Here is a 57,671-nt window from a genome sequence, read left to right on the forward strand (position 1 = left end):
GCGGCGCGACAGTTGGATTGAGAAACGAAGAGAAGGCAGACTACAGGAGCAAGCTGCCACGGCTCTATTCACTGTCACCGGTCCGGGCTGCGATGGTGAAGTCTCCGCCCTGCCCGGCGACGCACCTCGGCATCTCTCGGGATGACATTTCTACTTTGCATACAACGCGACATTTCTAAATTGCTGCCACAAGGGCAGCACAAAAATCTGGAGGATCGTGCAATTCATCAGGAGTTCCGGTCTACGCGTTCCTCCGATTGCTCCCCTATTGTGTGCTGGTGAGGTCATAGGCCTCACAATCTCAGCACACAAGGAAATGCACGATGAGCAAGACATGGTTTATCACCGGTGCTGGCCGGGGTATCGGTGCGGAAGTTGCCAAGGCGGCCTTGGCCGCAGGGCACAATGTGGTTGCGACCGGTCGCAACCGTAAACAGGTTCAAAAAGCATTTGAAGGTATAAGCGGACAGCTGTTGATCATGGAACTGGATGTCACCAATCCAGATCAGGCGGACTTAGTGGTGGACGCTGCTGTCACCCATTTCGGCGGTCTTGATGTTTTGGTCAACAATGCTGGCTATGGTCAGTTGGGAAACTTTGAAGAAAACCCTGCCGCCGATATCGAACGGCAATTTGCGACTAATGTATTCGGAATGTTTCATGTGACCCGCGCTGTCCTGCCTGTTATGCGTTGGGAAAGATCAGGCCGGATTTTCAACTTCTCGTCCATGGGTGGCATGGTCGGCTTCGCTGGTGCATCGATCTATTGTTCGACAAAATTTGCGGTTGAAGGGTTCTCAGAGTCTCTTGCAATGGAACTTGCCCAGTTTGGTATCCATGTAACGATCGTGGAACCGGGTTTTTTCCATACGGATTTTCTCGACGAGAGTTCCGTCCGTTATAGCAGGCAAGCCATCAATGATTACACGGCCTCCTTACATGAGAGGCGCACGACATATGACGGATATAGCTACCAACAGGCTGGTGATCCGGTAAAGCTGGGTGCTGCTCTGGTTGAGCTGGCAGCGTCGAAAGAGCCTCCACTGCGTTACGTCGCAGGGTCTGACGCAGTCAAAGGCATCGCGACAAAGCTGGATTCGGTTCACGCGGAGATCAATAAATGGCGATCTTTGTCGATTTCTACAGATGGTAATTTTTGAGCCGTTTTTCTGCCCAGAGATCAACACGATTTTCCCGGAGAAATAGGCAATCAGCTCGTTGGATTGGTCTACCGCCTCGCCTCTCCGCCGTGCGAAATTCAAACTGGGAATAAAACCCCGCTATTCAATTCACTTTAAAGAGAAAGGGATATTTATCATGAACATCCAATTCCCCACCCTTTCACCGTATCTCAAGCCAAGTTTTTCAACGCTGAAACTTCTTTCACGCGTGTTCCATCCGATCAAGACAAAGAAAGATCGCGACATGGCGGAACTGGCAAAGCGATATTTAAACGGATAATCAGCGCCTTTTTCACGCGCTATTGAAAGTCGAGGAAACCCGCAATGTTTGGCATTGCGGGTTTTTTAGTGCCTCTCAACCGGATCAAGAGTAAAGAGTTCCTGCGCACGGCCAACACCGCGTAGGGCAAAGCGTCCGACACAAACCAGTTTGGACCGGAGTCCTTCCGGTAGGAACGCGGCAAAGCGGTCAGAGATCAGTATGTCCTGATCGACCGAACGGCACATGGAAGCGATGCGACTGACTTCGTTCACGGCAGGTCCAACGACCGTAAAATCCAGCCTCGTATCACTGCCAATATTGCCGAAGAACACCTCGCCGACGTGGACGCCAAGATAGACGTTGGTAATAGGCTGTTTTTCTGCCGTGCGGCGCTCATTGAGAGCAACAAGCCGCTTGCGCAACAGCGCTTCCGCCTGCAGGGCCGCCACACATGCGGTTTGCGAACCACCATCGGTGAAAATAGCCAATGTGCCGTCGCCGATCAGCTTCAATACGTCCCCGCCCGCTTCTTGTATGGATGAGATCACCGCATCGGCATAATCATTCAACATCGGGATGATCGCATCTGGTCCAGCAGCATCGGAGATACGGGTATAGTCCCGCAAATCCGAATACCAAAGAACGGCTTCGATCCGGTCGGCGGCACCGCGATTGATACGCCCGGCCAGAACGCGTTCACCTGCATCATGACCGAGATAGACCTCGGCAATTGTCCGCACGATCCGCGCCAGCGAGGCGCATTTGATGGCAATGGCGAGGCCACGCACGAGACGCTTCAATGTTGCGATGTCGCTGTCGTTGAACCCATCGGTGTGGGCGGTAGACCACTGCGAATAGAAGCAATCCATTTCGCCGATACTGCCTTGGGTTGAAAAGCGGTTGATCAGCGCCAGATAATCGGTAAGTCCTTCAGCCTTGAGGTTCTCAAGATGAACAAAGCCCGGCTCGTCCATTTCGCCAATACGGCGGCGGAGCGAATCTTCACCTGACTGTAACAGATGATAGAATGTGGTTCGCTGCCAGCTTTCCGCGCTCGCCCCCTGGGTGCTGGAACCGTACTCGATGACGGGCTTTTCAACTTCCTCACGCTGGCGCCAGTGAAATGCCCTGCCCTCATAAATCGGATGCAGCGTATCGACAAACGCCAAGGCGCGCTCAAGCGTAATACCGAGGCCGCAACAGCGCGCACAAAAACCGTTCAGCAGTTCGGTTTCGCTGGCTCCAGCCAATCCTTGAGCGTCAAGCCATTCTTCAATTGCAACGATATCGGCTTCAGTCATGATTCCCGCTCTCACATGAGTGCTGAACGGGTATCACGTTCACGCCGTTTGACAAAGATAGTCCCGTTCCGGTGCCGGAATTCAGTTGCTCGCTGTTACAGGTTCCAACTTCACCGGGGGTGTCGGCAGATCTGGTGCTGGCTTTTCGCTATCCGTGGCTTTTTCGATAGCGCAGACCTTCAGATTGCCGGTGAAGAGAATGCCGCTGATTGGCAATGCCGGTTCAGCCGGAAGCGTTTCATGGCGGATACTATCTTTTGGAACATGCAGCTTGTGCTCGCCTCCAGCACTGCCGCCGCCAAGTGTGAGCGCAAGAGTTGCCGGAGGATCAAGAAGCGTTGTGCCGTAGAGAAATTCGAAGCTCAGCATGGAAACCAGGAACTTGTAGGTCCCGTCACGCACGCCGCCCTTGAGCAGAGCCGCCCGATGCAAGTCGTTACCCAAACGGATATCGAGCGGCGGAATGCGCGGTTCGCACACATAGGCCATTGCCAGAAGTTGCCCCTTGTCCACCTCGAAGCGCAACCGGTCGCTGCCCAAATCCAGAGCCGAGATAGAAAATCGCCGATTGCTGTATTCGACTGGAACCCGGCCAAGCCTTTTGCTCAACTGGACGCCATCAAGGGCGCGTGCCCCGGCAAAGTGTTCCGGATCAATGGGCGGTGGCAAGGCGGCGGCCTTGACCGGACGCTGTAACGCGGGCTCCAACTCATCGGCGATGAGGTTGGCAACAATGGTTGTCGCGACAGGCCGGGCGTAATGGCCTTGATCGGAATAGAAGCTGGGGTGGCCGACGACATCACGGCCCAAGCGCTGCATAAGATTGCGTGATACGTCCACGCATATGGTCCCGTAACACTGGGAGATGTAATTGATACCCGCATCGATAGACGGAACGGCATTGAGGAAAGAACCGTTGCGTGCGCCGAACACAAGAGTTGCAATGCGCAGGTTGGGGTTTTGCTCCAGAGCGTAGCGGATAATCCCCTCATAGAATCTGGCCCAATGACGGAATGGCCGCCGCTCGTCGCCGTAAACGAAAGCATCGTTGAGCGCATATTCGATCAGCAGCAGATCGCAATCAGCCAATTGGTCGTAAATCTTGAGCTGGTAAAGTCCGAATGCGCTGGTGGTGCCGCCCACGGCGAGGTCAGCGACAACATCAAACTCGATACCGCGCCGCGCCATCGTTGATAAAAGCGACGGCAAATAGCCTGGCAACATGACGGTGTTGGAGCCGCCGATGATTACGGTTTTCAATTTCATGGTGCCACCACTGCTGCCTTGCCTGCAGGAGAAAGCCCTCCGCAACGCCAGACTCCATATCCCTTTGCGTCCCAATCAAAATAATAGGCCGCTGCCACGCGGCCCGTTCCCATGAGTTCCTCGAACCGGTTTCGCGCTGTCTCGACTAGATGTTCGCGCGAACCGTCATTGGCGGGGCACGTCGTTGACGTATTTGAGAAGCCCCATTCCGTGATCCAGCATGGTTTGCCATCTGGCTCTGATCGGCAGATCGACAGCGCCTGCTTGATATGGTTATCACGAGCTTCTGGCGTACCGTTGCTGCCCGGATAGATATGTATCCCGTAGCCATCCACCACCTTATCCAACCCATGCTTGCGCAGGAGATTGGTAAAGATCGTCAGGTCAACACTATCGATCCCGCGCCTGTCAGCGTCAGCAAACGGAATGTCCGAAAGTCCCGCCGAGACAACCTTGGCATTGGCGCTGAATTTGGTGGTTTTGAGTTCTTCGCGAACAACAGCAGCAAGCTGGACATATTTTGCAGCGCCTTGCTCGACAACGGTCAAGTTATCGAGGTCGTTCAATGTACGCGCCGTCTTCGATTTGGCCTGGGTCTTCACCTCAAGATCGCCATTATAGGCGCCCCAGTTGATTTCATTACCGGGTTCAACTGCGACAAGAGGAATTTTAAGCGCATCTATCTTGCGCAAGGCATCACCCACCACAGACCGGAACTGATCCTGCGAAATATCGGAAAGCCGGTACATATCCCATATCCGGCCAAGTCCGGAACGCGGCTTTGTACCTTGAGGGTAGAAGGCCGCATTGTTGAGGGATATTTCAAGAAGAATTGCCAGCCCCTTTTCATGGGCCACGCGGATTGCGTCGATACTTTGATCGAGCGGCTTGGTCAGTGACAACCGCACCGCAACCACACCGCTCTTGACCATGAGGTCGAGCACTTTTTCCCGTTCCGGTGCGGAAAGCCAGGCAAGGTTGACCCGGTTTACACCAAATCGGCTGTCTTCTGTTGCTTGCGATGGCGTTGCAAGCACACTGCTCGCGACAGCAATCGCCACGGCAAAGGAAACACCGGCGTAAAGCCTACGCAATTGCAATCGCCATGTCATGGTTTCATGCCTCCCATATGCTGGACGCCGGTGAAAAGCCTCATTATCGAATGCCGATATCTTTCAAAGCGCCGTTGAAATTTGCTTCGCACTCGGAGTAACGATGTATCGCCGCCGGAACGTCGATCTTCGAGAGGAAGTCCTGTAGAAACGCCTTCTTTTGTGGCTCGCGATTCCACACCGATGCCTCGATGTGTGGGAAGCCGACGAAATCGAGCATTTCGCGCATACGGTCATCGACAGCGATCATCAGTGCTGGAATGCCCGACTGCATGCCGATGATTGAACCGTGGAAGCGGCGGCCAAAACAGAAATCCTGCCCCGATACCCAGCTGCGCCATTTATGCGTATCGAAGAAAACCAGATAATCGCGCTTACGCTGCCATTTTTCCGCATGCTTGTACTCAGTTGGTGCCGTGATACGGCTTGCCGCCTGATCGTAGGCTTGCGTGGTGTCTTCACCGACCATGTTCATGTTGTAGACGATTACTTCGTCCTGAATGACGTAGCTTGCCGTACTGTCCTTGTGCAGGAGTGCGTGGGCGTCGACGATGGTATCGGGAACGCTGCCAAGATAACCACCAAAGGCGATTTTTTGGGATTCAGCCAACCCCGGATCGGCCAGACGGCTTAGCGAACGCTTCATCTGAGCCGGATCGAAATAAAGCGACGGGCATCCGGTCGGACGCACATACTTCATACCCTCGGCTTTCAGGAACTCCGCCGTAAAATGTCCACGCGTCAGGAAGAACGTTTCCTTCTTCTTCAGCACATTGAGGAAACGCTGCGTACCCTCGGGCAATTCAGCCTTGAGGTTTTCCTTCTTCTGGATGCCAATGCCCATGATGACGATTGGCATGTTGAGAAGTTCAAACACATGGGATTCCGTTGCAGCCGCATAGCCGGGCCGAAGCAGATTGGCCGATGCAAACAGGCACAGGTCAAAGCTCTCGTTCAACCTTGCATAGGTCTCCGGCGAATGAATGCTGTTGGCCAGATGCCAGAACGGAATATAGGTAACGTCATGGCCGCGGACGCTGTTGGCAGCGCCTTCGCCGATGAGATAATTGCCCGTATTGGCAATCCTCTTAACCTGATCGATGACATCCTTTTTTGTCCGGATGGTCTCGAAATAGGGTCGGTGTTTTACCGTTGCCCCGGAAACGCTGTCGACGGTCCGCATCAGATATGATGGGATGCCTGTGATCATTATTCGCATGTTCGTCCATCTTATGTTGGAGCTTCCAAGGCGCCGGATATGGGAGTTATCCGATGCCGATCTCGGTCAGGACCGAGCGGAAGCTGCGTTCACGGTCAGAGTATTTTTCAATGACCTGCGGAATATTCATCTCGGCCAAATGGTCAGAGATGAATGCCGAGCGGTCATTTGCAGAATTGAGGTCATTGGCCTCGACTTTCGGCAACCCGGAAAAGTTCAGCATTTCGCGCATCCGGTCGTCGACAGCGACAATCAGGCTTGGCACGCCAGCCTGAAGCGCAATGACATTGCCGTGGAACCGCCGGCCAAAGGAGAAGTCCATGGACGATGTCCAGGCACGCCACTGGTTCGTGTCGAAAAATGTGTGAACCTTGATCTTCTTTTTCAGCTCTTCGGAGCCCTTGAATGTCAGGTCACCGATCATCTCACCCGAGGTGGAATCGTAGACGCGGCCATCCTCGTTCGGTTCAATCTGCATATCAAAATGCAGGGGCTCGTCCTGAATGACATAGGCCGAACGTCCATCGTCGGACGAAAGCGCATTCATGTCACCAATTGTATCAAGCGCAGCGCCCATATAGCCTGTAAACACCGTCCGCCCTTCACCCACTTTCACATCAGGCAAGCGGCGAATGGCTTTGCGCACATTGGCTGGCATGAAATACATTGACGGGCAGCCAACCGGTCTCACGAATGAGAACCCCTGATCTTTCAGATACGCGGCCGTTTCATCGCCGCGTGTCAGGAAGTAATGCTCTTTTTCTTTCAGGACCTGCAGCAGACGCTGGGTGCCCTCGGGTAATGACTCTTCGAGGTCTGGCCGGTTCTGAATGCCGATGCCCAGCATGACCACAGGCATATCCAGCTTGGACAGCACTTGCGCTTCCGCGTCGGCGGACAGGCTCTTGCGCAGAAGATTGGCGCAGGTGAAGACACAGATGTCGAATTGCTTGTTGATGGCATCCAGACCCGTACCGTTGTTGACGGCGTTGTAGAGGTGCCAGAATGGAATATGGGTGGCATCAGGGGACAGCGCGCGCAATGCACCCTCCCCGATCAGGTAGTTCCCCGTATTGCTGATATTCTTGAGTTCGCGCAGGTAAGCTTCCTTGTCTTCCGGCTGCGGTTGTTTCTCCGAGTAAAAGACACGGGAATCTTCGGCTCTCTGAATGAGGCGTGTCATGTGGCCGGGGATGCCGGTAAGGAGAATTCTGGGGCTCATGGGGTTCACAAAACCTTTCTGCTGATCATCATGCGACTGCCCGGCCCGGAAGCTCGGCGGTTACATTGAATTCCTCTGTGATTTCGGGCGTGGTCGCATTCCGTTCACCTGGAATTGCGGGTTCGATTGTGTTGCACCAGGCAATGAAGCTGGCAAAAGACGAGGTCCAGGAACGTCGGGCTGCACTGGCGAGTGAACCCTCGGCGGTGCGGGCAAGGGCTCCGCGATCCTGCGCGAGAATGGTGAGCAGCCGCGCGATATCAGAGACGATCTGGGCGTCATTGGCATTCTTGATGAGAATGCCATCATGTCCGTGGACGATCAGTTCATCGACAGCGCCGACAGCCGTTGCGACAGGTACGCAACCGAGCTGTTGTGCTTCGGCAATCATCAAAGGCGCACCTTCCCATCGGGATGGCATCAACAACACATCTGCCCAAGCGAGATGGGTCGCGATGTCCTTGCCGCTGAAAACCGGCGGTGAAACCTTGACACCGGCATCTTTGAGCCTCGCCATCCAGGAGGAACTTGGATCATCGGATAGAATCTCGCCACCAATGGCCTGTGCTTCAAAGGCAATACCGCGTTCGCGCAGTTTGAAGATGGCGTCATACAGCCGGTCAATTCCCTTTTGACGGTCCAGTCGTCCCATGTAGAGAATACGAAGCGGCTCATCCGGCTGCTGCGTTTTACGCGCAGCGGTGACCTGCGTGCGCAATTTTGTATCGATTGAAAAACTGGCCGCGTTCGGTACAGCGAATATCTTCTCGAATGGCACGCCGAAGCTGTGCAGATAAGTTTTCAGCTGTTCGGAGCAGGTCAGGAATGCGTCATAGGCATGTTCAAACGCGATGGCGGCATAGGGCTGGCCGGCGCGGCGACGGAACACCGTCTCATCCACCACATGAAGATAACAGGCTGTGCGCGTGCCCTCCGACCGGAGTTTCCCCATCAGCGGATGGGCGGCCATGACGTGGTTATTGACGATCAGGTCAAACCCGGACAGCTGTCCGCGTAACCCTTCCCAATCGAGAGGATGATCCTCGGTGATGAAATCCTGTCCAAGGAAGCGGTTGGTATCACCCCAGGCCGGTATGCCGTCTTTCCAGAAATGCACATAATCGAAAGCCTGATCGAACTCATCAAGCACATCCATCCGGCTTGAACCAAGTACAAAAAGGTGGGTCTCGAAACCATCCTGTTTCAGCTCGCGTCCTGCGGCATAGGCAACTTTTTCAGCGCCACCAAAGGAGGCGTTGGGAACCAGCACCGCAGCTGTCTTTCGCTTGCCAGCATTATGGGCGAGCGGCAGGACCGGCGATCCGCCAAGTTCCTTGCGCAAGACCTGATACATTTCTGACAGGGCAGGCAAGCGGCGTGGACGCCATGTCCAGCGTGTCGAAGCCGTTTGTTTGAGCGGGCTGGTCGCAATAGCGGTAACAAGATTGAGCAGCGCCTGTTCGGGCCGCGCCAGCGAGCGGCGTTGCCGCGCCTTTGGAAACGGGAAGCGAATTTTCACCCGCGATGAGGTGGGCCATAATTGCTGGCTGCCAATGGACGAGAACCAGTCGAGCGCGTCATTATCAATGACGTTCTGGATGAGTTTCGTTGAAACGAAGATCAGATCAGCCGGACCCTGATGGGTGCCCGAGGGCATGATTTCGGAATCGATGCGCCGCTCTGAATCCACATTACCAAGTTCAACAAAGACAATGTTGGTCTTTTCCGCAAGCCGTTCGAGATGGCAAAGAATATTTGGCAGAAGCCGCGAGCGCGTGAGCAGCTTTAATGTCTCGCTGCTGCAGGCCGCAACGAAGGGCGGAAAGTGGAAATTGTCGGGCTCGCCGACGCTTCCCCAAAAAGCGCGGATCGCGTCGTCAAATGCGACCTCACCCGGCTTTTGCGTGGGATCGCTGAAGGTGCTGAGTGTCCCCTCTCCCGTACGAATGAGCGCATAACGCGGACATTCTTCATGTTCGAAACCAACCAAGGTCGGACGCCGAAACAGAACCTTGTGTCGCTTGCGCAGGAAATTGATGGATGCGGACCGGTCGCGATTTGCTTCCTTGAAGCGGCTTTCGGCTCTCAGGCGATACTCAAAACCGGTATCATGGCATGGCTGGCCAACAAAGCCTGCTTCAATAGCCGAGAGCCAGAATTCCCAGTCCTCAAAGCCATTCTGGCGGTCGTCATCAAAACGGATGCCGCTTTTGAAAACATCCAGCGAAATCATCGATCCCGTATCGCAGATATTGTCCGTGATACAATGAATGAGACGCGAATAGCTGTCGCCATAGTGGGCGCGCCAGTTGACCGAGAATGTATCGATGTTTGTATAAATCCAGCCCGCATCACTTGCAGCAAGACGGCGGTAAAGTGTATCCACAGTATATGGTTGAACTCGGTTGTCTGCGTCCAGAAAATATACTGCCTTTGCTTCTGGTAGTTCTTCAAGAATATAATCAATCGCCCGGTTGCGCGCGCCGCCAGGCCCCGCATTTTCCCCAAAGATCACGTGAATTTCGGGGTGGGCTGCTGCATAAAGTGCGAGCTGGTCAAACACTTCATGGCGGGGGTCACCATCTACCGATACGATAATGGCAATGCGGAATTTTGTTACGGATGCCAGTGCAGATTCGAGCGCCTCAGGAACGAGTGCTGCATGGCCGTAGAGTGGCATTGCAATGGCAATCAGGTCCTGAGATTTATCGGGCATTGGCCATCTCCTGGACCGGACGGGCCTCGATATGCTTGACGAGCCGGAAGTTGAATACCTTCAGCCAAGAGAAATCGACCGAACCCGCAGTCGCCTTGCTAAGAACAACGAGGTCCATGGCCCGGGTGGTTGCTGTATCCAGCATGAAATTGATATCGGCTGGCTGCATTGCGGTGATCTCGGTCCAGCCGCTGAAAAGTGCCGTGGGGCGCTTTTCGCCCGGGCGTCCGAGAGCTGCTATCTCTCCCTTGATGTCGGCCGACAAGCTTGTCAGCAGGAAGCCGACCGCGCCGGGCTGGCCTTCCGGATGATCAATGAGTGCGCGCGCCGAAATACGTACCGTGCCCGGTGATATGACCCGGCGGATCGCACCAGCCGTAATGCCCTCGGCAAGAGGATGGCACACGATCGCATCTTCGTGTTCCAGGAAACGTACTGTGGGGAAATCCGGCACAATAGTGCTCACTGAAACATTGGTAACGCCGCGAAGCAGTTCCACTGGCAGGCGATAATCTTCCACGCGCCGTCCCGCAATCAGGGAGGTAGGCACAAAGACATTCGGCAAGGATGTAGGACGCACGCCCGGCAGACCAGTAAAGACGCGGAAGGCAAGCGGCCGCATATCGAGATCCGCATGGGGTATGCGCGCTCTTGCAGCATAACGCTCATTGGTGATGACATTGCCGAGGGAAAGCTCGGGCGGTACACCGCCGGTCGCAGATACTCTCAGCCGCAAGGTGCGATGGCCACCATCGCAGGCCTTTGGCAGCGAGAAGAAATTCCAGTCAGCGGCGACGCTGCTATAGGGAACGAGCCATTCAGCAACGCCTTCGCCATTTTCCACGTAGTCGAGGGTGACGATCAATTGGCCAGACCGGCCTGATGGAAGGCCGCGGAAATGCAGGGCAAAGCCTGATACAGCGTAGCTCGACACCGGGAAAAGCTGCTCGATCTCTGATTCACGCAAAAGATTTGCGAAACCCTCATCCTTTGGATCGATGCTTGGCGTGTGGCTGAAAATTTCGGTCACGGAATCCCAGTTGCGCGCATGAAAGGCATTCTCGATAGCGCGGTAATTCTCGAACAGTGTTTCTCTTTCCCGGCGCAACATGACGAGTTCGGTGTGCACCTTTGTCACGTGATTGGTAAGACGGTCGATCCCGCTTTCAAGCACCTGGGCTATGAGTGCTGCTTCCGTGGCGATCGTTGAAGGATCAAGCCGGACAATCGGCACTTCCGGCAAAGTCTTGAACCGGTAAATTCGCTTCAAAGCGCTCTGTAACTCCGTCGCCCCGGTATCCGAAGCGGCCACGCCGATCAGCGGGAAGGCGTTGAGGAGGCGCACCTGATCCGATTCCGGCTCAACGAAAACAATGAACTCGGCCAAGGGAGAAGATTCGAGCAGCGGTTGATCATGGGTGGAAGCGATCGCGTAACGGCTTCGGCGAGGCTGTCGATCAACGGCTGTGGGCAGTGATGTGTTCAAAATAGACATCCAGTGTAGTTGGTCGATTGTGCAGCTGCGAACTGCGTCTCCCTTTATGAGAAAATATCAATAGAGTAATGTCAACAGAATATGCGTTCGATCTATAGTAAATTATAATACAGATATGGGTTTGATTTGTTTCAAAATTCGAAATAGTTTAGTTATACTTTGTGTGCAGCGCAAAAAACCCATGCCGTATCTGGGGTTGGATAAACGTTAAAAGCGAAATCCAATGAAATCAGGAGACACAAACCGCGCCTTCAAGCCGTTCGCAAAACCGTATCAATGAGGTTTTTTTGTCGAGCGAGGCAGTCGGTCAAGCGAAAGCGGGACTCGATTGTTCGGCGTGCTGCAGCGCGCAACGGCATAAAATCATTCGGCGTGGCAAGCACACGCAGGATGGTGCTGGCAAGCGCATCCGTGTCGTAGAAAGGAACGAGCAGGCCATTCTGACCTGATCGGATCACTTCCTGCACGGGTTGCGTATCGGAGCCGATGATCAGCGCACCGCATGCCATTGCTTCAATGACAGACCAGGACAGTACGAACGGGTAGGTCAGATAGATGTGGGCCGTCGAAATCTGATACAGCTGACGGAGAAGATCGTGCGAAATTGCGCCCGGAAACAAAATCCTGTCGGCCGGTAAATTATATTTGGAGAGAAGCGCATCCTTCCACGAACCACCTCCCGGAGGCGGTGTGCCGTAACTCACGCCGTCTGCGCCAACAAAGACGAACAAGGCGTCATTGTTCTTCTGGATCACCTTTGCCGCTGCTTCAAGCGCCTGCGGAAAACCACGATAGGGCTCCAGATCGCGGGCAACAAACGTGATTACCGGATCGCCTGTTTTGATGATGCGCCCATCAGGTAATTTCAGCGATGCACGCTGGTCGGGACGGAAAAGTTGGGTATCAACGCCTTCATGGCAAACTGCGATGCGTTTTTGCGCCGCGGCTGGATAAAGGCTCTTTTGCCAGAAAGTAGGACTGATGCCTCCATCAATAGCTTCCAGCGAAACTAACTGCGCAATATTGCGCAGCCTTAATCTTTTGCGCGTCTCTGCGTCCGGCTTGTCATCCGGAGCAAACCCGACATCGGCACCTTCGGCCCGATAGAAAAATTCACAATAGCCCAGTGCGGGAATGTTTGGCAGGACGTCCTTGACGAACATCATGCTGCCCCAACCAATATGGCCAATGACAATGTCAGGGCGTTCACCCTGGCGGGCCATCGAATCAAACGTTTCTGCCACGCGATGCCCGATCCGCACATGGTGGTCGGGAATGCCTAGATACCTGGCCATCTGGCTATCCGCCCGAGGGCCAGGTTCCATTCTGTGTCTGATCACGCGGACCGATGGGAGGCGACGGTCCACTGTTTCACAGATAAGACTGACATCATGCCCGCTGGTTGCAAGATGTTCGGCCAGGGCCGCGAACTGACCTAGTCCGCGCCTGTGAACGAAAGCCACATGCATGTCAGTCCTTTCCAGACGTCAGAACGCGAATCGACAGAGGGTCAGATGCCGTAACGAGCGGCATTTCCCCAAACCAGTTCGAGCCTGTGTAATGTCTGGAATGCGATTTCCAGATTGCGAAGATCGTCATCATCCCTGGCAAGTACGCGGTTGTAAGCCCCGCCAGCGTTACGCAGATTGGAACAAAGCTGTTCGCCTTTTTCCGTCAAACGAATCCTTGCGGATCGCTTGTCGCGCTGGGATGCAACCCTGTCGATGTAACCGCCATCGCCGAGCTGCTTCAGATAATAAGAGATGTTGGATCCGATATAATGTCCCCGGTCCAAAAGCTCTCCAACGGAAAGTTCGACGTCGCCAATTGCCAGGAGAACCATTGCCTGGGCTGGGCCAACGTCTTCAATTCCCAACTTCGTCAATTCGGACCTCAGCAGGCTTGCGAACCGACGATTTACTCTCTCAATCATTCTGGCCAGCTCAAAATGTGTGACCACAACGGTATGAATTGGATGTCTATGTCCCTGTTTTTCAGCAGTAATCTCAGGAAAATCGGCGGCATCGTAGCCGTCAATAGATGTTTCGACTTCCACTCCTTCGTGTAGAAGTTTTTGTATCATCTTGGTCTCCATCATCAATTTTACTTCAAAATTTGAAGTAAGTTACAAGTATATTCTCAGTCTCCTTTGCTTTTTTCCCCACCATATAAACTTTTTTCTGTCACATTCTGCACGGTATTACTTTACTAGTCTGTTTCCTTAGACCAAGGTCAAACGGGCTAACCGGCAGCTGTGGCATTTCCAAGGCAGATTATAGATGACAGATACTCGTCAAAACAATGCAAATGGCAAGAGCAATATTGGAAAAAATACGATGACGTCCGCAGTTCCGGGGCCTCAAGCTCTTATTTTGCGAGCGCGCCGGGTGTTCCTGTCAGGCCTGCTTTATGCCGTTTTATTAAGTGCTTGCATCAATCTTCTGCAACTTACTGTACCGCTTTATATGTTGCAGGTACACGATAGAGTTTTGAACAGCCGGAGCACTGATACGCTCATAATGTTGAGCATTCTGGCGGTTGGCGCGTTGATCGTTTTTGGCATTCTTGAGTTTATTCGGGCTCTGTCATTTCAGGCTATGGGCAGTGCGCTGGTGCGCCGCCTTAACTTGCCAATTCTTACGGCGGCGGTTCAGGCATCCGTCGATCAAGGGTTGCCGAGGGCGACACAGGCACTGCGCGATCTGACAGAACTGCGTACATTCCTGACGTCGACAGCTGTGAGTGCGCCGCTTGATGCGGCCTGGTCGCCGATTTATTTAACCGTGCTTTTTCTGTTGCACCCGGTTTTCGGGATCATCGGTGTGGTTTCGGTGGTCGTGCTCGTGATCTGCGGTGTTATCACGGATATTATGACGCGAAGCCTGCTGAAGGATGCGAATCAGGCAAATATTGAAGCCATCTCCAAGATCGGCAGCACCTTGCGCCATGCGGAAGTAATCGAGGCTATGGGCATGCTGCCGGCGCTGGCAAGACGCTGGCGGTCAACCCAGATGAATGCGCTGGACCTGCTTGATATTGGCGGAACCCGCAGTCGCGGCATGGCAACGATCGCCCGTACGCTGCGCTTCATGATTCAGATCGGCGGGCTGGGTGCCGGTACATTATTGGCCATGCAGCAGGAAATCACGGGTGGTGCCATGATCGCTACGACGATTATTATTGGCCGCCTTCTCATGCCTTTTGATCATGTTGTGGATACGTGGCGTCAGTGGGTAAACGCCATCGGCAACTGGCAGCGCATACAGTCGTTGCTGGCGCAGAATCTTGCGGTGCGTCAGACGATGCCAACGCCAAGACCCCAAGGTGATCTGATCATCGACAAGCTCGTTTACGCGGCTCCGGGTGTTGAAATGCCGATTATCAAGGGCATCTCATTTTCTCTTTCTCCCGGTGAAGTTCTCGGGATTGTGGGTCCGTCCGCAGCGGGTAAATCGACCTTGGCCCGGCTGATGATTGGTATCGTCAAGCCAACTTCCGGCGGCGTTTTTCTGGATGGCAACAATGTCTATCTTTGGGAGCGCGGCTCCTTTGGCGAGATAGCTGGCTATCTTCCCCAATCGGTGGCGCTGCTCGATGGCACCATCAAGGACAACATCGCGCGTATGGGCGACAGTGATCCGCATCGCGTTCTGGAAGCGGCCCGCCTCGCTGACGTGCACGAGATGATTGGCCGTCTGCCACTTGGCTATGACACGCCTGTTGGCGATGGCCGCCTGACCCTTTCCGGCGGTCAGCGGCAGCGCATCGGCCTCGCCCGCTGCCTCTATAATCGCCCTCGCCTCATCGTGCTGGATGAACCAAATTCGAACCTTGATGCCGTTGGCGAGCGAGCTTTGATGCGTGCCATCGAACAAGCGCGGGATGACGGCGCTATTGTCATCATGATCGCCCACAGGCCAACCATCATGCAGGTAGCGGACAAGCTGCTGGTGCTTGAAAACGGTCGAATCACACAGTTTGGGCCGCGTACTGATGTGGTGGCTTCCATAACACCCACTGGTCCGAAAATGGGTACGGCAGGAGCAGGCGCATGACCGGCAAATCGATAGTCCCCAAGCGTGTTAGTCAACTTCTGGCTCCCCGTGAAAAAGCTGGTGAAACGCACGCATTGACCAAATTTGGAGCTGTGCGTCCCGAATGGGTTGTTGATCTGGAAAATGAGGATGCAAAGTCGCCTTTGCGCCGACTTATCATAGCCGGGGTTATGACCATCGTAGTCGCGTTCGGTGGGTTCTTTGGCTGGGCCTATTCGGCTGAGCTTGGAAGCGCTGCGGTTGCCCTAGGAACCGTGATTGTCGATTCGAAGCGGAAGACCATCAGTCATCTGGAAGGGGGCATATTGGATCGTCTGCTCGTGCAGGAAGGCGACGAAGTAAAGGTTGGCCAACCATTGGTCCGGCTCGATGATACAAAGGCCCGTTCCGAATTGCAGTCCTTGCAGTCCCGGCGTGTCGGTCTCATAGCCAAGCTTGCGCGATTGCGGGCTGAGCAGGCGGGCGAGCCAGAGATTACCTTTCCGGAGAATTTCGGTGGTCCGGAAGACGTCGCGGCGCAGAACGCGGTGAAGGCTGAGCGCATCTTCTTCCAGAAGCGCTCAGCGCAAAAGATCAGCCGCACCGATGTTCAGAAAAAGACCATTGAACAATATACGGAACAGGCAAAATCATCGGCCTCGCAGATCGCTGCGACCGACAGGCAGATCGAACTCATCACGGAACAACGCACTGCAATCGCCAGCCTGGTTGCAAAGGGCTTTGCCCAGAAATCCAAGTTGACAGAAATCGACACAAAACTGAGCGAACTGGCCGGAAACCGTGGCGAGCATGCTGGCGACAAAGCCAAAGCCGAACAGGCAAAAGCTGGCGCAGAATTCGCACTGATTGGGATCGAAAGCGATCTGCAATCGGAGATCGCGGGTGAAATCACAACCAATCAGACCGATCTGGCGGACACGGAAGAGCGGATTGTCGCGGCGAAGGATGTGATGCGCCGTATTGAAATCAAGTCGCCGCAGGCCGGTGTCATCGCCAATATCCGCCTGAGGACGCCGGGCGGCGTTATTGCCGCCGGAGAGCCAGTGCTGGACATTGTTCCAGAAAATGAGCCTCTGGTCGTGGAGATGAAAATCAACCCGCGTGACGTTGATAGCGTTTCGATGGGATCACCTGCGCAGATTCGTCTGACAGCCTATAATCAGCGTTCATTAACACCACTGGACGGCAAGATAAGCTACATCGCGGCGGACCAGGTTATGGACGAAAAAACCGACACGGCCTACTTTGTGGCGCGTGCGGAGATCATGCCAAAGTCGTTGGCGGCCAATCCGTCAGTCAAACTTTATCCGGGAATGCCAGCCGAAGTTATCATTGTTCATAAGGCTCGCAAGGCGATCGACTACATCATCTCGCCAATATCAGACAGCCTCAATCGCGCATTTAGAGAAGATTAAATAGAATAATTCCCCCAAAATGGGACGTTTTGTATGACATTTCAAATTTTGAAATAAACTATAACTAATATAGTTTGATAGATTAATTACAGTTGAAATAAACATAAATTAGAGTCGTGATACAAAACGTGAAGTAATACGCTTCCGTAATAATTTGTTACTCGTGAATGCCGCATTTATACTCTTAGGTTATGTTGCATTTCGATTTGTTGCAGCGCACAATCGTCAAAGCATCGATGGTCGGAACATTTTCGGCAGTCGAAACTCAAAGCAGACAGAAGGAGAAGCAGATGGCCACTTTAGAAGGCGGCGCCTACGACGACGTTTTGTTTGGTTCGCGTTTTGACGATTTCATCCACGCCCACGGTGGTGATGATCTCGTCTTTGGCGGAAACGGCAACGACATCATATTTGGTGATGAAGGGAATGATCTTCTTTTCGGCGGACGGGGTGACGATACCCTTTTCGGCGGAACAGGCAGTGATATTCTCCATGGTGACCAAGGAAATGACATTCTGAATGGCGGCGACGGAAGCGACGTTCTGTTCGGTGACAACGGAGATGATACTCTTCTGGGCGGTAATGGCTCAGACATCCTCTTCGGCGGCTCCGGAAATGACGTTATTCTCGGCGGCGCAGGGAATGACTTTATCGTTGGTGGAGCTGGCGATGATACCCTAGTCGGCGGTTCCGGACATGACGTATTCCTGTTCAATGGTGGCGGCGGCAACGACGTCATTCTTGATTTTACCCCAGGTGAAGACGTTCTTCAGATATCCAAAGGCATCAATGGCCTTCACATCAATTCCCCGGATGATGTGGCAGACCATATTACGCAAGTTGGCAACAATGTTGTGGTCGATTTCGGCCATGGCGACAGCATCACACTTGTGAACACCAGCTATGACGATGTGCAGGCACATCCCGACCAGTATTTCGTCGTACATTGATTTTTTCAAAAATTGGCGTGCCCTGCTTTTTTGCCGGGCACGTTTTTCTTTCCGATGTGAATGAAAGGGCAACGTGTTGAACCTCGACCATTCGACGGATATTGCAGACGACACGGAGAGTGTATCCATCTCTCGTCTATGTGCTGATATTGCTGTCGTGATCTGGGATCTCCCCGGCGCGATGCGAGCCTCGACAAAATGTACACTGGAGGCATCGGATCAACTCGTTCCGCTTGTTAGCCTCAACATCCCTCTTGAAACGGGCGGTCAGCGTGTGCTTTGGGCCATGCGGACGAAAGATCAGCCGATCAATCTGACCCTTTCTGCTGGATCGCTCGGGCCAACAGAGCAGGCCGTTCTTTATCCCGCCGATGAACTTGCATCGTTTGATGTAAACAGTGCGGTGAATAATCTTTCGGCTGCCGGTCATATCAAGCTGCTCAACAATGTTCTGAGCACATGGCGCACCACATTCCGCCTTTCCCAAAACCAGATTTTCGCCGGCGTTGCGCGTGAAATCACTCTGGCGCTCACACCGGAGCCTCGGCCTGTGCGCTCCTGTGGCCAGCCAATCGACGGTCAGTATCTGCTGGAGACAGTGATTGATCCTGTGCTTGGCGATGTGAGCACGATTTACGCAATCAGTGCGGCTTCGGTGACAGCTCTGCCGGCAAAATTCGTCATGGGCTCGCAAATCAAACGGGGCGGACAATCGTGTCACCTTTTGGTTGAGTCAGCGCGGTCTTTACCGCAATCCTTCCATCTCGTGCTTTGCGGCAAGAACGGCGTTGCCGTTCGCAAACTCGCTGATGGTGACAGTCAGCAGGCGGATTTCGAAAAGTGGTGGGCAAAGCGCCACGGAGATATGGATCTGCGTGAGTTCCTCATTCGGGAATTGGCCCAGGTCACAGGTGCTGGCCTTGCTACTGCCATTGATATGCAGACGCGCGCGCCGCTGACGGTTCGTCAGATTGCCAAATCCGCCACGCATCCCGCCGCTGAAATCGATCTCGCTCTCGCGCTGGATGGTGGTTTGCTTGTCGGCGGTTGGACACATGATCCTGCGGCCATGTTATCGAGGATCGAATATCTTTCAGAAAACGGAAGCATCTTGCCGCTTCAACCCAATTTTTACAAATTTCCCGGCAAAACCGGTGAGCGCGAAGATGGTTTTGGTGCAGATGTAACCGGATTTGTTGCATGGCTTCCGCAAAGCAAAAATTTGGGCCCACTGCTCCAACCGCGTTTCCAGATGCGGCTGGTCTCGGGCGCGACGTCGTCGCTGATCCCGCCGTTACAGCCATTCGAAGCTTCGGCCCAGCGAAATCGCATCCTGCGTTCTGTCCCTCCTCAGCACGCGCGCGATCAGGTTTTTGAGAATATTCTCGCCCCTGCCCTGCAGGAAGTTGAGCATAAGCTCGGTAAGACCGTGAAGATCGCCGATACCAAGGATTATGGCGTTCTGCCTGATAATCCTGTGGTGTCGATCGTTATTCCGCTCTATCGGAATCTTGACTTCCTTCGTTTCCAGTTTTCTGCGATGGCCACAGATCCGTGGCTTGTCGACAACGCCGAACTCATTTTTGTGCTCGATTCCCCTGAGATTCAGGATGATACCGAACATATGCTGGGCGGCTTACACATTCTGCACGGCTTGCCATTCAGGCTTGTTACAATGAATCGCAACAGCGGCTATGCCCGTGCCTGTAATGCGGGCGCAGGCGTAGCCACAGGCACAATGATAGTCATGTTGAATTCGGACGTTGTGCCTTGCGCCAATGGCTGGCTTCAAGCGCTTATTCAACCACTGCTTGATCAGAAGAAGCTCGGTGCAATCGGTCCACGATTGTTGTTCGAGGACGGGTCTCTCCAGCACGCCGGGCTGTATTTTGCGCGCGACCAGAAGGGCGTCTGGCTGAATCACCATTTCTACAAGGGAATGCCCGGTGCATATGCTCCCGCACGTGTGGGCCGCACTGTTCCGGGGGTGACCGGCGCCTGTCTGGTCACTCGAAAAGACATTTACGATCTCGTGGGTGGCTTTACCGAAGATTACATTATCGGTGACTATGAGGACAGTGATCTGTGCCTGAAAATTCGCCAGATCGGCTTTCATATTGCCTATGAGCCAGATGTTTCCCTGTACCATTTCGAGCGGCGGTCCATCCGCCGCAGCGCCGACTACATGCGCGGTCTGGCAAGCCAGTATAATTCATGGCTGCACACCAAGCGCTGGAACGATGACATAACCGAATTGATGTCGACCTACCTCGATGAAGCGACAGAGGACACTGTCGCCCCCTATATCGTTGGAAAGTCTGAAAGGAGCGCCGCTTGACTGAGGTTGTAGCACTCAAGAAAGCCCTACCCGAGCATACGAATGCTGTGAATGATGAATATATCGACTGGCTGATGGAAGCTGTCGTACGAAACCGGTTTCTGCCCAGCCCTGACCCGGACAGTGTTTTTGTCGGTGATGGTGATTTTCGGACCGTCGGCTCCGAGTTTCTGGGTCATTTTATCCGCAAGGGCGGATTGCGCCCGGAAAGCCATGTGCTTGATATCGGCAGTGGTATTGGCCGTATGGCTGTACCGCTCACACAATATCTTGATCCAGCTAAAGGAAGCTATCGCGGCATTGACCCGGTATCCGGTGGCATCAATTGGTGCCAGCAGAAGATCACGCCAGTCTATCCGAATTTCGAATTTCGCTACATGGATATCGCCCATTCCCTTTATAATCCGAAGGGAGCGATTGATGGTCTTCAGCTCAAATTACCCTTCGAAGACAAAAAGTTCGATTTTGTCATCATGACATCGGTTGTTACTCATCTTCCCGATGAGGAAGTCAGCGTCTATCTGCGTGAAGTTGCGCGCGTTCTTGCGCCCGGCGGACGCCTTTTCATAACGGCGTTTGTGGTGGACAAGACGGCGGCCGAAAATCCGCTGAAGAAGCGCGATACCCGATTGGGTTTCCAGCGCTATGATCAAGGGCCCTGCTGGTTCGTGCCGGAATTGCCTCCCCTCGCCGCTGTCGGTTTCGATGATGGATTTCTCGATCAGGCTTTGACGCGTGCTAGCCTATCGGTTTTCAATAAATCACTTGGTCACTGGCGCGGCGTACCCGCTGACCATTATCAGGATATTTTCATTGCGGGACCCGGAGGGGAGAGATAATGGCCCGTGTCCTTATCGCGGCCCATAATCATCCGTCACTGCATCCCGGTGGCACTGAAATCTTTGCGCATGATCTGTTTCGCGCCTATCAGCGTGCGGGATGCGAAGCGCTGTTTCTAGGTGCGACCAATCATATTCATCGCGAAGCACGGCCCGGCACAAGCTTTCAGAGCATTGGTAACGGCGGCGATGAAATTTTGCTCTGGTCTGGCCACTTTGACCGCTTTTTCATGAGCCAGGTCGATCTCTATGGGATCGTGCCCGACATTGTTGAACTGCTGCGGGATTTCAAGCCTGATGTCGTTCATCTGCATCATTTGCTGCTGTTGGGTGCGGAGTTTCCGCATATCGTCCGGCGAACATTGCCCGAATGCCGGATTGTTCTGACGCTGCACGATTACTATCCGATCTGCCATCATGATGGCCTGATGGTTCGCACGAGAGACAAGGAACTTTGTTACGGAGCAAGCCCCGACCGGTGCCATAGTTGTTTCAAGGACATAGCGCTGGACAAATTCGTGCTGCGCGAGCGCCATCTGAAATCGCTGCTGAGCGTAGTGGATGCATTTGTTTCACCGAGTGAGTTTCTCAAGCAACGCTATGTGGAGTGGGGAATTGACGAAGAGCTGATCAGTGTGATCCCGAATGGGCAGCCGAAGCGCGAACTGGCAGTGAAAACTGATCCGGCAACCCGCACCAAGCCCATCTTTGGATATTTCGGCAACCTCAATCCCTGGAAGGGGACCACCGTCCTTCTGGAAGCGGCGAAGCAACTGATTGCTGAGGGCTATGATTTTGAACTGCGTGTCCACGGCGCTGCGCCATTTCAGAGCGAAGCGTTTGTTGCTGATATAGACAGGTTGTTTGCCGAGACGTCGCCTTTCGTACAAAGGCGCGGCGCCTATCGGCGTGAAGACATAGGAAATCTCATCGCGACAGTTGATTGTGCGATTATGCCGTCAATCTGGTGGGAGAACGCACCGCTGGTGATTCAGGAGGCTCAGGGGCATGATTGCCCGGTGATCACCAGCAATATTGGCGGTATGGCCGAAATGATCGAAAACGGCGTCAATGGCCTGACTGTTCCCCCCAACGATCCGCTCGCATTGGCAGCTGCCATGCGGCGTATTGCTGAAGATACTGACCTGCGTCAGCTTCTTTCCCTGGGGGCGCGCCACCCTGATACCATCGACACGACAGCTGGACGGTATCTCGACCTGATCGAGACTCTGCGTTCTGAACGTGTCGAGGCAGCCTGAGAGGTATATCATGTCTATAGTGACAAAAGTGTCGGCGCAGCCTTCTGCAAAGCCGACAACCGCCCCGGAACAGGATAACACCAAACAAGTGCAGCCTGAGCCAGCCAAAACAGAACCGATCAAAGGGCGTGTTGACGCTGTCGATGACGGTCGACTCTACGGATGGGCCTTTGATCCGGCGGCACCGGACGTGAGACTGACCATTCGCGTGATGCTTGATGGTAAGCCCATTGCCGAAGCAACGGCTGACAAGGACCGGCCCGATCTGAAACGCAATGGGATTGGTGATGGTATCCATGCCTTTGATGTGATGCTGCCGCAATTTGCCTCGATGCGGGCAGGTGAACTGGTAGTTATAGCAATCAGTGGCGCAGGCGTAGAGCAGTCGCTACGCGTTCCAAAGCCCGACGAACAGGCTGCGGAAGCGCTCATTGCGGCACCAATGACGCGTATCCTCGACAAGCTCGATATGCTGATGGCAGCGCAGCGCCAATTACAGGTGAACCAACGCTCCCTGCAACGGCCGTCACAAACCATTGACGGGGGAGGCACGCCCTCCGACCTTGGCGATGTCAGCAATTCGCTTGAGGGTCTGCGCAGCGATGTCAATCAACGCATGACAGAGCTCGACGTGCATCTCATGCGCATGGATGGTGTTGTGGCGGGATTGGAAACGCGCATAGAGCTTCTGCACAAGCGCGCCGGTGGTGACACCAAACCATTATTTCTGTTGTTGTTCGTCCTGGTGGGATTTGTTACGGGCGCTCTCCTGACGCTTGGGGCTCTCCGTTGAGGGTGTTGAGATGACACGCGACGAAAAAACCCTGCTGCCTGTACCCAAAACCGGTAAAGCGCCGGAGCGCAATTCCATTGTCATGGAAGGCGAAATGGTTGTGGGTTGCCCGGTAGAGGATACGCTGGTGCTGGTCCTCGGTATCGGCAGCAACACCTCCGATCAGGTGACGGTTTTCCTTAATGGTGACCCTGCCATGAGCATCAAGGCAACGCTCATCACTTGGCCACTGAAGGCACCCTCGCCAGCGGGTACACATGGTTTTGTTGCCATTGTTCCAACCACTGTTTTACGCCGCGGTCAGCTGAAAACGATCATGTTTCAGCACAAGGCAAAGGTGGCGCGATATTCGTTTGCTGCACGAGCCGCCACTGTTGGCGATCTGGCAGCCATGATGGCTGATCTCGCAGGGTCCAATTTGCCCGGCGCCATTGACGGGCTTGTTGAAGGATTGATTTCCGGCCCGATCGGCCGCAAAAAGCTTGCCGCTATCACCGTCCTGTTACAGGCTGGCGCGCGATCCGATGGCATCATCGAATTGATCGGCGGTAGTGATGAAGGTGAGATTTTCGTACAGGGTTGGGCGCAGGATCTGACGCCTTCCGTTACGCGGCTTCTGATTAGTGGCCGTTCGCCTTCCCTTGCGGAATGTTCAATCGGCGTCTTTGCGCGGCCCGACGTGAGTGAACAGGCATCTGGCTTCGCTGGGCTGCTGCTTGCCAATGAACCTGTTGCGCCAAATGACATCGAGCGTCTGTTGTTTCGCGGACGCCGGGGCTGGCGCTTTATTGAGGTCTATGACCGGCGTCTGCTGGTTGGCTCGCGTGAAACACCCAGCCATGTCAGGGCTATTTTGCCGAACATGCGCAGTTCGACGGAGATACTTCTCCGCCTGCGTTCGGCGGCTAACCGTTTTGATGGCACGGAGACAATATCCAGCCTGCCCTTCCCGGTTCGGATGGGCATCGATAACGTGTTTCGTGTCGAAGGCAGCGGTCTTCTGGTTTCCGGCTGGCTTCTTGATCCGGATAATCATGTGCAGTCGGTCAAGCTGCGTCGCCACCGCGGCGAAACCCAGCTTGATAGCAACTGGACGCGAGTAGACCGGCCCGATGTGACTAGGGAATTCGACAACCAGCCACCATTCAATGCCGGACTCGACCCCAATCGTCATGCGCATGGGTTCGTGGCTTTCGCTCCGGAACTTGCAGGTGACAGCACGGCTCCCTTCTATATTGAACTTGAGTTGAGCGATGCGCGCCGGGCCTTCATGCCCCTCACGCCGACACGGATTACGTCACGTGATGCGGTTGTCAGGCAAATTCGCGCTATTGACCCCAATGCATGGGCGCTGCGCCATATCGTTGATCAGCAACTCGTGCCATTGCTTCGCGGTGTCAGCCGTCCGCCTCCGGAGATTTTCGGCGTCGTTGATCTTGGTGCCTTTGAAGACGCTGAAGGACCGGCGCTTATTATTGGTGTGGATGAACGCGTGGAAGAGATTGGTCCTCTTCTTGCCCTGCTCGCACTTGATCCCGGTACACGCAAGGCGCCGATTGTTGTGGCTGCTGCAACGGAAATCGTTGACCGTATCGGCGTTCAGATTCGCAGATTAGCTGATTTCTATGGCCTGCGCGTCCGGCTGGTATCCGCAAGCGGCTCGGAAGATCTCTACGATGCACTGGAGGTGGGCGCGCGGGCGGTTTCGACCGAGAGCGTTGTCTTTCTCGCCGCATCGCTTTTACCCCGCAGTTCCGGCTGGTTCCAGAAATTGCTGGCCGCCTACGATGCACGCAAGGAATGCGTGCTATCTCCAACTCTCGCCTATGAAGATGATTCCATCCGCTGGGCCGGAACATGGGTGGCCGGAGCCCAGTCTGATCGCGCCTTGATCAGCCGTTATGCCGGATACCCCATTGATGCTGTGGCTGGAATGGGAATAACAGAGGTAGCAACGGCAACCTTCGAGTGCTGTATCCTGCCACGCAATGCGCTGTTCTCAGTCAACGGGTTCACGCGTGGCTATCTTGGAACGCATGAGAAGGGCCTCGATCTTGGCCTCAAACTCAAACAGTCGGGGTTACGTTCCTATTGGCTGCCATCGGCCCAAATGTTGGGTTCTGACGATATATCCGTATCTGACAAGGCCTCAACCATTGCTCTGATCGAGCGGATTGATCGGCAGGTCTTTGACGCCCGATGGGCCAACAATGTCTCCAGTAAACGCGGTGCTTCCACAGAGGAAACGGCATGAGCGAACAGCTTCGGGTTCTGGTGATTTCCCATGCTCATCCGAGTATCTCACTCGGGGGCGGGGAAATCGCATCCTACAATCTGCACAAGGGGCTTAACAGTCTGGCTGGTGTCCAGTCTGTCTATCTTGCACGAGCCGGTCATCCGATTCCGCGCCATGGTACGACTGCGTTGATGAGCATGCGCCGCAGCAGCGACGAAATCCTGTTTCATGCGGATGAATATGATCACTTCTATCTGTCAAACAACAACACCGATGAAATCCGGCGCGATCTCCTGCGCTTTGTCCGGGACCTCAATCCGCATGTGGTGCACTTTCACCATGTGCTCGGTCTTGGGTTGGAGACGCTCTATGCCATTCGCGAAGCGATGCCGGATACGGTCATTCTGGTGACGTTCCACGAATATTTGTCGATCTGCAACAATGACGGGCAGATGGTGAAGGCAGGCTCGGCAAAGCTTTGCAACGAGGCTTCACCCATCGATTGTCATGCCTGTTTCCCCGATATTCCTCCGGCGCGTTTCCTCAAGCGGGAACGTTTCATCCGCGGTATGCTTGAACTTGCCGATGCCTTCGTTGCGCCGAGTGATTTTCTGGCGGAGAGATATAAGGAATGGGGCCTCGATCCTGCAAAGCTGACCGTCATTGAGAATGGCATTGCCATCGACAACATAACGCCGCCGCGGGAGCTGTCAGGGCCAAGACCACGGCGCAACCGCTTTGCCTATTTTGGACAGGTCACGCCTTTCAAGGGTATCGACGTGCTTATTGATGCTGTATCGCGCGTGCCCGAGGAAAGCTGGGGCGAAGATTCACGCCTGATGATCTTTGGCGGCAATCTTGAGAAACAACCGCGTGAATTCCAGGATCGCATGCAGAAGCTGATTGAGGAAGCCGGACCGCGCGTGCGCTTCTATGGCGCCTATCAGAATGCGGAGATGCCGCGCCTTATGCAATCAGTCGACTGGGTGGTTATGCCCTCCATCTGGTGGGAGAATTCGCCTATTGTCATTCAGGAGGCCCTGCACCATCGCCGGCCGGTCATCTGCTCCAATATTGGTGGTATGGCGGAGAAAATTCGTGATGGACTCGATGGCTTGCATTTCCGCGTTCGCAGCGCTGAAGATCTGGCCGATCGTTTCACAGAAGTGCTAAGCGACTCCTCGATTTGGGATCGCCTGCATCAGACCATCCGAAATCCCCTGAACTATATTGACTGTGCTCAAGAACATCTTGCTCTCTACGGTGAATTGCTTAAACCTACCCGGCAGCAGTCGCTTAACGTAGCTGCAAGAACTGACGTTGTTCTTTCCCAAGCAAGCTGAAGTTACCCAGCTTTCATCGCCAAAAGAAGGAATACCTCATGGCACGCGTCCTCGTACTGATCCCCGCCGGTGAAGTATACGATCATGATAATGTGCGCTGGTACAAGCACAGTGACATTCAGCGCAGTATTGATCACTACCACAACATTGGCGACGCTTTCGTTTTCGAATCGTCACTGAAACTGTTGAACTACGATAAGGTCGGCGAGCTTCCTATCGTCAATCCGCCGATGGAGAAGATTGACCAGCTGCGCGAGGAATATGACTATGTCATCCTGCGTGGGTCCAACTACATCAACAAGGAAATGAACTGGCGCGACACCATTCCGGTTCTCAAGCGATTGGGATTGCCAGTGATTGCGTTTGGTGTGGGTGCTCAGGCGCCGGTCAAAGGTCAGCTGGAGCTTTCGGAGGAATCCAAGGCGGTTTGGCGTCTCATTGCCGATTCCACCACGTCCATCGGCGTGCGAGGTGCCTATTCGGCGCAGGTTCTCAATGATATCGGCATCAAGAATGTGCGGATCATTGGTTGTCCCACGGCTTTCCGCCGGAACAACCAGCATCTGCGCATTAAATTGCCTGATCTGGATACGGTAAAAAAGGTTGGTGTGACTGTCCGCCGCGAAGTGTCGCCAACCTATGCGCAGGATATCCAGCGCTATCTGACCCTGCACCGTGAACTCATCAAGCAAATGGCCAAACGCTTTGACATTACCCTGATGGCGCAGGGTGAAGTGGAAGAGAAGAAGATGGTTTTCGGCACTGATGAGCAGAAGGAACAGGCCATCGCCGCGTTAAAGGGAAATCGCTGGGTCTCCGACTGGTATTTCGATGAAGCAATCGAAAAGCTCTATCGCGAGCGCATGTACTATTCCGATGTAGTTGCTGATTACGAAAAGCTGGTGCGGTCGCATCAACTGGTGCTTGGCTACCGATTGCACGGCAATCTCATGGCTTTGGCCAATGGTATTCCGTCGATTTATTTCACCTATGACAGCCGCACCGTCGAATTTGCCGAGACCTACAAGATTCCGAGTTATGACGTGTTCAGTGACAAGCCATTCAGGCTGGAGGATTACTGGGATCAGTCGCTGTTTGATAAATACAACCGCGCCTGGTTCGAGACCTATGGCGAGATGAATGTCTTCCTGACTGAAAACAATGTCGATCATAAAATGACTGAAACGGGCAGACGTGCAACGGACGCCGCTCGCTGGGTCGCATAACGAATAGCCGCGAAATTTCCTTGGGAGGAAAACTGGCCGCAGGAAAGGAGGCACCACAACTATTGTCGAATTGGCATAAGCCGCTCCATCACATAGATATCTCCAACAAAATTGCAGGAGTTCTTCCCATGACTGTTCTCGTTTCTGGTGGCGCCGGCTATATCGGCAGTCACATGGTGCTTGCCCTCAAGGATGCTGGCCGATCGGTGCTGGTGCTTGATGATTTGAGTTGTGGTTTCGCTTGGCTGGTGCCGGATGATGTACCGTTCGTGCAGGGCGATATCGGCGATCAGGCACTGGTGCGCGATCTGATCCGTCGACACAATGTTACTGCGATCCTGCATTTTGCCGGATCAATCGTCGTGCCGGATTCGGTGAAGGACCCGCTTTATTACTATCGCAACAATACGGTGCAATCGCGGGCTCTGATCGAGGCAGCCATTGCCGAAGGCATCAAGCATTTTATTTTCTCGTCGACGGCTGCCGTCTACGGTGAACCGGAGCGCACGCCAATCACCGAGGACATGCCGCATCAGCCAATCTCGCCCTACGGCACATCCAAGTTGATGACCGAATGGATGCTTCGTGATGCGGCAGTTGCCCATCCGGAATTCAACTATGTGGCGCTGCGTTATTTCAACGTGGCGGGTGCCGATCCGCAATTGCGTTCGGGTCAGTCCTTCCCGCGCGCCACACATCTTATCAAGATTGCCAGTCAGGCCGCGACCGGTGAACGCTCGCATATTGAGGTTTACGGTACGGATTATCCGACCGTCGATGGCACCTGCATCCGTGATTACATTCACGTCAGCGATCTGGCACAGGCCCATCTCTGCGCGCTGAATTATCTGGAGGCAGGTGGAACCAGTACGTCAGCCAATTGCGGTTATGGCTATGGTTATTCAGTGCTTGAAATCATCGATGCGGTCAAGCGCGTGTCGGGTGTTGATTTCGAGGTTCGGACGGCACCGCGCCGTGCCGGCGATCCCGCTGTTCTTGTTGCGGGTAACGAGCGTGTGCGGACACTGTTCGGCTTTGAGCCCAAGCGTGCTGACCTCGACCTTATCGTTGGCGATGCTTTGGCCTGGGAACGGCAGCTTGCCATTCTAAAAACTCTGGAACAGTCGGAATCCCGGATCGCCGTCTGATCAAAATCTGCTAAGCGGTGATTATGCCGGGCTAAGTGCCCGGCATAATGCTTTATCAGGCACGTTCAAGCGCGACAGCGATACCCTGACCGACACCGATGCACATGGTGGCAAGGGCGCGTTTTGCGCCTCTGATACCAAGCTCCAATGCTGCCGTCCCGGCGATGCGCGCGCCGGACATGCCAAGGGGATGACCAAGTGCAATCGCACCGCCATTCGGATTGATATAATCGGCATCGTCGGCAAGCCCGAGTTCGCGCAGAGTGGCAAGGCCCTGCGAGGCGAAGGCTTCGTTGAGTTCGATCACATCGAAATCCTGTGGTGTTAGGCCAAGCCGCGCGCAGAGTTTGCGCGTTGCTGCAACCGGGCCAATACCCATGATGCGTGGAGGAACACCTGCGGTTGCGCCGCCGACGATCCGGGCGATGGGAGTGAGGCCGTATTTCTTTATGGCAGCTTCGGAAGCAATGATCAGAGCGGCTGCGCCGTCATTAACGCCTGATGCATTCCCCGCGGTTACCGATCCGCCCTTGCGGAATGGGGTCGGCAATTTAGTCAGTTGTTCAAGTGTCGTCTGCGGGCGGGGATGTTCGTCGCGATCCACGGTTATCGCATCGCCTTTGCGCTGGGGAATAATCACAGGAATTATCTCGCGACCGAGCCGACCGCTGTCCATGGCAACTCCTGCCCTTTGCTGCGACCGTACCGCAAAAGCGTCCTGATCGGCCCGCGAGACGTTGTAATCCTCGGCAACGTTCTCGCCAGTCTCCGGCATGGAGTCGATGCCATATTGCTGCTGCATCAGCGGGTTGATGAAGCGCCAACCAATGGTTGTGTCGTGAATTTCCGCATGGCGCGAAAAAGCCCCTTCAGCCTTCGGTAAAACGAATGGCGCACGCGACATGGATTCAACACCGCCCGCAATGGCTATTTCCATTTCTCCGGCCTTGATCGCCCGCGCCGCTGCGATAACCGCATCCATACCCGAGCCGCACAGGCGGTTCATCGTCGTACCCGGTACGCCTACCGGTAGTCCGGCAAGAAGCAGGGACATGCGCGCGACGTTGCGGTTATCCTCGCCTGCCTGATTGGCGCAGCCATAAAAGACTTCGCCGATGGCTTCCCAGTCAACGGAACCGTTCCGCTGCATCAATGCTTTCAGCGGGATGGCACCGAGATCATCCGGTCGAACCGAGGACAGCGCCCCGCCAAAGCGGCCAATGGGCGTGCGGATATAATCACAGATAAAGGCTTCGGACATCAGGCTGCCTCATGGGCTCGTTTCGTGCGTGCGTTGATATCGCGCAGCACTGAGAGTTCGGTTTCAGTGGGAACGGGTGTTTCCACGGTTTCTTTAGCAAACCGGACAGGCCAGCCGCAATTCTCTTCAATCTGCCCGCGCGTCACACCTCGATGGATGGATACAACAGTTAACTCCTTCGTCGCCGGGTCAGGCTCAAAAATGCAGAGATCCGTGATGACACGGGTTGGCCCCTTGGTTTTCATTCCAAGTCGCGCGCGATGATTGCCGCCTTCGCCATGGCCCATGGATGTTATGAAATCCAGATGGTCGACAAAACCACGATTGGTCAGCGCCATGGTGATATAAATCTGGCCGCAATTGCTGGCAATTTCCGGGGCACCGCCACCACCGGGCAGCCGTACCTTTGGCGTATCATAGGGACCGACGACAGTGGTGTTGAGATTGGCAAAGCGATCTATCTGCGCTCCGCCGAGAAACCCTGTGGTAATACGCCCGCCCTGCAGCCAGTAACGAAACATTTCCGGCACCGAAACGGTAAACAGCGCGGTATCGCAAAGCTCGCCATCGCCAATGGAGAGCGGCAATACATCCGGTTTGGTGCCGATCGTGCCGCTTTCATAGATCAGGGTGATATCTGGCGCATGGGTGAGCCGTGCCACATTGCAGGCAGCCGAAGGTGCGCCAATCCCGACAAAGCAGACATCATCATTGGTGAGCGCGCGGGCGGCGGCAATGGTCATCATTTCAGTGGGTGTGAAATCCTGCGTCATGATCCGGTTCCTTACGCCGCATTTGCCGCATGCCTGACGGCATGGCGGGCAAAATCTTCGGGCTTGCCGGCAAGGACATTCTCCTTGATCCAAGCCGTGAAACTCTCGCGATCACGCGCGATCTTGTCCCACGCAATGTAAAAAGCATTGGAGCGTGGGTAGTAGCCATGGGCATAGGATGGAAAAGCGCCGCCCGGTACATGTACGACTGCACTGATAGCCCAATGGGGCAAGACGACTGCATTGGGTGATGGCGGGTTCAGCTCGTTGACGATTTCCTCGACTGTCACGATGGAGCGGCGGGCGGCAAGCACTGCTTCCTTCTGCACTCCGGTAATGCCCTCGATCAGCACATTGCCTTGCCGGTCGGCACGCTGCGCATGGATAATCGATACGTCAGGACGAATGGACGGAACAGCGGCGAGCACCTCGCCTGTAAAGGGACATGTGATGGACTTGATGTTGGGATTGACCTTGGCAAGGTCGGCGCCGATATAACCGCGCAAAACGGCAAAAGGCAGATTGGCAGCGCCTGCTTCATAGGCGTTGGCCATGGCTGCATGGGAATGTTCCTCGATGGCAAGCGGCCGCGGCCATTGGTTTTCGACCGCATCACGGAAGCGGTGCAATGAACCCACACCGGGATTGCCACCCCAGGAAAACTTCATACCGCGTGCCGCACCAACACCGATCAACTGATCATAGATAAGGTCCGGCGTCATGCGAACAAGAAAGAGGTCCTTGCGGCCCTGCCGGATGATCTCGTGGCCAGCCGCATAGGGAATGAGGTGGGTAAACCCCTCCATGGCAAGTGTGTCGCCATCCCTGACATTGTCCTCAATCGCTTCGGAAAGCGTACAGATTTTCGCCACGTCTCTCTCCCTGCTTGGTCACCGACCGACGATCATACGCCGATGTCTGATGCAAACCTCCATCTGCACCAATGGCGTAGTCCCGTCAGGTTCGACACGTCAATGTGTTTTGTGCGTTATTTGACATTTGTTCGTATATCGCACAAACTGTCCGGAAATCCCCATAAATTAGGTTGAAATGAATGCGCGAAACCGATTTCATCAGTGGCTTTGCCAAAGGACTTTCTGTCATTGAAGCTTTTGATGCGGTCAATTCTCGCCTGTCGATCACGGATATTGCGCGGATGACCGGGTTGGAACGGGCCACGGCACGCCGCTGCCTTCTGACCCTCACCCAGCTTGGCTATGCGGATTATGATGGCAAGTTTTTCACTCTGACGCCGCGTATCCTGCGCCTCGGCCATTCCTACCTCTCATCCACGCCTCTACCCCGGTTGATGCAACCATTTCTGGACCAGCTTTCCGAAAAAACCGGCGAAAGCGCGTCTGCCTCGGTGCTCGACGGCGACGAGATTGTCTATATCGCCCGCGCTTCGCATAAGCGCGTCATGTCGATTAATCTCAATCCGGGTAGCCGCCTTCCGGCTTACTGCTCTTCAATGGGCCGGGTTCTTCTGGCCGCCATGAGTGATGACGAGGCGCGGCGTATTCTTGAGGATAGCAACCGCACGGCAAACACACCGCGTACGAAAACGTCAGTTCCGGAATTGATGGACGAAGTGCGCAAAGTCCGCTTGCAGGGTTATGCGGTGATCGATCAGGAGTTGGAGATTGGCCTTTGTTCCATCGCTGTTCCGGTGCGCAACACACGCGGCATCACCATCGCCGCCATCAATATCGGCGCTCAGGCACCGCGCGTTACGGTCGAAGAAATGGTCGAGCGATACCTGCCTGTGATGCAATCAACACGAGATACGATAGCTGGAGTTTTGGTATAGGTGCAGTTGAACTAAACAACCATTCTGGCGCTTTGTTCGGTGCGGTATTGTCGCGGTGTCCTGCCCGTCTCCTTAGTGAAAAATCGTGTGAAATAGGCAGGGTCGGCAAAGCCCAGATCATAAGCAATCTGTTTGATGCTGGCCGAAGTGAACACCAGATCGCGTTTCGCCTGATCGACAAGACGGCCCGCAAGTAAGCCATTGGTGCTTTGTCCCGTCGCAGCCTTGACGATACGGTTGAGATGCGTTGCCGATAAGCCAAGATGCGCAGCGTAGAATTCCGCAGGATGATGATTGCGGAAATGCTGATTGACCAATGTTTGCAATAGTTTCAGACGGTCTCCTGTTCCGTCACTGGTGTTGGGGTGTTGAGGGGGTGTCATCCGCACCGCCAAAAGCACAATTGTCTTGAGATAGGACTCCACGAGATCATCGTGAAAAGCGCTGCCTGATATCAGTTCCGCGCTCAGACGCTCGATACTTTGCGTAAGAAAGATTGTGTCCGCGTGACCAGATGTCAGTGAGATCAATCTTGGCTGTGTCCCGGCATCGCAAACGGGGCGCCCGGAAGAGCCAAAACGCGAGGCGAACATCGTCATCACAATGCCGTCCATATCCCGCGAAAATCGAAAGCCATGCTCGCATTTCGGTGGCACGGTGATCATAACAGGCGGGCATATGGGATGGCTTTGCGAACCAAAAACGGCGTCACCGGTCCCGCCACGAAAGTACAAAATCTGAAAGAATGCATCGTGACGGTGGGTCTTGATCTCCCAGTTATGTAATTGGCTTCTTGAGGCAATTGTCTCCCAATGCAGCCAGAAGTCGGGCCGTTTCGGATGATTCTCCCCGTAAAGATCATAGGTTGGTACTGCTCCCCGCATCGGTTCCTCCCGCCACCAATGTTCAGATTGTCCTGTTTTTTGCCGGATAAGTCCATTGTTCATATGCGTACCGACGCTAGCCTTACGCGCATATTTCATGTTGGGAGGCATCATGCGTACGCAAGTGGCTATCATTGGGTCCGGGCCCGCCGGGCTTTTGCTCGGTCAACTCCTGACCCGGGCGGGCATCGACAACATCATCCTCGACCGGGCGAGCAAGGACTATATTCTTGGCCGTGTTCGCGCCGGAGTGTTGGAGGAAGGCACGGTTCGACTGCTGGATGACGCAGGAGCCAGCACGCGCTTGCATGCAGAAGGTCTGCCGCATGATGGGTTTTCACTGGCCTTCGATGGGCGCAACCATCGTATTGATCTTTTCGACCTGACCGGCGGCAAGCGGGTGACTGTCTATGGCCAGACCGAAATGACCCGCGACCTCATGCAACAACGTGCAGAGAGTGGGGCGCTGGCGATCCACGAGGCAGACAATGTTGCCATCCATGATTTTGATACGGATAAGCCATTCGTCACCTTCGAGAAAGATGGAAAGGCTGATCGCATCGATTGCGATTTTATTGCCGGTTGTGACGGCTTTCATGGTGTCAGCCGCCGTTCGGTGCCCGAGAAAGCTATCCGCACATTTGAACGCAACTATCCTTTCGGCTGGCTGGGTGTTCTCGCCGATGTGCCGCCCGTCGCACACGAACTGATCTATGCCAATCACTCGCGCGGGTTTGCACTTTGCTCGATGCGTTCCATGAGCCGCAGCCGTTACTACGTCCAGTGTCCACTTGATGACAAAGTGGAGAACTGGTCGGACGACCGGTTCTGGGATGAGTTACGGCGCAGGCTTCCCGAGGAAGATGCGGCGGCTGTAATAACAGGACCTTCGTTCGAAAAGTCCATTGCTCCGCTTCGCTCATTTGTTGCTGAACCCATGCGCTTCGGGCGCCTGTTTCTGGCTGGCGATGCTGCTCATATTGTGCCGCCGACGGGGGCAAAGGGGCTCAATCTTGCAGCAAGTGATGTACACTATCTGTTTGAGGGTTTGCGTGAATATTACGCGGATCAGAGTATGGCCGGTCTTGATGACTATTCACGCCGTGCGCTTTTACGCGTGTGGAAAGCCGTGCGCTTCTCCTGGTCGATGACGATGCTGATGCACCGCTTTCCCGATAGCGACGCGTTCGTACAGAAAATTCAGGAGGCCGAACTCGATTATCTTACCCATTCCCGCGCAGCTTCGACAGCACTCGCCGAAAACTATGTGGGACTGCCGTTTTAGGCTAGCCTTTGAGCGCGTCTGCTGCTTCGCGGATCGTCTGCATCAGGATCATCAGCGGTAGTGAGGCAGTTACATCGGCCCGAGTGGTTAGGCCAACGGGACCTTTTGTTTCGGTGGTATCGATCGGCAGAAGTGCAAGCATACCGTCTGCAACGTCGCTGGCGACCACCCCGGCTGAGATGATCCACACGGCATGATGGGAGCGCACAAAGGCTCTGCCGAAAGCGTCGGAAACCGTCTCGATCTGGTGCGGAAGCTTGGCGACACCGTTGGCAATAAGAAACCGGTCGACGAAAGGCCTGATGATGGATGCGCGTGTCGGCATAAGCACCGGGAACTCGGCCAGTCGGTTGAAAATGTCCTCGCTGGCATCAAGCAAAGGATGGTGTGCACTTACGGCAAAAACCACCTGCTCAGAATAAAGATGTTCGAAGGAAAAGCCGGTCATCTTCTCCGGCGCAGCCAATCGGCCAACCACAAGGTCGAGATCGCCCAGCCGCAATTGTTCGAGCAGAACGGCGTTTTCTCCGGTGACGATTTTCAATCTGCTCTGGGTCTTTTCCTGCAGGAACAGGCTGATGGCCTGCGGCATGATGCGGGTTGAAACCGTTGGCAAGGCACCCACCCGAATGGGGATACCCTCCCCTGATTGCTCGTTGGTGACGGAATCGATGCCTTGCCGCAGCGCGGTAATCGCCGCTCCCGCATAGCGCAAAAATACTTCACCGAACCGTGTGATACGGATGCCACGACCATCACGCTCAAACATGGCAACACCGAGTACCTCTTCCATTTCACGAATGGTTTTGGTTACAGCGGGCTGGCTGATATGTAGAATCGCTGCTGCCTTCATCACGCTTTTCTGGCGGGCGACTTCGAGAAAGGTTTGCAGGTGGCGGAACTTGATGCGGCCATCAATCATGTGTTTTCATAACCCCAGGGTTAAGCGAATGCGGCAAGATATCATTTTACTGAACCAAATACATAATCCATTGTCCACATCAGTCATCCGGGAGGGTTTCGGTGCAATTTGCTTATATCAATGGCGTCACGCTGCATTATCAGTTGATCAGTGCGCCCGCAGGTAAACCCGTGCTGGTTTTCGCCAATTCACTTGGAACGGATTTTCGCATCTGGCGGGATGTGATTATCCGGCTCGTCGGTGAGTTCGCCATTTTCACTTATGATATGCGCGGCCATGGTCTGTCGGATACTGGCAGCACGCCTTACACCATTGACGATCATGTCGGGGATTTGGCTGGTTTGCTGGATTATCTTTCCGTCAAGGATGCGGTCATCTGCGGCCTGTCGGTCGGCGGGCTTGTGGCGCAAGGCCTTTATGCGACGCGGCCGGAATTGGTGCAGGCACTGATCCTGTGCGATACGGCGCATAAGATAGGCACGCCGGAATTCTGGAATACGCGCATTGATGCGGTGAATGGAAGCGGTATCGCTTCGATTGCCGATAGTATTTTGCAACGCTGGTTCACACCGGCTTTTCATAACGAGCGCGCCAGTGATCTCGCAGGCTATCGCAACATGGTCGTTCGCCAGCCAGTGAGTGGCTATAGCGGCACCTGTGCTGCTCTGCGTGATGCGGATTTCACCGAAGCGGCAAAACGCATCGCTGTGCCTGCAATCTGCATTGTCGGCGATCAGGACGGTTCGACCCCACCCGATCTGGTGCTTGAGCTTGCAAAACTTATTCCACGGGCACGTTACGAAGTCATCAAGGATGCAGGTCATATTCCCTGCGTCGAACAACCGGAAATGCTGGTTGCGGTGATGCGAGCCTTTATTGACGAATTCAAGCTTGGAGGAAAATCATGACGGACGCGGCTACCCCTTCACGTCGGTATCTGCAGGGCATGGCGACACGCCGGATTGTTCTGGGCGAAGAACATGTCAACCGGGTGGAAACCACCAAGACCGAATTTGATCAGCCTTTTCAGGAGTTGATTACGGAAGCAGCCTGGGGGCATGTCTGGTCCCGCCCCGGCTGGACAAAGCGCGAGCGGTCGATTGTTACGATCGCGCTGCTGGCAGCCCTTGGCCAGGACGACGAATTGACCATGCATATCCGCGCCACTGCCAATACAGGCGCGACGCAGGATGATATTTGTGAGGCACTGCTGCACGTTGCAATTTATGCGGGTGTTCCAGCGGCAAATCATGCGATCAAGCTGGCAAAGCAGGTCTATAAGGAACTGGAAGCCGAGCAGGCAGCGTGACGGGAGGCAGCAATGTCCAACAGAAAACCGGAAACCGGTGCATTCTTCCAGCGCGACAGGCAATGGCATCCGCCTGCCTATACGCCTGATTATAAGACAAGCGTTGTCCGTTCGCCGCAGCGTGCGCTGTTGTCGCTCGACAGTACACTGTCAGAAATTACCGGCCCCGTGTTCGGCCATTCGCTGCTCGGCGAGCTTGATGATGATTTGATCCATAATTTTGCCAAACCGGGTGAAAGCGCCATCGGCCAGCGTATCATCGTGCATGGCCGTGTGGTGGATGAGCGCGGCGTCGGCGTGGCCAGTGCTTTACTCGAATTCTGGCAAGCCAATGCCGGTGGACGTTACCGTCATAAACGCGAAGGCTACCTTGCGCCGCTTGATCCGAACTTTGGCGGCTGTGGGCGGACGATTACGGATGAAGATGGCTATTATCGTTTTCGCACCGTCAAGCCCGGTGCCTATCCTTGGCCCAATGGTGTGAATGACTGGCGCCCCGCCCATATCCATTTCTCGGTTTTCGGTCATGGATTTGCACAGCGGCTGATCACACAGATGTATTTCGAAGGCGATCCGATGATCTGGCAGTGTCCAATCGTCAAATCGATCCCTGATAAAGCAGCCATCGAACAACTGATTGCCGCGCTTGACCGGCAGAACACCATCCCCATGGATGCACGGGCCTACAAGTTTGATATCGTGTTGCGTGGCCGCCGCTCCACGCTGTTCGAAAACCGTCTGGAGGGCAATTGATGGTGCAGTCTCTTGGCTTTCTCAAGGAAACACCGTCGCAGACGGCCGGTCCCTACGTGCATATTGGCTGCACGCCAAATTTCTCCGGGATCACTGGCGTTTATGAGGCTGACCTTGGTATCTCCATGGTCAATGACCAGACGTTTGGTGAGCGCGTTACCCTGCGTGGTCGCATTTTTGACGGTACGGGTACGCCTCTGCGCGATGCGCTTGTTGAGATCTGGCAGGCAGATGCGAAGGGGCTTTACAATAGCCCGTCGGAAATGCGTGGCACTGCCGATGCTAATTTTAGCGGATGGGGCCGTTGCCCGACGGATATGGAAACCGGCGAGTATATTTTTGAGACAATCAAGCCCGGACGTGTGCCCTACAAGGACGGGCGGTTGATGGCGCCGCATGTGACGCTGTGGATCGTGGCGCGAGGCATCAATATTGGCTTGCAGACCCGTCTTTATTTTGCCGATGAGGAAGCCGCAAATGCCGAAGATCCGGTGCTTCAGCGGATCGAGCATCGCAATCGTGTGCCAACGCTTCTCGCCCGCAAGGATGGTTCGACCTATCACTTCGATATCCATCTGCAGGGGGAGAAAGAAACTGTCTTCTTCGATATCTGAGATATCCGGGATATCTGACCGATGAGTATTTCGCCCTTCGATCATCCATTCCTGTCTGACCTTCTCGGCAACGAGGCGGCAACGGACTGGTTTTCGGCGCGTGTCGATATCGCCGCCATGCTTGATTTCGAGACGGCATTGGCTCAGGCACAAGCGGGCGAAGGCGTAATTGCCGGTGAAGCCGCACATGTCATTGCAAGTGCCTGTCAGTCTTTCGCACCTGACATGGCGGCCTTGAAAGCAGCCACTGCACGCGATGGCGTTGCTGTGCCGGAACTCATACGCCAGTTGCGTGCGACAATTCCAGAAGAACATCGGAACGCGCTGCATTTCGGCACAACCAGTCAGGATGTCATTGATACGAGCCTGATGATCCGTTTGAAGCCGGTGCTCTCTCATCTGGATAGTGGGCTCGATGACATACTCACCCGGCTCAATCGCATTGATACTGCGTTCGGAGGCAATAGTCTGATGGGATATACGCGTATGCAAGCGGCAATTCCCATCACTGCACATGATCGTATCGAAGCGTGGCGCGCACCGCTCCTGCGCGATAAACAGCGGCTGGCGTTTCTGAAGCAGTCCTTTCCTGTCGTTCAATTTGGCGGCGCTGCTGGCACGCTGGAAAAGCTTGGCGGTAAGGCGGATGCGGTTCGCAAACGGCTTGCGGCAGCGCTCGGCCTGCATAATGCGCCGCAATGGCACAGCCAACGGGATCGTATCGCCGATTTTGCCGGTCTGCTCTCGCTTGTCACGGGAAGTCTGGGGAAAATCGGGCAGGATATCGCGTTGCTCGCACAATCAGGTAGCGAGATCAGCCTCAGTGGCGGCGGTGGTTCATCGGCGATGCCGCACAAGCAAAATCCGGTTCAGGCGGAACTGCTTGTCACGCTTGCGCGCTATAACGCCGTTCAGCTTTCCGGCATGCATCAGGCGCTTGTACATGAACAGGAACGATCAGGGTCCGCATGGACGCTTGAATGGTTGATCCTGCCATCCATGGTCACCGCGGCCGCCAATTCTTTGCGGACAACGATCAGCTTGTTGTCTTCCATAGAGAGACTGGGGAACAGCGCCGTTTCCGGAGAATCATAACTTGGCGATTATGCAAAGGCGCATAGTTTTCATTTTACATTACCAACTGGTGTGAGACATTGAACGAAACATTCCAAACGGACCAGATGGGAGAAATAATCTGGCCGGCAGGGGATCAAAGGGAGGAATGATGAAAAAGCTTATTCTGGCTGCAGCGGCAGCCATTCTGCTCAGCGGTGCTGCCTATGCGGATGTGATCAAGATTGGTGTGGTCGGCCCATTCTCGGGCCCGTTCGCCATTCAGGGCAAGAACTTCAAGGCTGGTATTGATGCCTACATTGCCACGCATGGCAACAAGGTCGGCAATGACACAATCGAAGTGCTTTATCGCGATGTGCCACAAGCTGATCCAGCCCAATCCAAAGCGTTGGCGCAGGAACTGGTGGTCAAGGAAGGCGTGCAATATCTTGCGGGCTTCTATTTCACCCCCGATGCCATGGCTGTCACGCCATTGTTGCAGCAGGCGAATGTGCCACTCGTGGTGATGAACGCCGCCACATCAGCCATTGTCACCAAGAGCCCCTATGTGGTGCGCACGTCGTTCACCACATGGCAGACCTCAGCCCCTATGGCCAAGATCGCGCGTGAGCGCGGTGTCGAGAAAGCCATCACCGTGGTCAGTGATTACGGTCCGGGTGTTGATGCGGAAAACGCCTTCAAAACCACCTTCGAAAAGGAAGGTGGCAAGGTTGTCGAATCCATCCGCATGCCGCTATCGACCAATGATTTCAGCCCGATCATGCAGCGCGTGCGCAATTCCGGTGCGCAGGCTGTCTTTGCCTTTCTGCCATCGGGCCCAACGACGCTCGGTTTCGTCAAAGCCTATAATGAGAATGGCCTGAAGGAAGCCGGCGTTCAGTTTCTCGCACCTGGCGATCTGACGCAGGAATCCGATTTGCCCGCGCTTGGCGATGCGGCGCTCGGTATTCTCACGACATTCCATTATGCTATTGCACATGACTCGCCCGAAAACCGGGCTTTTGTCGAGGCAGCGCGCAAAGCCATCGGCAATCCGGCAGAGCTGTCTTTCCCTTCGGTGGGTGCCTATGACGGTATGCATGTCATTTACAAGATGATCGAAGCCACAGGCGGCAAGCAGGATGCCAAAAAAGCTGTTGATGCGGTGAAGGGTCTCGCTTGGGAAAGCCCACGCGGTCCCGTCTCCATTGACCCTGAAACCCGCCATATCACGCAGAATATCTATCTGCGCGAAGTCGCCAAGGGCAGCGATGGTGCCTATTACAACAAGGAGATCAAGACCTTTGAAAAGCAGCCGGACCCCGGTCTGGCGGCGGCAAAATAGGTTTTGATTGATGAATGGCCCGGAGCGGTAACAGCTCCGGTTTCAACCGGGATGATTTGATGCAGGTTTTCTTCAGCATTGGCGTTGACGCGCTTGCCTATGGGATGGTGCTTTTCATCATCTCCATCGGCCTGTCCGTAACCATGGGGTTGATGCGGGTCGTCAATCTTGCCCATGGCGCTTTTGCCATGATCGGCGGCTATATTGCCTCCTATGCGGCTCGCGATCTGGGTCTGCCCTATGGTTTTGCCATTATTCTGGCTGTCATTGGTACAATCATTATCGCCATCCCGCTGGAGCGCTTCCTTTATCGCCGCATCTATGGCGCGCCGGAACTGACACAGGTGCTGATGACAATCGGCATTACGTTCTGTGTCATCGGCCTTGCCAATTATGTCTTCGGTCCGACATTGAAAACCATCCCACTGCCCGCTGAGTTGCAAGGGCCTGTTAATCTCGGTTTCCGTACCATCGCGGCACACAAACTTTTTGCCATTGGCTGCGGTGTTGTCGTCGCGCTCGGCCTGTGGTTTCTCATCGAGCGCACGTCATTCGGTGTCAAATTGCGCGCTTCGGTTGATAACACCGCCATGGCCGCCTCGCTTGGAGTCCGCACGCGTATTGTCTATGCGGCAAGCTTTGCTCTTGCCGTTGGTCTTGCCGCTTTTGGTGGTGTCATTGGCGCAGAACTTCTGCCGGTCGAGCCTTATTATGCCTTGCGCTATATGGTGACCTTCCTTGTTGTTGTCTCGGTTGGCGGTGCAGGTTCCATTCCGGGCGCGCTCATTGCCTGCCTGCTGCTCGGTGCCATCGACACAACGGGACGTTACCTCGTTCCTGAATATGGCGAGTTTTTCTTCTATCTTGCGGTGATCGCCATTGTCTGGGTCTTCCCGCGTGGACTTCTCGGGAGGGCCAAGTGATATGAGCGCTACCGAAATCTCTGCTCCTTTTGAACAGGCAAAACCAATGCGCCGCCCTTGGCAGCGTGATCTGGCAGGCGTTCTTATTATTGGCGTCGCTGCCGTTGCTGGCTATTTCCTGTTCCCTGACAATCTGGCGCTGCTCACGCGCATCATCGCGATTATGCTGCTGGTCCTGTCGCTTGATCTCGTCACGGGCTATTGCGGTGTTGCCACGCTTGGCCATGCAGCACTTTTCGGTGCCGGAGCCTATGCGGCTGGTATTGCTGCTGTTACTTTCGGCATCACAGAACCACTCAGCATGGTTGCCATCGGGGCGATAGCGGGCGCTGTTGCGGGCCTCGTCTCAGGTGTCGTTATCCTGCGCGGTCACGGACTGGCTCAACTGGTCCTGTCCATCGCGGTTATTCATCTTTTCCACGAAGCAGCCAACAAAGCCTCTACCTATACGGGTGGCAGCGATGGTCTTTCCGGCATTGCTCCCGATCCGGTCTTCGGTCTCTTTGCCTTCGACCTCTGGGGACGGACGGCCTATGTGTTCGGTATTGGTCTGCTGATCCTTGTTTTTGTCCTGCTGCGTATCCTTGTCCGCTCACCCTTTGGCACGCTGTGCCGCGGCATCCGCCAAGATCCAATCCGGGTGAGCGCCATGGGGGCATCGGTCAAGGCAAGCTTGATCAAGATGTATGTGATTTCGGGTGCCGTTGCTGGCGTAGGCGGAGCGCTCAATGCGGTCTCGACCCAGGTCGTTGGGCTGGACAGCCTGAGTTTCACCAATTCAGCCGAAGCGCTGGTTATGCTGGTGCTGGGCGGTGCGGGTTCGCTCTATGGTGCCTTGGTCGGGACCATTGTCTTTATGTGGTTCGAGCATGTGGTGTCCGCCGCCAACCCATTCCATTGGTTGACCATTGTTGGTGCATTGCTGATTGCCGTCGTGCTTTTCGCGCCAAAGGGTCTCTATGGCACGGCAGTAACCCTCATGAAACGTTTCATCGGGAGCCGTCAATGAGTGCGATCTTTGAAGTCGAGCGGCTGAAAAAATCCTTTGGCGGGTTGGATGTTACGAAGGATGTTTCGCTGTCCATGGCAAAAGGTGACCGGATTGCGCTGATCGGTCCCAACGGTGCGGGGAAAACCACTTTCGTCAATCTGGTAACCGGGCATTTGCAGCCAAATTCCGGCCGGGTGTTGATGGATGGTGAGGACATATCCAAGTTCAACCCGATGCGGCGTGTGAAGGCGGGTCTTGTGCGTTCGTTTCAGGTTACGCGGCTGTTTTCGGAAATGACGCCGGAAGAGCATGTGGCACTAGCCATCTTGCAGCGCGAAGGCAAGTCCGGGCGTTTGGCGGGGAATTTCCATGCCATGCCGCAGGTGATGCGCGAAATGGGTTCTATCCTTGAAACACTCAATCTCGGTACACTCGCAACTGTGCCGGTGGGTGAGATCGCCTATGGCCAGCAACGTCTCTTGGAAATCGCCCTCGCGATGGCATTGCGGCCAAAAGTATTGCTGTTGGACGAGCCAGCGGCAGGTGTGCCGCATAGTGATACATTTCTGATTGAAAACGCTCTTGCGCAGTTGCCAGATGATCTTGCTGTGTTGATGATCGAGCACGACATGGACCTTGTGTTCCGTTTTGCCAAACGGGTTGTGGTGCTGGCTGCCGGAGAAATCATCTTCGATGGTTCGCCGCGCGCGGTAACCGATGATGCGCGGGTGCGCGAAGCCTATCTGGGGAGCTATGCCCATGCCAGCAGCGCAGCTTGAAGTCAAAAATCTCAGCGCGGGTTATGGCCCGACGCGCGTCATTGAAAACATCACCTTCGCCGCCGAGGCCGGATCCCGCGTTGCCGTGCTCGGTCGTAATGGCGTTGGCAAGACAACATTATTTGCCACGCTTGCCGGGCAGACAAAGCGCTACGAAGGAACCATCAAACTCGGCGATAGCGATCTGACTGCTCTGGAAAGCGCCGCCCGCGCCCGGAACGGCCTCGGCTTCGTTCCGCAGTCACGCGCCATTTTCCCCTCGCTGACGGTGGAGGAAAACCTGTTTGTCGGATTGAAAGGTAGGCCGCGCAGTGCATTGCAGGAAGCCTATGACATGTTCCCACGGCTTTATGAACGACGGGCAAACTCCGGTTCGAAGCTTTCGGGCGGTGAGCAGCAGATGTTGTCAACAGCGCGGACCATTCTTGGCCGCCCTTCCCTGCTTTTGCTGGACGAGCCACTGGAAGGACTTGCCCCTGTCATCTGCGAGGAACTCATGGCGGCATTTTCGCGTCTTGCCTCAAGCGGCGAGATGACGATTCTGCTGGTCGAACAGCGTATTCAGAGTGCGCTGGAATTTGCCGAACGTGTCATTATTCTCGAGCGCGGTCGCATTGTCTGGGACGGTTCATCCGATCAACTATCGAAGGACAGGGATACGGTTGATCAATTGCTCGGTGTCGCAAGTCTCGCCCACTGAAATATTTCCCTCCTTGCAAGGGTCGTCAGACGCTGTTTGAATCTTGTTCCTCAGCAAGGACCAATCAGAATGGAAACACACGACGACGATCTGAAGAACTTTGAGGCTCATGGCGCGGCGCCTTTGCAAGTGACATCAGATCAAGGCTATGTCGAACACGATGGTGCCAGGATTTGGTATGCTTCCTATGGGGCAGGTGCTCCGGTAATCCTGCTGCATGGTGGCCTCGGCCATGGTGGCAACTGGGGCTACCAGATTCCTGCACTCATCAGTTCCGGCTATCGTGCCGTCGTTATTGACAGTCGGGGACACGGCCGCAGCACACGCGATTCACGGCCTTACACCTATGAATTGATGGCATCTGATATTGTGGCTGTTATGGATGTGCTGCATTTGCAGAAAGCGGCTTTCGTGGGTTGGAGCGACGGCGCGTGCATCGCTCTTGTCCTTGCGTCAAAGACACCTGATCGTGTGGATGGCGTTTTCTTCTTCGGCTGCAACATGGACCCGAGCGGCACCAAAGAATTTGTGTTTACTCCGGTTGTTGAAAGGTGTTTTTCTCGCCACTCCAAAGACTATGCCGAGCTCTCCGCGACGCCTGACGCGTTTCAGGCATTTGTTGATGCTGTCAGCCTGATGATGGGGACGGAACCAAATTACACGGCTGAGGATTTGGCGGCTATTCGCGTGCCTGTCACGATTGTGCAGAGCGAGCATGATGAATTCATCAAGCCGGAACATGCAGAATACCTTGCCCGCAGCATTCCGGGGGCAGCGCTAATCACCCTCCCCGGCGTGAGCCATTTCGCGCCGCTGCAAAGGCCGAAATTGTTCAATAATGCTGTGCTCGCCTTCCTCAAGGGGATCAATCAGCGCTGAACATTAAGCCAGTGCTTCGATCATCTGAAACGCGTCGTAAGCCGCGAGAACTGTCTCCATCTGTGCTGTATGTCCAGCAATAAAAGCCTCGTCATAGATGGTCTCATCGGGGTATTCAGTGATCAATGTAAGGGGCACGTCGTGTCTGCTATCGACCGAGATCATGCAGGGAAAGCTATTGATAATGCGAAAGCCGGTTTCGCCCGCGTGGATTTCATAAAGCCTGATCTGCTCATTATTAAAAGCGACAAGTCCCGGTACTGCTGCCAGCCGTTTTGTCACAGTGTCCATGAAACGCTCGGCCCGTTCTTCCCATCCCTCCTGATACCGCATAATCAGGAAAAAGCCTTTTGGCAGGGTCCACATGGCAAAGCCACGCGGGACATAACCGGAGAGTGGCCGCGTCCATTCATGAGCAGGATAGCCGTGCAGATTGATATGCAATTGTGCGCCGCTCAGGCGCTGCGCTTCAACGCGGATTGCCTTCTCGCGCAGCTCCGTTCCGGTGCGGTATTCCAGATCATCACCAAGCGCCGTATAGCGAGCCGCATGGTGCATGTGCCGGGGATTGTCAGCGCGAAGGCGTTGATGCAACGCATAACCATCCGGATTTTCCAGTGGTGAAACAGTGAAGTGTGTACCGGGGCGCTCCGCAAGGGCCAGTGCCCCGCGCAGCGCACCGACAATGCCTGTTGATTCATTCGGATGCTGGCCGCCGCTGATCATGACCGCAGCATCGCTTCCCTTGTGATAACGGGCTTGAACCGCCCTCCCGGCACGGGACTGCGCCTCAAAGTTTTTGCCGTCGATCTTGGCAAGTTCCGCGCGAACCTGCGCAACGAAGATGGGGGCGTGGGCTGTGGCCAACCGTTGAAGTCTACCTGTCGCTTCCGCTGTATCGAGTTGACGCGTCTCGATCCGCAGTGTCGGCGTTCCCGGACCTTCAATGATTTCTGGAACGATATGCCCTGGCTGCAAGCCGCGATCACCGAGCGGGCGGCCTGATTTTTTCTGAAAGACTTCGAGGAGTGAAAAATAGAAGTCCTCGTGCAGCGCTTCACGCAGGCTGATGACCTCGTCACCGAAGGACAATGGCTGGTCGGCAATGGCAAGCGTCGCACGGATATTGAGTTCGTCGAAATAGGGTTCTCTATTCCCCCAATCGTGATCGATCACAGTGCGCATAGCGGTGGCAAACAACGCCTCGTAGTCCGTTTCAAGCCTTGTGCCTTCAAATGCGCCGTTCAGTTTGATCCAGCCTGTGGGCGAGACAAGAGTTTCACCAATGAAATCCGTATGAATGCGGTTTGGCGCGAAAACCTTGTGTTCTGCCTTGCTGCCATCCTTGTAAATCAATGCCACGTCATAGGTGAATGGAGCACTGCTCCCGATTTCGAAACGCAATTCCGCCGTTCCGGTCAGGGCAGCCAGGGGATAGGTTTCCAGCAGAAACCGGTTCTGCGGACAGTTCTCATGCACGGGATAGGCGATGGAGATGCTCTTCAGTGCATCCAAATCCACCTCTTCAAGGAAGAAATGCAGCAATGGCTTGTAACCACTACGCAAGCGGGCCTCAACTCCAAACGCGGCTAGCTTTTCCTCTGCGGCCCGGCGACTCGGAGCATCCTCGAATAACCATGCTTCAAAACGCGTGCCGCGTGCGGCGGTCTTGCCGTAAGTGCCAAGAAGCTGGTCGAGGGTGCGGTCAAAACCGCCTTCATAAATGACTGTCATTTCAATTCACTGTTAATTAGCGTGATGTTCTGCCGGTGGGATCGAGGCTGTCGCGCAGCCAGTCACCCAGAAGATTAAGACCAAGTACGGTCAGGAGGATTGCGAGGCCGGGAAAGACACTGACCCACCAGGCATTCTGCAAATAGGTGCGTCCGTCAGCCAGCATGCCACCCCAACTCGGGATGAGTGGATCAACGCCGAGGCCAAGGAAAGTCAGGCTGCTTTCGAGCAGGATGTTGGTGGCAACGTTAAGCGTCATCAGCACGATGACCGGGCCGATGAGATTGGGTAGCAAATGCTGGAACAGAATGCGATGATCCCTTACACCGATGGCCCGGGCGGAGAGGATGAATTCGCGATCACGCAACGCCAGTACCGAGCCGCGTACCAGCCGGGCATATTGCACCCATTGCGACACAATCAGCAGGATGATCATGTTGGTTAGCCCGCCACCTGCAATGGCAATGAAGGTGATGGCAAGAAGGATAAACGGCATGGCGAGCTGCACATCGGCAAAGCGCATGACGACCATATCCCAGAAACCCCTGTAGTAACCGGAGATAAGACCCATCACAACGCCGATGACAACGGCACCGGCCACGGAGATAAAACCTACCTGCAGGGAAATCTTACCGCCGGTGATGACACGCGCGAGCACGTCCCGGCCGAGTGGATCGGTGCCAAACGGATGTGTCCATTTGACGAAGGGCGGGAGTAGCCGTGCCATCAGGTCGATCTTTTCGGCGCCGCCCGGAAAGATGATGCTGGAGAAGATGACCGCAAGGCACATGCCACCTGCGAGCAAAGCGCCGAGGATGAATTCCAGATTGCGGAACCGCGCAAATCGAGGAGTTATCGTTGTAACAGACATGGGGTTACTCCGTCCGGATACGCGGATCGACAAGGCCGTAGGCAATGTCGACGAGAAGGTTGACGCCAATGATCATCAGGGAAAGGACTGTGATGACCGCCTGCAGCACGGGATAGTCACGCGCGCCGACTGCATCGAATGCCAGCGTGCCAAGACCCGGCCAGTTGAACACCCGCTCGACCACGACGATACCACCGAGAAGGCCGCCGAACTGCAAGCCGAAATAGGTGATCAGCGGAATGGCGCAATTGCGTAGCGCATGCTTGTAAAGCACGACATTCTCACTGAGACCTTTGGCGCGGGCAACCATGATATATTGTGCGCTGAGCGTTTCCAGCATGGCGGTGCGCACCAGCCGCACATTGGTGGCGGTCAGGATGATGCCCATGGTGACGGCGGGCATGATGAAGCTTTCAAAGCCGCTCATGCCGCTGGGTGGTAGCCATTTCAATGTGATCGCGAACAGCAGCACCAGCATCAGCGCCAGCCAGAAATTTGGAAAGGATAGACCGACGAGCGAGAGAATGCGGATAAGCTGATCCGCCCATTTGCCACGCGACGTTGCCGCCTTGATGCCAAGTGGAATGGAAATGGCGATGGAAACGATGAGAGAGGAGAATGCGAGGAGTAACGTGGCTGGTAAAGCTGCTGCCAGCAAAGTAGAAACTTTCGTGCCACCAAGGAAACTGCGGCCGAAATCGAGGGTGAACAATCCTTTCAGGAATCCGAAATATTGCGCCAGAAATGGCTGGTTAAGGCCAAGAGCTTCACGGATGCGTACAAGATCGTCCTCGGTGACACTGCCCGCCCCCTGTGTGAGCATCAATGCCGGATCGCCGGTAAGGCGGATGGCGAATGCCACGATGAGTGTCACAACAATGACGACGAATATTGCCTGCAAAAAACGTTTGATCAGAAAACCAGCCACGTCTCTATCCTTCAATCAATGGCCTGCCGCCCGGTGGCGACAGGCCTTTGCCATTATTCGACCGTGACATCCGTCAGCCGCAGGCGGCTATCGGGAACGGGTGTGAAATTCTTCACGCGCTTGTTGACGCCGAAAATCGCGTTGTAGTTGAAGAGTGGCATTTCCAATACGCGATCTGCCGTGTAGTGGGCGATGGATTTGAGGATTTCCTCGCGCTTGGCCCGATCGGTGATGGAACGCTGGGATTCCAGCAACGCATCCAGTTTGGCGTCACTGTCATAGGGGTTCCACTTCTCACCCGAGTGATACATTGAATAGGCGGTATTATCGTAGTCGAGCGTCCAGCCACCCCATGCCTGCTCGAACATCGCGCCTGTCTTGCCAGCTGGGATAATGTCGTTGAGTAAGACGTTGGTCTCGTAGGGTTTGATTGTCACTGTGATGCCGATGACCTGAAGATAGCTGGCAATGGCCTGTGACACTTCGTTAAATGTGGTGTCATTGCCGCGCACATCAATCTGCAATGTGGTGCCCGCTGCAATGCCCGCTTCCTTCAGCAAGGCTTTCGCCTTTTCCGGATCATAGGGCAATGGCTTCATCGTGGGGTCGTTGCCAAAGGACAGCGCGCCCTGGAAGCTGGCAATTGGCGATGCCTGTCCCGCGAGGATCGACTGGATAATGGCATCGCGGTCGACGCCGAGGATCAATGCTTTACGCACCCGTTCATCGGCAGTCGGGCCGCTCTTTGTATTGAAGCGCAGGGCGTAGACGGTTGGACCGGCAGTGCTGACGACTTCAAGTTTCGGGTCGGCCTGAATGGTCGGTATCATGCCAACTGGAATGGTTGGCGGAATGACGAGATCAACACGTCCCGCCTGCAATTCGGCAACGGCGGTCGCTGGTTCCGCAATGAAGCGATATTCAAGATTGGAGAGTTTCGGTGCGCCGCCCCAATGATCGGCAAAGGCTTCCAGCTTGATGCCGATCTTCGGCTCGTAGGAGACAACCTTGAACGGACCCGTGCCGACAGGATGGGCGTTGAAATAGTCATCACCCTTTTCCTGAATGTATTTCGGCGGCACGATCATTGCGCCATATCCGGCAAGCTTGGTCAAAAGGACCGGGTCCGGTGCCTTCAGGTGAAAATCGACGGTCTTGGCGTCGATGATTTCAACGCTCTCGATAGCGGCATAGTTGGAACGCTGTGGCCCCTTCTTGCCTTCTTCACCAAGCAGACGGTCAAAGGTGAATTTGACGGCCTCCGCATTGAAGGGCTCACCGTCATGGAATTTTACGCCCTCGCGCAGGGTAAAGCGGATGCGCTTGCCTTCGTCGAGTTCTTCCCATGCGGTGGCAAGACCGGGAACCAGCTTCAAATCAGGGCCGCGATAGGTCAGGCCATCATAGATATTGGTGGCGACCGAAGCCCAGTTGACGAGAAATGTATCGATCGGGTCCCAGCTGCCAGGGTCCTGCGGTGATGAAATGGTCAGCGTACCCGCTGCCGATGCGGGTCCAGCGAGCAAAGCTGTTCCTGCCAGACCCAGCGCCAGAAACGCCGCGTGTATTCCCCATTTTTTTATTGTCATTGTTTTCTCCTCTTTTTAATCAGTCTTGTTGGAAACGGTTCAGGCTGCACTTGCCACAAAATGACCGGGCGCAATTTCCTTTCGTTCGAAAATCTTGGGTTCATCACCGACCCGGCGAATAGGGCTTGGTATTTCGCCCTCCAGCATGGTGCGATTACGCGCGCGGCCCGGATCGGCCACCGGTACCGCTGATAAAAGGCGTTGGGTGTAGGGATGTGTAGGTGTTTCGAAGATTTGTTGGCGCGTGCCGATTTCGACGACCTGCCCCAGATAAAGCACTGCCACCCGGTGGCTCATTTTTTCGACCACAGCCATATCGTGACTGATGAAAAGATAGGAAAGCCCCTGCTGTTCCTGCAATTCCATGAACAGGTTGAGGATTTGCGCCTGAATGGACACGTCGAGCGCCGACAGGGCCTCATCGGCGATGATTAGTTTCGGATTGGAGGCAAGCGCGCGGGCAATGCAGACGCGTTGACGCTGACCGCCGGAGAATTCATGTGGATAGCGTGTTGCATGAGCGCTGGTTAGCCCGACGCGTTCCAGCAATTCATCGACGCGCTTCTGGATCGGTTTGCTACCGTCGATCAACCCGTGGGTGCGGATCGGTTCGGCAATGGAAAAGCCGACAGTTTTACGCGGATCAAGCGAAGCGAATGGGTCCTGGAAAATATACTGAATTTCCTGCCGCAGTTTTTGCTGCTCATTGCGGTTCATCGCGGAAACGGGACGGCCATCAAAGAGGATCGTGCCTGAGGTTTCCTTTTGCAATTGCTGGATCGTCCGCCCGATGGTTGATTTTCCGGAACCGGATTCGCCGACAAGCGCCAATGTCTCGCCGGGATGGATATCGAAAGATACTTTTTCGACCGCATGCACCCGATGGGTGACGCCGCCAAAAATGCCCTTCTTGATATTAAACCGGGTGACGAGATCGCGCACCGAAAGGATTGGCGGAAGGCCATAGCGAGCCGTATTCTGGATATGCTCAGCACCAACAAGACGTGGTGTGTCGCCATCCATGATTGTAAGCGGGAGGCGTTTCGGAAATTCCTCGCCGGTCATACTGCCGAGCTTTGGCACCGCCGCAAGCAATGTCTGCGTATAGGGATGTTGCGGCCTGGCGAAAATGTCGGCAACCGGGCCTTCCTCCACCTTCTTGCCCTTCCACATAACCACCACATCATCGGCCATTTCTGCGACAACACCCATGTCATGGGTGATGAAGATCACGGCCATGCCAAGTTCTGCCTGCAGTTCGCGGATAATGTTTAGAATCTGCGCCTGTATCGTCACGTCAAGCGCGGTCGTCGGCTCGTCGGCGATCAGCAGTTTCGGACGGCACGCAAGGGCCATGGCAATCATGACGCGCTGACGCATGCCGCCGGACAGCTGGTGCGGATAGCGCCCGAGCAAGTCGGTAGCATCCGGCAGACGCACCATGTCCAACAGCCTTTTGGCATCCGCGAGGGCTGCTGGCTTGGACATGCCCTCATGCAGAACGAGAACTTCGGCGATCTGATCGCCGATGGTGAATACCGGATTGAGCGACGTCATCGGCTCCTGGAAGATCATGGCGATCTCCTTGCCGCGAATACCGCGCATGGTTTTTTGCGTTGCGGTGGTTAGGTCAATCCTCCCCTTGCGGCTCTCGAACAGCACATGACCCGTCGGAAATTGCCCGCCCATCATGTCAGCCAGCCGCATAACGGAAAGCGAGGTGACGGATTTACCCGACCCGGATTCTCCGACAATGGCAAGGGTGCGCCCTGCCCGCACGGAAAAGCTCAGGTTCTCCACAACCCTTGACGGACCAAACTCAACGGAAAGATTGTCCACGGCCAATAGTGGAGGAGAGAGATCACCGGTCACGCAACAATCCTTGTATTAAAGAGTAGTGGCGGCACGAGCCGCCTGATCATAGGCGCCCGAAAGGAAGCGCAGCACCGCAGCTATTTCCGAAAGTGTGTCTTCGGCGGGCCGTGCATTGGTTGTTGATGCGACGAACAGGCGCTCGCGAATCTGGGCGTAACGCGTGCAGGCGTCCGCGCCCTTATTGGTGATCTTGATGGTCTTTTCCTTGGCCGCCTTGCCCGTGGTGACAAGTCCGGCGGCTTCCAGCTTGCGGATAGCGTAAGTCGCTACGTGCGTGTCTTCGATATCAAGAACAAGGCAGATATCGGCAAGCTTCTTTTCCCGTCCGCGATGCCGGACTGAGTGAAGGATGAGAATTTCCGTGGCCGAAAGGCCCGGCAATCCGGCGGCGGCCATGCAACGCACCATCCAGCGGGAAAAGGCATGGGAAGCGAGAATCATGCCGTATTCGACTTCGGAAAGGCCGGGTGAACCGCCTTCGGCAAGATGTGCTGACGATACGATGGGACCAATCGAAGAAACAGGTTTCAGATGCTTCGGCAGTGCCGTTGCAAACTGCTCAATATCTGCCGCCGTGTGGTCTTTAGGACCAGTCGTCATTCTACTTGCCTCCGCCTTGACGAATTTATATCATCATTTTATCGACATATTGTCAACGACGCTATAGTCTATTAATTGGGCATGCTTACAAATGTGGCAGTCGAGCAAGAGGAGTGCAGGATGAGCATGGGAAGCTGGGATTTCTGGGTCGACCGTGGCGGCACGTTTACCGATGTCATCGGCCGCGATCCGCAAGGCACACTCCATGCCCGCAAGGTGCTGTCCGAGAACCCTGATGCTTACAAGGATGCTGCTGTACAAGGTATTCGCCTGCATCTGGGATTAAAGCCCGGCGAAGCGATCCCCTCCGGACTTATCGGCGAAGTGCGGATGGGCACAACCGTTGCGACGAATGCCTTGCTCGAACGCAAGGGCGAGCGTCTCGCGTTGATCACGACCAAAGGTTTTCGCGATGCTTTGCGTATTGGTTATCAGGAGCGCAAGAACATCTTTGCCACCGAGATCATCAAGGCGGAGGCACTGTACGATAAGGTTGTCGAAATCAACGAGCGCGTACTTGCCGATGGTACGGTTGAAATTCCCTTTGATGAACAGCAGGCACGCGCTGCCCTGCAGGCGTTGAAGGATGAGGGCTATGAAGCGCTCGCCATTGTTTTCATGCATGCCTATAAGTTCCCTTCCCATGAAGCCGCCATTGCAACGATTGCGCGCGATCTGGGTTTCACGCAGGTGTCCGTCAGCCATGAAGTGTCACCACTGATCAAGTTGGTCGGGCGCGGCGACACCACCGTTATCGATGCTTATCTCTCGCCAGTACTCCGCCGTTATGTGGCACAGGTTTCCAAGGAGTTGGACATTGCCCGCACGGGCGCCCGCGTCATGTTCATGATGTCATCGGGTGGTCTGACCGCCGCTGATATGTTTCAGGGTAAGGATGCAATCCTGTCCGGTCCGGCAGGCGGCGTCGTTGGTCTGGCCAGAACCGGCGAAGAGGCGGGTTTCCCAAATGTCATAGGCTTCGACATGGGTGGAACATCCACCGATGTGGCGCATTTCGATGGCGAATATGAGCGTGCATTTGAGACCGAAGTTGCAGGTGTTCGTGTTCGTGCGCCGATGATGCTGATCCATACGGTGGCTGCCGGTGGCGGCTCGATCCTGCATTTCGATGCGGGCCGATTCCGCGTTGGACCGGATTCGGCTGGCGCCAATCCGGGGCCTGCCTGTTATCGCAATGGCGGGCCGCTGGCTGTGACTGATGCCAATGTCATGGTCGGCAAGCTCTTGCCCGAATTCTTCCCGCCGATCTTCGGTCCGGAGCAAAACGAACCGCTGGATGTGAATGTGGTCAAAGCCCGCTTCACCGAGCTGGCAAACCGGATCGGTGATGGCCGCAGCCCCGAAGACGTGGCCGATGGTTTCATCCGGATCGCTGTTGCCAATATGGTTGAGGCCATTAAGAAGATTTCCGTACAGCGTGGCTATGATGTCACGCGCTATGCATTGAGTTGCTTTGGCGGCGCGGGTGGACAACACGCCTGTCTGGTTGCCGATGCACTTGGTATGAAAAGCATTCTTGTCCATCCCATGTCCGGCTTGCTTTCCGCCTATGGGATGGGTCTCGCAGACATCCGCGCCACGCGGCAAAAGGCATTGGGCGTGGCCCTTGATCCCGCCGCCCCTGCCCCGCTTGCGGTGCTGGCGGCAGAACTTCAGCAGGAATGTCTTGCCGAATTGCATGTGCAGAGTATCGCCGTGAGCGAAATCACCACCATCGTGCGCGCGCATATCCGTTATGCCGGTACTGATACGGTGCTGGCCGTTGAGGCAACGTTCCCTGATCATGACGATATCAGCCGCTTGCGCCGCGAATTCGAGATCTTGCACAAGCGCCGCTTTGGCTTTGTCGCCGAAAACAAGGCGCTGGTCATCGATGCGGTCGAGGTGGAGACCGTTGGCGGCGGCGCTGGTCAAGCCGAAACATCAGTTGACGCAACCGCAACGGGCGAACCGGATGCTGTACGGCGTAACCGCTTCTATTCACAAGGCAGCGCCCATGACGCAGCAGTGGTGCTGCGCGATGCAATGAAACCCGGACAGCGCCTTGCCGGTCCGGCGATCATCATTGAGCCGAACCAGACCATTGTTATTGAAGACGGCTGGCAGGCGGAATTGACGGCCAAGGATCATATCGTCCTCAAACGTATCAAGGCTTTGCCGGACCGTTCAGCTATCGGCACCAAAGCTGATCCGGTGATGCTCGAGATTTTCAACAATCTCTTTATGTCCATCGCCGAGCAGATGGGTGTGACGCTGCAAAACACCGCCTATTCTGTCAATATCAAGGAGCGGCTGGATTTCTCCTGCGCCGTTTTTGATGCGGAAGGAAATCTTGTTGCCAATGCGCCGCACATGCCGGTGCATCTCGGCTCAATGGATGCGTCCGTTGCTGCGGCCATTCGCGAAAATCCGGTCATTCATCCCGGTGACGTCTTTTTGATCAATGCGCCCTATAACGGTGGTACGCACCTGCCGGATCTGACTGTCTGTACGCCGGTTTTCGATGATGCCGGCACGACAATCCGTTTCTGGGTCGCCAGTCGCGGCCATCATGCGGATATTGGCGGCATTGCACCCGGCTCGATGTCGCCGCTGGCGACCACGATTGAGGAAGAAGGTGTCTATATCGACAACTTCAAGCTGATCGATGGAGGCCGCTTCTGCGAGGAAGAGTTGGCTGCGCTTCTGACCGGCGCCCGCTATCCGGTGCGCACGCTCTTGCAGAACGTCAATGATCTGAAAGCGCAGGTTGCCGCCAATGAAAAGGGCGTCGCAGAATTGCGCAAGATGATCAAGCATTTCGGCGAGGACGTGGTTGAGGCCTATATGGGGCATGTACAGGACAATGCGGCGGAAAGCGTGCGCCGTGTTTTGGACCAACTACAGGATGGCCGTTTCACCTATGAGATGGACCAGGGTTGCAGCATTGCCGTCAACATATCAGTCGACAAAGCAGCCCGCGAAGTGACCGTTGATTTCACCGGCACGTCAGAGCAGCGCGCTGACAATTTCAACGCGCCGCGCCCGGTGACGCGCGCGGCTGTGCTCTATGTCTTCAGGACATTGGTACAGAGCGATATTCCGATGAATGCCGGATGCCTGCGCCCGATCCATATTATTGTTCCCGATGGTACCATGCTCTCCCCGGAATATCCTGCCGCCGTTGTGGCTGGTAATGTCGAGGTCAGCCAAGCGGTGACAAACTGTCTGTTTGGGGCCGTGGGTGCTCAGGCGGCAGCTCAGGGGACGATGAACAATCTTACCTTCGGCAATGATCAATATCAGTACTATGAAACCATCTGTTCCGGTGCGCCTGCGGGACCCGGATATAACGGTGCCGATGCGATCCATACGCACATGACCAATTCGCGCCTGACCGATCCGGAAATTCTTGAGACGCGTTTTCCTGTGGTGCTGGAAGATTTCCATATCCGCGCGAATTCCGGCGGCAAGGGCAAATGGTCCGCTGGCAATGGCACCAAACGAACGATCCGCGCGCAGGAGAAGCTCGACTTTGCTATTCTCTCCGGCCATCGCCGGGTTGCGCCCTTTGGTCTGAAGGGCGGCGAACCCGGACAGACCGGAACGAACGCTGTGCGTCGCAAGGACGGTACAATGGAAGAGCTTCAGGGTTGCGCCCACACGATTCTCGAAGCTGGCGAGGCGTTTGTCATTGTTACCCCTACCGGTGGTGGATATGGCAAACAGGAGAATTGATGGTTCTGATCAGCGCCTTTCTTCCCGAGTGAAGAGAGGCGCGATTGCCGCAAATATTTGGATTAGTGCTGCCACGTGCTGGTAAAACCTGTGTGAACAGCTCATGTTCTGTGATCTTGGTCATCTGCCTACACCCAAAGTCGATCAGTTTAATGTCGCAAAATAGTGGACTAAATAACTCAACATACGGAAAAGATTACAGAATTTTACGTCATCGCCTTCTTAGAATTCTTCTAATATATTGTTATTGCTTCGTTTTTCGTCCCGGTTTATGACTTGCCCTGCGCTGTGCAACATCGGGCTGTCAGCGCCGAGGATTGGTTTTAATGCTTGTTCCATTTTTGATTATGCTGCGCGAGGGCATTGAGGCCGCGCTGATTGTTGGCATTGTTGCAAGTTATTTGAAGCAGACGGGTCGTGGCTCGTGGATGCCCGCAGTGTGGGTTGGCATTTTGTTGGCCGTTGCGCTTTCGCTGTTCGTAGGTGCCGGGCTGCAGATGGTTAGCGCCCAATTCCCGCAGAAGGCGCAAGAGTTTTTTGAGGCAATCGTCGGTTTTATTGCCGTGATCGTTTTGTCATCGATGGTTTTCTGGATGCGCAAGGCTGCGCGCTCAATCAAATCCGAATTGCATACGTCTATAGACGAGGCACTCGCTCATTCGTCAGGGCAAGGTGCGGC

General features: G+C 54.9%; 48 protein-coding genes (1 of these 48 running past the window's edge). 28 read left to right on the top strand and 20 right to left on the bottom strand.

Annotated elements, in window-relative coordinates; all coding sequences use genetic code 11:
- The first annotated feature begins 323 nt into the window (after window positions 1–323).
- Both BLU05_RS24335 and BLU05_RS26345 read left to right on the top strand, forming a co-directional pair.
- On the top strand, window positions 324–1,160 hold the full coding sequence (locus BLU05_RS24335; protein WP_091886161.1) for an oxidoreductase: 837 nt from the start codon (window positions 324–326) through the stop codon (window positions 1,158–1,160).
- Between the two features lie 157 nt (window positions 1,161–1,317).
- A complete protein-coding gene (locus BLU05_RS26345) occupies window positions 1,318–1,461 on the top strand; it encodes a hypothetical protein (protein ID WP_175540743.1) in 144 nt (47 codons plus the stop codon).
- A gap of 65 nt (window positions 1,462–1,526) precedes the next feature.
- On the opposite strand, the gene BLU05_RS24340 is transcribed toward BLU05_RS26345, so the two are convergent.
- The 9 genes from BLU05_RS24340 to BLU05_RS24380 form a co-directional block, all read right to left on the bottom strand.
- On the bottom strand, window positions 1,527–2,744 hold the full coding sequence (locus BLU05_RS24340) for an adenylate/guanylate cyclase domain-containing protein (protein WP_091886164.1): 1,218 nt from the start codon (window positions 2,742–2,744) through the stop codon (window positions 1,527–1,529).
- A gap of 81 nt (window positions 2,745–2,825) precedes the next feature.
- Window positions 2,826–4,010 carry an SGNH/GDSL hydrolase family protein gene (locus BLU05_RS24345; RefSeq protein ID WP_244518531.1) on the bottom strand — a complete coding sequence of 395 codons (1,185 nt, stop codon included), beginning with the start codon at window positions 4,008–4,010 and terminating at the stop codon, window positions 2,826–2,828.
- A complete protein-coding gene (locus BLU05_RS24350; RefSeq protein WP_244518532.1) occupies window positions 4,007–5,122 on the bottom strand; it encodes a glycoside hydrolase in 1,116 nt (371 codons plus the stop codon). The genes BLU05_RS24345 and BLU05_RS24350 overlap by 4 nt, the downstream gene beginning before the upstream one ends.
- Before the next feature lie 43 nt (window positions 5,123–5,165).
- A complete protein-coding gene (locus tag BLU05_RS24355; protein WP_091886166.1) occupies window positions 5,166–6,341 on the bottom strand; it encodes a polysaccharide pyruvyl transferase family protein in 1,176 nt (391 codons plus the stop codon).
- A 46-nt stretch (window positions 6,342–6,387) separates the two neighbouring features.
- Window positions 6,388–7,563 carry a polysaccharide pyruvyl transferase family protein gene (locus tag BLU05_RS24360; protein WP_091886169.1) on the bottom strand — a complete coding sequence of 392 codons (1,176 nt, stop codon included), beginning with the start codon at window positions 7,561–7,563 and terminating at the stop codon, window positions 6,388–6,390.
- A 28-nt stretch (window positions 7,564–7,591) separates the two neighbouring features.
- On the bottom strand, window positions 7,592–10,279 hold the full coding sequence (locus BLU05_RS24365; RefSeq protein WP_091886172.1) for a glycosyltransferase: 2,688 nt from the start codon (window positions 10,277–10,279) through the stop codon (window positions 7,592–7,594).
- Window positions 10,269–11,774: a DUF6212 domain-containing protein gene (locus BLU05_RS24370; protein ID WP_244518534.1), complete on the bottom strand. Its 1,506-nt coding sequence runs from the start codon at window positions 11,772–11,774 to the stop codon at window positions 10,269–10,271. Before BLU05_RS24370 ends, BLU05_RS24365 begins: the two co-directional genes overlap by 11 nt.
- A gap of 251 nt (window positions 11,775–12,025) precedes the next feature.
- Complete coding sequence (locus tag BLU05_RS24375; protein WP_091886175.1) at window positions 12,026–13,243, bottom strand: glycosyltransferase family 4 protein; 1,218 nt, start codon at window positions 13,241–13,243, stop codon at window positions 12,026–12,028.
- A 41-nt stretch (window positions 13,244–13,284) separates the two neighbouring features.
- A complete protein-coding gene (locus BLU05_RS24380; protein ID WP_091886304.1) occupies window positions 13,285–13,854 on the bottom strand; it encodes a MarR family transcriptional regulator in 570 nt (189 codons plus the stop codon).
- Between the two features lie 256 nt (window positions 13,855–14,110).
- On the opposite strand from BLU05_RS24380, the gene BLU05_RS24385 reads away from it, so the two are divergent.
- The 11 genes from BLU05_RS24385 (at window position 14,111) to galE (ending at window position 29,376) form a co-directional block, all read left to right on the top strand.
- A complete protein-coding gene (locus BLU05_RS24385) occupies window positions 14,111–15,829 on the top strand; it encodes a type I secretion system permease/ATPase (RefSeq protein ID WP_244518535.1) in 1,719 nt (572 codons plus the stop codon).
- Window positions 15,826–17,244, top strand: a complete 1,419-nt coding sequence (locus BLU05_RS24390; RefSeq protein ID WP_091886180.1) for an HlyD family type I secretion periplasmic adaptor subunit — start codon at window positions 15,826–15,828, stop codon at window positions 17,242–17,244. Before BLU05_RS24385 ends, BLU05_RS24390 begins: the two co-directional genes overlap by 4 nt.
- Before the next feature lie 290 nt (window positions 17,245–17,534).
- Complete coding sequence (locus tag BLU05_RS24395) at window positions 17,535–18,194, top strand: calcium-binding protein (RefSeq protein WP_091886306.1); 660 nt, start codon at window positions 17,535–17,537, stop codon at window positions 18,192–18,194.
- 73 nt (window positions 18,195–18,267) lie between these two features.
- Window positions 18,268–20,532 carry a glycosyltransferase family 2 protein gene (locus tag BLU05_RS24400; RefSeq protein WP_244518536.1) on the top strand — a complete coding sequence of 755 codons (2,265 nt, stop codon included), beginning with the start codon at window positions 18,268–18,270 and terminating at the stop codon, window positions 20,530–20,532.
- Window positions 20,529–21,371 (top strand): class I SAM-dependent methyltransferase, encoded by an 843-nt coding sequence (locus tag BLU05_RS24405; RefSeq protein ID WP_244518537.1) that lies wholly within the window; start codon window positions 20,529–20,531, stop codon window positions 21,369–21,371. Before BLU05_RS24400 ends, BLU05_RS24405 begins: the two co-directional genes overlap by 4 nt.
- On the top strand, window positions 21,368–22,630 hold the full coding sequence (locus BLU05_RS24410) for a glycosyltransferase family 4 protein (RefSeq protein WP_091886186.1): 1,263 nt from the start codon (window positions 21,368–21,370) through the stop codon (window positions 22,628–22,630). Before BLU05_RS24405 ends, BLU05_RS24410 begins: the two co-directional genes overlap by 4 nt.
- Window positions 22,631–22,640: 10 nt before the next feature.
- Complete coding sequence (locus BLU05_RS24415) at window positions 22,641–23,423, top strand: hypothetical protein (RefSeq protein ID WP_091886189.1); 783 nt, start codon at window positions 22,641–22,643, stop codon at window positions 23,421–23,423.
- A gap of 10 nt (window positions 23,424–23,433) precedes the next feature.
- Entirely contained in the window at window positions 23,434–25,677 is a 2,244-nt protein-coding gene (locus BLU05_RS24420; RefSeq protein ID WP_091886191.1) for a hypothetical protein, read from the top strand.
- The gene (locus BLU05_RS24425; RefSeq protein WP_091886194.1) at window positions 25,674–27,002 is read left to right on the top strand and encodes a glycosyltransferase family 4 protein; all 1,329 of its coding nucleotides are present in this window, start codon (window positions 25,674–25,676) and stop codon (window positions 27,000–27,002) included. Before BLU05_RS24420 ends, BLU05_RS24425 begins: the two co-directional genes overlap by 4 nt.
- Window positions 27,003–27,040: 38 nt before the next feature.
- On the top strand, window positions 27,041–28,228 hold the full coding sequence (locus BLU05_RS24430; protein WP_091886196.1) for a polysaccharide pyruvyl transferase family protein: 1,188 nt from the start codon (window positions 27,041–27,043) through the stop codon (window positions 28,226–28,228).
- 128 nt (window positions 28,229–28,356) lie between these two features.
- On the top strand, window positions 28,357–29,376 hold the full coding sequence (gene galE / locus BLU05_RS24435) for a UDP-glucose 4-epimerase GalE (RefSeq protein ID WP_091886198.1): 1,020 nt from the start codon (window positions 28,357–28,359) through the stop codon (window positions 29,374–29,376).
- Between the two features lie 55 nt (window positions 29,377–29,431).
- Here the strand turns inward: galE and pcaF are convergent, their stop codons facing one another.
- The 3 genes from pcaF to BLU05_RS24450 are packed head-to-tail and all read right to left on the bottom strand — an operon-like array spanning window position 29,432 to window position 32,282.
- Entirely contained in the window at window positions 29,432–30,637 is a 1,206-nt protein-coding gene (pcaF, locus tag BLU05_RS24440) for a 3-oxoadipyl-CoA thiolase (protein WP_091886200.1), read from the bottom strand.
- Entirely contained in the window at window positions 30,637–31,410 is a 774-nt protein-coding gene (locus tag BLU05_RS24445) for a CoA-transferase subunit beta (RefSeq protein ID WP_091886203.1), read from the bottom strand. The genes pcaF and BLU05_RS24445 overlap by 1 nt, the downstream gene beginning before the upstream one ends.
- Before the next feature lie 11 nt (window positions 31,411–31,421).
- Window positions 31,422–32,282: a CoA transferase subunit A gene (locus BLU05_RS24450; RefSeq protein ID WP_091886206.1), complete on the bottom strand. Its 861-nt coding sequence runs from the start codon at window positions 32,280–32,282 to the stop codon at window positions 31,422–31,424.
- Window positions 32,283–32,464: 182 nt separating this feature from the next.
- Here BLU05_RS24450 and BLU05_RS24455 point away from each other — a divergent pair, with 182 nt between their 5' ends.
- Window positions 32,465–33,220, top strand: a complete 756-nt coding sequence (locus tag BLU05_RS24455; RefSeq protein WP_091886209.1) for an IclR family transcriptional regulator — start codon at window positions 32,465–32,467, stop codon at window positions 33,218–33,220.
- Between the two features lie 11 nt (window positions 33,221–33,231).
- Here the strand turns inward: BLU05_RS24455 and BLU05_RS24460 are convergent, their stop codons facing one another.
- Window positions 33,232–34,104, bottom strand: a complete 873-nt coding sequence (locus BLU05_RS24460; RefSeq protein ID WP_091886211.1) for a helix-turn-helix domain-containing protein — start codon at window positions 34,102–34,104, stop codon at window positions 33,232–33,234.
- Window positions 34,105–34,216: 112 nt separating this feature from the next.
- Between BLU05_RS24460 and pobA the strand changes: the two genes are divergently transcribed.
- Window positions 34,217–35,389 carry a 4-hydroxybenzoate 3-monooxygenase gene (pobA, locus tag BLU05_RS24465; protein ID WP_091886214.1) on the top strand — a complete coding sequence of 391 codons (1,173 nt, stop codon included), beginning with the start codon at window positions 34,217–34,219 and terminating at the stop codon, window positions 35,387–35,389.
- Between the two features lies 1 nt (window position 35,390).
- On the opposite strand, the gene pcaQ is transcribed toward pobA, so the two are convergent.
- Window positions 35,391–36,311 carry a pca operon transcription factor PcaQ gene (gene pcaQ, locus BLU05_RS24470; protein WP_091886217.1) on the bottom strand — a complete coding sequence of 307 codons (921 nt, stop codon included), beginning with the start codon at window positions 36,309–36,311 and terminating at the stop codon, window positions 35,391–35,393.
- A gap of 101 nt (window positions 36,312–36,412) precedes the next feature.
- Here pcaQ and pcaD point away from each other — a divergent pair, with 101 nt between their 5' ends.
- The 11 genes from pcaD to BLU05_RS24525 all read left to right on the top strand — a co-directional run bounded on the left by pcaD (window position 36,413) and on the right by BLU05_RS24525 (window position 45,657).
- The gene (gene pcaD / locus BLU05_RS24475) at window positions 36,413–37,219 is read left to right on the top strand and encodes a 3-oxoadipate enol-lactonase (RefSeq protein ID WP_091886220.1); all 807 of its coding nucleotides are present in this window, start codon (window positions 36,413–36,415) and stop codon (window positions 37,217–37,219) included.
- Window positions 37,216–37,620, top strand: a complete 405-nt coding sequence (pcaC, locus tag BLU05_RS24480; RefSeq protein WP_091886223.1) for a 4-carboxymuconolactone decarboxylase — start codon at window positions 37,216–37,218, stop codon at window positions 37,618–37,620. The genes pcaD and pcaC overlap by 4 nt, the downstream gene beginning before the upstream one ends.
- Before the next feature lie 12 nt (window positions 37,621–37,632).
- Entirely contained in the window at window positions 37,633–38,373 is a 741-nt protein-coding gene (pcaH, locus tag BLU05_RS24485; RefSeq protein ID WP_091886225.1) for a protocatechuate 3,4-dioxygenase subunit beta, read from the top strand.
- Entirely contained in the window at window positions 38,373–38,987 is a 615-nt protein-coding gene (gene pcaG / locus BLU05_RS24490; RefSeq protein ID WP_091886228.1) for a protocatechuate 3,4-dioxygenase subunit alpha, read from the top strand. Before pcaH ends, pcaG begins: the two co-directional genes overlap by 1 nt.
- Window positions 38,988–39,008: 21 nt before the next feature.
- Window positions 39,009–40,082 carry a 3-carboxy-cis,cis-muconate cycloisomerase gene (locus BLU05_RS24495; RefSeq protein ID WP_091886231.1) on the top strand — a complete coding sequence of 358 codons (1,074 nt, stop codon included), beginning with the start codon at window positions 39,009–39,011 and terminating at the stop codon, window positions 40,080–40,082.
- A 130-nt stretch (window positions 40,083–40,212) separates the two neighbouring features.
- On the top strand, window positions 40,213–41,385 hold the full coding sequence (locus BLU05_RS24500; RefSeq protein ID WP_091886311.1) for an ABC transporter substrate-binding protein: 1,173 nt from the start codon (window positions 40,213–40,215) through the stop codon (window positions 41,383–41,385).
- A 59-nt stretch (window positions 41,386–41,444) separates the two neighbouring features.
- Entirely contained in the window at window positions 41,445–42,308 is an 864-nt protein-coding gene (locus BLU05_RS24505) for a branched-chain amino acid ABC transporter permease (protein ID WP_091886314.1), read from the top strand.
- Between the two features lie 46 nt (window positions 42,309–42,354).
- Entirely contained in the window at window positions 42,355–43,317 is a 963-nt protein-coding gene (locus BLU05_RS24510; RefSeq protein WP_244518538.1) for a branched-chain amino acid ABC transporter permease, read from the top strand.
- Complete coding sequence (locus tag BLU05_RS24515) at window positions 43,314–44,078, top strand: ABC transporter ATP-binding protein (protein WP_091886236.1); 765 nt, start codon at window positions 43,314–43,316, stop codon at window positions 44,076–44,078. The genes BLU05_RS24510 and BLU05_RS24515 overlap by 4 nt, the downstream gene beginning before the upstream one ends.
- Window positions 44,059–44,778: an ABC transporter ATP-binding protein gene (locus tag BLU05_RS24520; RefSeq protein WP_091886239.1), complete on the top strand. Its 720-nt coding sequence runs from the start codon at window positions 44,059–44,061 to the stop codon at window positions 44,776–44,778. The genes BLU05_RS24515 and BLU05_RS24520 overlap by 20 nt, the downstream gene beginning before the upstream one ends.
- 69 nt (window positions 44,779–44,847) lie before the next feature.
- On the top strand, window positions 44,848–45,657 hold the full coding sequence (locus tag BLU05_RS24525; RefSeq protein ID WP_091886241.1) for an alpha/beta fold hydrolase: 810 nt from the start codon (window positions 44,848–44,850) through the stop codon (window positions 45,655–45,657).
- Between the two features lie 3 nt (window positions 45,658–45,660).
- On the opposite strand, the gene BLU05_RS24530 is transcribed toward BLU05_RS24525, so the two are convergent.
- Genes BLU05_RS24530 through BLU05_RS24555 form a run of 6 tightly spaced genes read right to left on the bottom strand, consistent with a single transcriptional unit; the run spans window position 45,661 to window position 53,254 of the window.
- The gene (locus BLU05_RS24530) at window positions 45,661–47,391 is read right to left on the bottom strand and encodes a M14 family metallopeptidase (RefSeq protein WP_091886244.1); all 1,731 of its coding nucleotides are present in this window, start codon (window positions 47,389–47,391) and stop codon (window positions 45,661–45,663) included.
- 16 nt (window positions 47,392–47,407) lie between these two features.
- Complete coding sequence (locus BLU05_RS24535; RefSeq protein WP_091886247.1) at window positions 47,408–48,262, bottom strand: ABC transporter permease; 855 nt, start codon at window positions 48,260–48,262, stop codon at window positions 47,408–47,410.
- Between the two features lie 4 nt (window positions 48,263–48,266).
- The gene (locus BLU05_RS24540) at window positions 48,267–49,190 is read right to left on the bottom strand and encodes an ABC transporter permease (protein WP_091886249.1); all 924 of its coding nucleotides are present in this window, start codon (window positions 49,188–49,190) and stop codon (window positions 48,267–48,269) included.
- A 53-nt stretch (window positions 49,191–49,243) separates the two neighbouring features.
- Window positions 49,244–50,779 carry an ABC transporter substrate-binding protein gene (locus tag BLU05_RS24545; protein ID WP_091886252.1) on the bottom strand — a complete coding sequence of 512 codons (1,536 nt, stop codon included), beginning with the start codon at window positions 50,777–50,779 and terminating at the stop codon, window positions 49,244–49,246.
- Between the two features lie 39 nt (window positions 50,780–50,818).
- Window positions 50,819–52,651, bottom strand: coding sequence for an ABC transporter ATP-binding protein (locus BLU05_RS24550; protein WP_091886255.1), 1,833 nt, complete (start codon window positions 52,649–52,651; stop codon window positions 50,819–50,821).
- Window positions 52,652–52,666: 15 nt separating this feature from the next.
- Entirely contained in the window at window positions 52,667–53,254 is a 588-nt protein-coding gene (locus tag BLU05_RS24555; protein WP_091886258.1) for a winged helix DNA-binding protein, read from the bottom strand.
- A gap of 120 nt (window positions 53,255–53,374) precedes the next feature.
- Between BLU05_RS24555 and BLU05_RS24560 the strand changes: the two genes are divergently transcribed.
- Together BLU05_RS24560 and efeU are read left to right on the top strand one after the other, a co-directional pair.
- Window positions 53,375–56,992, top strand: a complete 3,618-nt coding sequence (locus tag BLU05_RS24560) for a hydantoinase B/oxoprolinase family protein (protein ID WP_091886261.1) — start codon at window positions 53,375–53,377, stop codon at window positions 56,990–56,992.
- 326 nt (window positions 56,993–57,318) lie between these two features.
- Window positions 57,319–57,671, top strand: partial view of an iron uptake transporter permease EfeU gene (gene efeU, locus BLU05_RS24565; RefSeq protein ID WP_091886264.1) — the 5' end (the start) only. 490 nt of this gene lie beyond the right edge of the window; 353 of the gene's 843 nt are visible here — the first part of the coding sequence; its start codon is at window positions 57,319–57,321; its stop codon lies off the right edge, out of view.

This window comes from Phyllobacterium sp. OV277 (assembly GCF_900104355.1).
Lineage (GTDB): Bacteria > Pseudomonadota > Alphaproteobacteria > Rhizobiales > Rhizobiaceae > Phyllobacterium.

Excerpts from the sequence above, each read along its gene's own strand:
- BLU05_RS24560 (WP_091886261.1), top strand. The coding sequence starts at position 53,375 with ATGAGCATGGGAAGCTGGGATTTCTGGGTCGACCGTGGCGGCACGTTT.
- pcaH (WP_091886225.1), top strand. The coding sequence starts at position 37,633 with ATGTCCAACAGAAAACCGGAAACCGGTGCATTCTTCCAGCGCGACAGG.
- pcaF (WP_091886200.1), bottom strand. The coding sequence starts at position 30,637 with ATGTCCGAAGCCTTTATCTGTGATTATATCCGCACGCCCATTGGCCGC.
- BLU05_RS24455 (WP_091886209.1), top strand. The coding sequence starts at position 32,465 with ATGCGCGAAACCGATTTCATCAGTGGCTTTGCCAAAGGACTTTCTGTC.
- BLU05_RS24390 (WP_091886180.1), top strand. The coding sequence starts at position 15,826 with ATGACCGGCAAATCGATAGTCCCCAAGCGTGTTAGTCAACTTCTGGCT.
- BLU05_RS24510 (WP_244518538.1), top strand. The coding sequence starts at position 42,355 with ATGCGCCGCCCTTGGCAGCGTGATCTGGCAGGCGTTCTTATTATTGGC.
- BLU05_RS24545 (WP_091886252.1), bottom strand. The coding sequence starts at position 50,779 with ATGACAATAAAAAAATGGGGAATACACGCGGCGTTTCTGGCGCTGGGT.
- BLU05_RS24370 (WP_244518534.1), bottom strand. The coding sequence starts at position 11,774 with ATGTCTATTTTGAACACATCACTGCCCACAGCCGTTGATCGACAGCCT.
- BLU05_RS24375 (WP_091886175.1), bottom strand. The coding sequence starts at position 13,243 with ATGCATGTGGCTTTCGTTCACAGGCGCGGACTAGGTCAGTTCGCGGCC.
- galE (WP_091886198.1), top strand. The coding sequence starts at position 28,357 with ATGACTGTTCTCGTTTCTGGTGGCGCCGGCTATATCGGCAGTCACATG.
- BLU05_RS24345 (WP_244518531.1), bottom strand. The coding sequence starts at position 4,010 with ATGAAATTGAAAACCGTAATCATCGGCGGCTCCAACACCGTCATGTTG.
- pcaQ (WP_091886217.1), bottom strand. The coding sequence starts at position 36,311 with ATGATTGATGGCCGCATCAAGTTCCGCCACCTGCAAACCTTTCTCGAA.
- BLU05_RS24415 (WP_091886189.1), top strand. The coding sequence starts at position 22,641 with ATGTCTATAGTGACAAAAGTGTCGGCGCAGCCTTCTGCAAAGCCGACA.
- pcaG (WP_091886228.1), top strand. The coding sequence starts at position 38,373 with ATGGTGCAGTCTCTTGGCTTTCTCAAGGAAACACCGTCGCAGACGGCC.
- BLU05_RS24420 (WP_091886191.1), top strand. The coding sequence starts at position 23,434 with ATGACACGCGACGAAAAAACCCTGCTGCCTGTACCCAAAACCGGTAAA.
- BLU05_RS24525 (WP_091886241.1), top strand. The coding sequence starts at position 44,848 with ATGGAAACACACGACGACGATCTGAAGAACTTTGAGGCTCATGGCGCG.
- BLU05_RS24530 (WP_091886244.1), bottom strand. The coding sequence starts at position 47,391 with ATGACAGTCATTTATGAAGGCGGTTTTGACCGCACCCTCGACCAGCTT.
- BLU05_RS24535 (WP_091886247.1), bottom strand. The coding sequence starts at position 48,262 with ATGTCTGTTACAACGATAACTCCTCGATTTGCGCGGTTCCGCAATCTG.
- BLU05_RS24500 (WP_091886311.1), top strand. The coding sequence starts at position 40,213 with ATGAAAAAGCTTATTCTGGCTGCAGCGGCAGCCATTCTGCTCAGCGGT.
- BLU05_RS24520 (WP_091886239.1), top strand. The coding sequence starts at position 44,059 with ATGCCAGCAGCGCAGCTTGAAGTCAAAAATCTCAGCGCGGGTTATGGC.
- BLU05_RS24335 (WP_091886161.1), top strand. The coding sequence starts at position 324 with ATGAGCAAGACATGGTTTATCACCGGTGCTGGCCGGGGTATCGGTGCG.
- pcaC (WP_091886223.1), top strand. The coding sequence starts at position 37,216 with ATGACGGACGCGGCTACCCCTTCACGTCGGTATCTGCAGGGCATGGCG.
- BLU05_RS24495 (WP_091886231.1), top strand. The coding sequence starts at position 39,009 with ATGAGTATTTCGCCCTTCGATCATCCATTCCTGTCTGACCTTCTCGGC.
- pobA (WP_091886214.1), top strand. The coding sequence starts at position 34,217 with ATGCGTACGCAAGTGGCTATCATTGGGTCCGGGCCCGCCGGGCTTTTG.
- BLU05_RS24505 (WP_091886314.1), top strand. The coding sequence starts at position 41,445 with ATGCAGGTTTTCTTCAGCATTGGCGTTGACGCGCTTGCCTATGGGATG.
- BLU05_RS24350 (WP_244518532.1), bottom strand. The coding sequence starts at position 5,122 with ATGACATGGCGATTGCAATTGCGTAGGCTTTACGCCGGTGTTTCCTTT.
- BLU05_RS24445 (WP_091886203.1), bottom strand. The coding sequence starts at position 31,410 with ATGACGCAGGATTTCACACCCACTGAAATGATGACCATTGCCGCCGCC.
- BLU05_RS24355 (WP_091886166.1), bottom strand. The coding sequence starts at position 6,341 with ATGCGAATAATGATCACAGGCATCCCATCATATCTGATGCGGACCGTC.
- BLU05_RS24360 (WP_091886169.1), bottom strand. The coding sequence starts at position 7,563 with ATGAGCCCCAGAATTCTCCTTACCGGCATCCCCGGCCACATGACACGC.
- BLU05_RS24425 (WP_091886194.1), top strand. The coding sequence starts at position 25,674 with ATGAGCGAACAGCTTCGGGTTCTGGTGATTTCCCATGCTCATCCGAGT.
- BLU05_RS24430 (WP_091886196.1), top strand. The coding sequence starts at position 27,041 with ATGGCACGCGTCCTCGTACTGATCCCCGCCGGTGAAGTATACGATCAT.
- BLU05_RS24365 (WP_091886172.1), bottom strand. The coding sequence starts at position 10,279 with ATGCCCGATAAATCTCAGGACCTGATTGCCATTGCAATGCCACTCTAC.
- BLU05_RS24385 (WP_244518535.1), top strand. The coding sequence starts at position 14,111 with ATGACGTCCGCAGTTCCGGGGCCTCAAGCTCTTATTTTGCGAGCGCGC.
- BLU05_RS24340 (WP_091886164.1), bottom strand. The coding sequence starts at position 2,744 with ATGACTGAAGCCGATATCGTTGCAATTGAAGAATGGCTTGACGCTCAA.
- BLU05_RS24395 (WP_091886306.1), top strand. The coding sequence starts at position 17,535 with ATGGCCACTTTAGAAGGCGGCGCCTACGACGACGTTTTGTTTGGTTCG.
- BLU05_RS26345 (WP_175540743.1), top strand. The coding sequence starts at position 1,318 with ATGAACATCCAATTCCCCACCCTTTCACCGTATCTCAAGCCAAGTTTT.
- BLU05_RS24460 (WP_091886211.1), bottom strand. The coding sequence starts at position 34,104 with ATGCGGGGAGCAGTACCAACCTATGATCTTTACGGGGAGAATCATCCG.
- BLU05_RS24555 (WP_091886258.1), bottom strand. The coding sequence starts at position 53,254 with ATGACGACTGGTCCTAAAGACCACACGGCGGCAGATATTGAGCAGTTT.
- BLU05_RS24515 (WP_091886236.1), top strand. The coding sequence starts at position 43,314 with ATGAGTGCGATCTTTGAAGTCGAGCGGCTGAAAAAATCCTTTGGCGGG.